This is a genomic window from Salinimicrobium catena, from assembly GCF_900102915.1.
Classification (GTDB): Bacteria; Bacteroidota; Bacteroidia; order Flavobacteriales; family Flavobacteriaceae; genus Salinimicrobium; species Salinimicrobium catena.
In genome coordinates, this window is record NZ_FNGG01000007.1 from 1 (window position 1) to 57,671 (window position 57,671).

Consider the following 57,671-nt stretch of genomic DNA (forward strand, 5'->3'; position numbering starts at 1 on the left):
ACGGTTCAAAAGAAATGGAAAAACTCCATGAACATTATTTAACCACTCCCAGTATGGGTGGAAAAGCCTGGGAAAATGCTCATGCGGAATCGTTGAATGGTATTCTCAAAAACGAATACATAGATTTTAGACATATGGATCTAACATTAACCGAGGCTCAGAGAATGATAAAAAAGGTGGTTTATTTATACAACAATGAGCGGCCACATGGTTCACTAAAGAATAAAAAACCACAAGAATTTGTAAACTTTGTTCAGCACTTAACTACTGAACAAAGACCAATATTAAAGATTAATTATTAACCTGAAAAAAGGCAACCATATTCAGGCAAGCTCAAACATTAAACCTTAATCCTTAAACATTAAACCTTTAAACTATAAACTATGAGTACACAAAACAATTTTTCGACCAATGCCCTTCATGCGGGCCACGACGTGAGTGCTAACGGAGGAACCAGGGCAGTCCCTATTTACCAGTCCTCTTCTTACGTCTTCAAAAATGCCGATCATGCGGCCGATCTGTTTTCCCTGGCCGAACCCGGATTCATCTACACCCGCATCAACAATCCCACAAATGACATCTTGGAACAACGCCTGGCTGCCCTGGAAGGCGGAATCGCGGCGGTGGTAACTGCTTCGGGCACCGCGGCCATCAATACCACCCTGCTAACACTTTTGAAAGCCGGGGATCACATCGTGGCCTCGAGCAGCCTTTACGGAGGAACCTATAACCTGCTGAGCGTGACCCTGCCGCGGCTGGGGATCAAGACCACTTTTGTTGATCCTTCCAATCCCGGGAATTTTTCAGAAGCCGCACAGGAAAACACCCGCGCATTTTTCCTGGAATCCCTTGGAAACCCCAAACTGGATGTACCCGATCTTGAGAAGATCTCACAGCAGGCAAAACAGCATAAAGTGCCGCTTATTGTTGACAATACAGTCGCTTCCCCGGCGCTGCTGAATCCCATTGCACACGGTGCCGATATCGTCATCCACTCCCTTACCAAGTACATCAACGGTAACGGAACAGCGCTTGGAGGTGCCATTATAGATGCCGGAAATTTTGATTGGGCAAACGGTAAATTCCCTGAATTCACAGAACCTTCTCCCGGGTACCACGGACTCATCTATCACGAGGTGCTTCAGGAAGCTGCCTTTATCGCCAAAGTGCGAATTGAAGGTCTGCGCGATCACGGTGCGGCGCTGAGTCCGTTCAATGCCTTCCAGATCTTGCAGGGGCTGGAAACCCTGGAGATCAGGATCAAAAAGCACAGCGAAAATGCCCTGGCCCTGGCTGAATGGTTGCAGCAGCAGGAAGAGGTGACCTGGGTTAATTATCCCGGCTTAAAAGACAGCAAGTATTACGAGCTTGCTCAGAAATACCTTCCAAAAGGTCAGAGCGGAGTGGTAACTTTTGGAGTCAAAGGAGGATATGAGGCCGCGAAGGTGATCGCCGATGAAACTAAGCTGTTCTCCCTGCTGGCCAATATAGGGGATACCAAATCACTGATCATCCACCCGGCCAGTACCACCCACCAGCAATTGAATGAGGGACAGCAGGCATCAACAGGCGTTACAAAAGACCTGGTGCGTTTGTCAGTGGGGCTGGAAGATCTGGAAGACCTGAAGGCGGATCTTAAAAATGCCTTTTTGAAGATCACACAAACAGCAGCTTTAAAAGAGGCTTAGGGGAAATCGATAAGGGATATTCGTGTCGAATAATGATTGTTCGTTTTTTTGCTTGTCCAAAAAAACGAACCAAAAAAAGGATGCTTTTTTGATAGGTGTTTCCAATTTCACTTCCGTAAAATTGGAACCGCGCTCACCCGGCTAAATTTTTTCCAAGGCTTCAAAAATTTTTAACGCCGGGAGAGCACTACACTCACAAAAAAGATCTTTTACAAGAAGGTTTTGTCGACGCCCATATTATCAGGTTCACCAAAATAAAGGTGAAGCACTTTTCAGAAAGTTTCTTTTAAATTTTTAATAATATGCTAAATACAGTTTTATTAACTCATTTCAATAACTCAGCAGGAACAGTTCAGGAGATCCCGGTGTATTTTGAAATTTTTGGTCCTTCTTTGGGAACGGCACCTGTGGTTTTGGTGAACCATTCCCTTACCGGGAACTCTGAGGTTACCGGAAGCCAAGGCTGGTGGAAAGAAATTGTGGGGCCGGGAAAAGGTATAGACACCAGCCTCTTCACAGTGCTTTCTATCAACGTTCCCGGAAATGGGGCGGGAGGAGAAAATGATCTCCTGAAAAATTATTCCGAATTCACTCTGGCGGATATAGCTAAAATATTTCTCGAGGTTCTAAAGGAGCTGAAAATTGAAAGACTTTACGCCATTATTGGCGGATCTATTGGCGGCGCCCTGGCCTGGGAAATGGCAGCTTTAAACCCCGCCCTGGCCCAAAATATAATTCCCATAGCAGCCCACTTAAGAACTTCTGATTGGGTGCGGGCACAGTGCAAGGTGCAGGAGCAAATTCTGAATAATTCGGCAGATCCCGTGCATGATGCCCGGCTTCATGCCATGACCCTGTACAGAACGCCACAGTCGTTTGCGGCAAAATTCCGAAGAAATAAGAATGAGGGAAACGGTCTTTTTGAGGTGGAAAACTGGCTTTTGCACCACGGGAAGAAACTGCGGGAGCGGTTTCATCTTTCTGCCTATAAGCTCATGAACCATCTGCTCACCACCATAGACATCAGCCGGGGGAGCGGGGACCAAATAGCGGCAGCAGCGAAGATCGAGGGAAAGATCCATATCATAGGAATAGATTCAGACCTCTTTTTTACTTCCGAAGAAAATCGGGCAACCTACAGGGAGCTCAAAAAGGTCAAAAAAGAGGTCTTTTATTCAGAGATGGTTTCCCCGCACGGGCACGATGCTTTTCTTATCGAATATGAGCAGCTTGAATGTATGCTCAGCCCAATTTTTAAAACAAATAATTCAGTCAAAAATGAAGAAGATACACATAGTGCTGTTTGGAACAGGTAATGTTGGCAGCAGTTTGATCCAACAGATACTAACAGCCGGGGAACACCTTAAGGAGCAGGAAGGCCTGGAGTTAAAGATTCCCGTGATCGCCAATTCCACGACCGCTTTCTTTCAAAAACATAACCAAAAACCATCCTGGGAAACCGATTTTAAGGTATTCGGTTTTCCTTACCAGTTACAAGATGTGCTGGATTACGTAAGGGAGCAGGAATATGAAAACCTTGTTGCCGTAGATGCCACGGCCAGTGAGGAGTTTGTAGATAATTATCTTACCCTTGTCAAGGAAGGTTTCCATATCGTGGCGGCGAACAAGGTGGCCAACACCAGGTCTTCGGCCTTTTATGAAGAACTGCGGAAAACTCTCAGGAAGAACAACAAATTTTTCCTGTATGAAACGAATGTAGGCGCGGGACTGCCTGTGATCGAGACCCTGCGGAATTTTCACCGTTCCCATGAAGAGGTGACCAGGATTCGGGGAGTATTTTCGGGTTCCCTGAGCTATATCTTTAATACCTTTTGTGAAGAGGAAAGAGCTTTTTCTGAAGTGCTTTCCGAAGCATCTGAAAAAGGCTTTACAGAACCCGATCCGCGGGTGGACCTTTCAGGAAAAGACGTGGGCAGAAAACTGTTGATCCTGGGCCGGGAACTCGGCCTGAAAAAGGAATTGCACGAGGTGGTCATTCAGGACCTGGTCCCAAGACATCTCAACGGGAGTTCCAGCCTTGAAAACTTTCAGAAGAAAAAGAAAGATCTGGACCTGGATTTTCTTCAGCTAAAGAATCAACTGAAGCAGGATGAGGTGATAAGACATGTGGGCGAACTGGATATGAAGACGGGGAAGCTGGAGGTGAAACTGTCACGGGAGAAGAAAACCTCAGCATTGGGCAGCCTTCAGCATGCCGACTCTTCTTTTGAGATCTTTACCAAATCCTACGGAGAGCAGCCGGTGGTGATCAAAGGTGCCGGAGCTGGTGCCGCGGTGACGGCGCGCGGTGTTCTTACAGATTTGATTAAATTAGCCGAAAAATTACCCTCATGAAGATCCAGCTTAAAAGACTGAACGATAATTACCATTTTGAAACCGTGAACGAGCGTGGCAATGTGATCCACCTCGACAACAAGAGCGAACCCAATCCGCAGGGGGCAAGCCCCATGGAGTTACTGCTTATGGGAATTGCCGGATGCAGTGGGATAGACATTGTGATGATCCTGAAAAAACAGCAGCTGGAGATCAAGGATCTTAGAATGGATGTGGAAGGCTTTAGGAAAGATGACGGCACCGTGCCCAACACCTTTACCCGCATTCACGTGAAGGTTTACCTGGAAGGCGATATCCCGGCGAACAAGGCCCAGCGTGCCGCGGCACTTTCTTTTGAAAAGTATTGTTCTGTAGCCATGATGCTTGAAAAAGCGGCTGAGATCACCTATGATGTTACCGTAAACGGAAAACCGGTGGAGTAATTTCCGGCACCACGCCCCATGAAAAAATTACTTGCCTGCCTGCTCTTCATTTCCGGAAACTGGCTCTTTGCCCAGGAAGACCGGCAATATTCCGTAGAGGCTAATTATTTCTACGGAAATATAGTAGAGCACAGTCCGGCGATCTCTCATCTCATAACGCATTACCCGGAAGGGGTGCTGCTTAGCTTCAGCAAAAAGACCTTTGGCGCCGAGGCCTGGGAGAGAAGGTATAACTATCCTGAGCTGGGAGTGACCTTCACTTACCAGGATCTTAAAAATCAATATTTAGGTGAGAATTACGGGCTATACGCTCATATGGGCTTCTATTTTCTGAAAAGGCACCTTTTGCTGAAGGTGGGGCAGGGGCTGGCCTACGCCACCAATCCTTATGATCCTGACACCAATTACCAGAACAACGCCTTTGGCTCGCCGGTACTGAGTACCACCTACCTGAGCGGAAATTTTCTATGGGAAGATATTTTTGAGGGCCTGGGATTTCAGGCCGGGATCTCCCTCATCCATTACTCCAACGCCGATTTCATCTCGCCCAACAGCAGTACCAATACCGCGGCGGTCAATATAGGCATGAACTATTTGCTGGGGCATGAAAAGGAAATAAAATATGTACCAAAAGAGAAGGAGGGAAAATATACAGAACCCGTTCATGTAAACATGGTGCTGCGCAGCGGGGTGAATTCGGCGCGCATCATTGGTACCGGTTCCTTGCCTTTTTTAACTCTTTCAGCCTATGCAGATAAGCGCCTAAGCAGAAAAAGCACACTACAGGCAGGTACTGAAATTTTCTTTTCCCGGGCAATGGAAGAATATATTAACTACCATGCGGCTGCCTTCCCCGAAGGTGGAACTACGGGTGAGGAAGACGCGAAAAGGGTGGGGATCTTTGCCGGGCATCAACTTACTTTCCACAAAACCTCGGTCCTAACACAATTAGGATATTACATCTACTATCCATACGAACGCTTTGTGGACCAGGTTTACAACAGGGTAGGCCTTCAAAGGGAGCTTTATAAAGATCTTTTTGCCTCGGTGACCGTGCGCTCGCACGGGGCTAATGCCGAGGCAGTTGAATTTTCAATCGGGTACAGGTTATGAAAAAGGCAAATTTCTTCAGATTTCTTTTGTTGATGTTGCTGTTTGCGGCCTGTGATTCCCCAGATGCCCCCGAATGTCTCACGGCTCCCGGAAAGATCATCCAAAAAGAGGTGAATGCAGCCCCTTTTTCGCAGGTGGTGGTTTACGGAAAGATCAAGCTGTTCATTGAGCAGGGACCCGGGCAAAAGGTCATTATCGAGGCAGGAGAGAATCTGTTTGAACAGGTGTCTGCGGAAGTAGTGGAAGGAAAACTGGTTTTGGAAGACCTGAGTTCCTGTACCTTTTTTCAAACCACCTATGAGCCGAAGGTGCATGTGACCATCCCTAATTTAACTTTTATAGAAAACGCGGGAAACCGAATGATCGAAGGTGTCGGCACCCTGGAATTTCCTTCGATAAGGTTGCGGTCAAATAATTACGACAAAAACCCGGAAGTCTACACAAACGGCGATTTCAGGTTCGATCTTATCTCCAAGAACATTTACGTGAGCGGCGACGACTTCTCCAATTTCTACCTCACCGGCAGTACCGACTATTTGGTGGCGCAGTTCTGGGCGGGAGACGGCAGGCTGGAAGCGCGCGAGCTGGTAGCCGACAGCATAAGGATCTTTCACCGGGGTACCAATAAGATGATCCTTAATCCGCAGCAGTCATTAAAAGGAGAGATCAGAAGCACGGGAGATGTGATCTCGGTCAACCGACCCCCGGTGGTGGAGGTGGAGTCCTTCTATACCGGGAAATTGATCTTTGAATAGCCTATTCTAAACCTAACAGGTTTTGGAAACCTGTTAGGTTTGGTGGATTCCACCCACGAGATATAACCCTTTCAGGGTTTCAAACCCTGAAAGGGTTGTGATCAAATAAAGTTTTAGTGTCAAACCTATTCTCTCTCCAGCGTCAATTCCGAAAACAAATTCTCTAAATTCTTGTTCTTCCTGTTAAGCTGCAGGGTTTTTAACCCGTGGTCGTGCGCGAAATCGAAAACCGCAGGACGCATGTCTTTTTGAGTTTCAAAAACCAGTTCATAGACGAAGCCGCCGGTGTTCATTATTTCTGTTAAATGAGGCAAACGCTTGAGGGCAACTTCCTCGATCCTGTAGTCAAATTCCACTTCAATGATCTGTACCTGCTCATCGCGAAGGGCGGCCAGCTTTTTATCGGCTACTATTTTTCCTTTGTTGATGATGATCACGCGTTCACACAAAGCTTCCACTTCACGCATGATGTGAGTGGAGAGGAAGATGGTCTTCTCCTTCCCGGTTTCCCTGATAAGGTCCCTGATCTCCACCAGCTGATTGGGATCGAGCCCAGTAGTTGGCTCATCCAGGATAAGCACTTCGGGGTCGTGCAGCAGCGCATTTGCCAGGCCCACTCTTTGGCGGTAACCTTTGGAAAGCTGTTCGATCTTCTTGTTGGCTTCGGGCAAAAGACCTGTCTGTTGGATCACCTCTTCGATACGTGATTTAGGAATCTTATAAATAGAGGCATTAAATTCGAGGTACTCCCGCACGTACATTTCAGGGTATAACGGATTGTGCTCGGGGAGGTAACCAATGCTCTGCTGTGCTTTAAGCAAATCTTTCTCGAGGGAAAATCCATTTACGGCGGCTTCACCTTCCGAAGCATCCAGGTATCCCGTGAGTATCTTCATTAAAGTAGATTTTCCCGCTCCGTTAGGTCCCAAAAATCCGACTATTTCCCCTTTTTCTATGGAAAAGGAAACCTCATCCAGCGCCTTCTGCTCCCCGTAATACTTCGTAATTCCCTTGACTGAAATGGACATGCGATTGCTTTTTTCAAAAGTAGTTTAAGTTTTCTAAAATCAGAAACAGGAATGCTGCAAACGTTATAGTTTAAATTTCAGCTAAAATGGTTTTGTACTTTCAGATTAAATTCTACTTTAGTCGTTCAGAAAAACAACAATGACAAAACGCATCTGGCAAACCTGGTTTTATTTTTATTTCTATTCAGGAGATAGGATCGGGAGTGTCGTATAATGATATCAATTTTTATAACTCAAATCCCGATGTTTTCATCGGGATTTTTTTTTGAAGAATATGAAAGAAAAAGTGGCCATACAGGGGATAGCAGGTTCTTTTCACCACCAGGTGGCGAGGGAATATTTTGGGAATGAAGTGCAGGTAGAGGAGTGCATGACCTTTCAGTCGGTTATCGACAGCTTGAGGTCGGGCACTTCAGAAAAAGCGGTAATGGCCATTGAGAATTCCATCGCAGGCTCTATTTTGCCCAATTACGCGCTCATCGATGACAATGAGATCAGCATCACCGGTGAACATTACATACCCATTCAAATGAACCTGATGGCGGTGCCGGGACAAAGCATTCAGGAAATAAAAAAAGTATATTCCCATCCCATGGCGCTGCTGCAGTGCAAGGAGTTCTTCAGGCATCATCCCCACATCAAGCTCATTGAGGATGCAGATACTGCCTCGGTTGCCAAAAGGATCTCAGAAAATGGCAAAAAAGGAGTCGCCGCTGTGGCAAGTTCGGCAGCTGCGGAACTTTTTAACCTGGAGATCATAGAAAGGAACATTCATACGGTAAAAAGCAATACCACGCGGTTCCTGATCCTTTCAGCAACAGCGAAGGAACAACAGAGCGATAAGGCTTCGATCAAGTTCGTGATGGAAAGCAGGCAGGGCAGCCTGGTAAGCGCTCTAAATATTCTGAGGGATTATGAGCTGGACATGACCAAGATCCAGAGTGTGCCGGTGATAGAAATGCCCTGGAAGTACGCTTTTTTCATAGATGTAATTTTTACAGAGCCTGATAATTTTAAAAAGGCGATGCAGATCCTGGAGCTGATGACAGAACAGCTGAAGGTGCTGGGGGCTTACAAGAATGGAAATGCAGCCGGAAAGAGAGATAGACGATTGGCATTGGTGGAACCTAGAGAATAAAGTGCTGTAAAAGCCGTATTTTTGCAGCCGGTAATGATGGGATAACTGAAGGCTGCTGTTCGTTAAATATTATCCCGCAGAATTAAATTTTTGACAGTAGAATAAAATGGAGAATAAAAAGGAATTAAGAAACTGGCTGGATGCTTTCGGGCTTACTCACCCACTTGTTATCGCCGGCCCATGTAGCGCCGAGACCGAGGAACAGGTGTTGAAGATCGCGCATGAGCTAAAGGATACGGATGCAACTGTATTGAGAGCAGGAATATGGAAACCCAGGACCAGACCGGGGAATTTTGAAGGAGTGGGAGCCCTGGGATTAAAATGGCTTCAGAAGGCCAAAGAAGAGACCGGTATGCTCACCACTACAGAGGTGGCCAATCCCACTCATGTTGATCTGGCGCTCAAACACGATATTGATATCCTATGGATAGGGGCGCGAACCACGGTTTCTCCTTTCATTGTACAGGAGATCGCCGACGCGCTGAAAGGAACAGAAAAGGTAGTGCTGGTGAAAAATCCGGTGAACCCGGACCTTTCTTTGTGGCTTGGAGCGGTGGAAAGATTGTACTCCAGCGACATCAAAAACCTGGGGGTGATCCATCGTGGGTTCTCGACATATGAAAAAACCCGCTACCGGAACAATCCCGAATGGCAAATTCCCATTGACCTGCAGACAAAGTTTCCTGATCTTCCCTTGATCCTGGATCCTTCCCATATTGCGGGGAACCGCACCTCTATTTTTGATCTTTGTCAGACCGCCCTTGACCTGAACTACGACGGACTCATGGTAGAGACCCATTACGATCCCGACAATGCCTGGAGCGACGCGCAGCAGCAGATCACGCCGGCTACATTGGTGCAGTACATGAAAGATCTTAAGATAAGAAAGGAGATCTCTGAAAGTCAGGAATTCCAAACAAAACTTCAAAATCTGAGGGCGATGATCGACATTGCCGATACCCAACTTCTGGATGTTTTGTCACGAAGAATGAAGATAGCTGACGAAATAGGAAAAGCGAAAAAAGATCAAAACGTGGCTATTTTGCAGAATCAGCGCTGGAACGAGATCCTGGGGAAAATGATCCTGGAAGGGGAGCAGAACGGCTTGAGTGAAGAGTTTATTTTGCGCATTTTCAAGGCGATCCATCAGGAATCCATCAACCATCAGAAAAAAGTAATTAGCGAATGACTTCAGGATTTCGCATTTTTGTAACATGACAGGAACAGTTTATAAATCCACCGGAAGCTGGTACCAGGTAAAGTCTGACGAAGGGAAATTCTACCAGTGTCGCATTAAGGGTAAGTTCAGGATAAAGGGCATAAAAAGCACCAATCCTGTTGCCGTAGGGGACCGGGTGGAATTTAAGCTGGAGGATAATCCTTCCGAAGAGGAAGAAACCGGCGTGATCACCGGCATAAAAGACCGGGAGAATTATATCATCCGCAGGTCTGTGAACCTGTCAAAACAGACTCACATCATTGCCTCCAATATTGACCAGGCCTTTTTGCTGGTCACCCTTAACAATCCGCCCACTTTTACCACCTTTATAGATCGGTTCCTGGTGACTGCGGAAGCATACGGCATAAAAGCCATTCTGCTTTTTAACAAGATCGATACTTATAAGGACGAGGAACTTGATGAGGTAAAATATCTCGCCGCCATGTATCGCAGCATTGGGTATGAATGCCTGGGGACATCTGCAAAGACCGGTAAGAACGTTGACAAGGTGAAGGAGATGATGAAAGACAAAACCAGCATGATCTCGGGCCATAGCGGTACGGGTAAATCTACCCTTATCAATACCATTGAGCCGAAGCTGGATCTCAAGACGATGCATATCTCGGAGCAGCATCGGCAGGGGCAACATACCACTACTTTTGCGGAAATGTTCGATCTTGACTTTGGTGCACGCATCATTGATACTCCCGGAATAAAAGGTTTTGGGGTGGTGGATATTGAAAAAGAGGAACTGGGAGATTATTTTCCGGAATTCTTTGAGCGGAAGCAGGATTGCAAATTCAACAACTGTCTGCATTTAGATGAACCGCAATGTGCAGTAAAAGAAGCTTTGGAGGCCGGGGAGATCCCCTGGTCGCGATATAAAAGTTACCTGCAGATCATCAAAGGCGAAGAAGATCAAAGTTACCGAATAGATAATTACGAACAGGAATGAGAGTAGTATTACAGCGGGTTTCAGAAGCATCGGTAACCATAGAAGGAAAAGTAAGATCAGAAATAGAAGAGGGACTTTTGATCCTCCTGGGAATAGAAGAAGAAGATTCGGAAGAAGATATCAAATGGCTCTGCGGAAAGATCGCGAAAATGCGAATTTTCAATGACGTTAATGGTGTAATGAACGATTGCCTGCTGGATGTAGACGGAGATGCCATAGTTGTGAGTCAGTTCACCCTGCATGCCGGTACAAAAAAAGGCAACAGGCCCAGCTATATAAAGGCTGCCAAACCTGAGGTAGCTATACCATTATACGAGAAATTCGTGAAGAGGCTGGAACAGGAATTAGGAAAATCCGTCGGCACAGGAGAATTTGGCGCCGATATGAAGGTGAGGCTGTTGAATGACGGGCCGGTAACCATCTTGGTGGATTCGAAGAACCGGGAATAAATTTGGGAGAAAAATATTTTCCTGATTCTCAGAAAAATATCGTTAAAATTTTCTAAATTTAGATCCTTAATCTTTTCATTTCGAACGATGCGGAAAATTTCCTTCCTCGTTCTCCTCGGGTTTTTTACTTCCCTACTTACCGCCCAGGAGAGATCTTATCCTGTTTCCACCATAGATAATTCTCTATTCGAAAATGCGAATGCAATTATTCGCAATGATGAAATTGAAATTGAGGTTACAGCAATTAATAAAATGTTCATTAGAACCGAACGAACAGTCACTGTTCTTAATGAACTTGGAGAAGAATTGATTTGGGCCGGGGAAGTGTATGATGATGACATCAAAATCAAAAAGCAGGAAGCATTAATTATCGATCAGGACGGAAATGAGATAAAAAAATTTAAAAAAAAGGATTTCCAGGACAGGAGTTTGGTCACAGGGGCAACACTTATCTCTGATGCCCGAATAAGTTACATTGATTACTCACCAAAGGTATATCCTTTTACTGTGCAGTATATAAGTGAAGTACAAGCCGAGAGTACTATCTTCATTAAAGACTGGTTTCCTGTTAACTCATATTCCCTGAGTGTTGAAAAATCTATTTACACACTGAGGAATCCGGCGAAAATTCCAATTCGATTTTTGGAAAAAAATCTTTCATCTCATAAAATTGAAAAATTCACTTCGGAGTTTGAACTTGAATACTTGGTCGAACACTTACCAGCCTATAAATTCGAAAAATTCAGTCCCGGCATAAAAGAATTTGCTCCTTTGGTAAAGGTTGCTTTAAATCAATTCTCCCTTGTTGGAGTTAAGGGACAGGCAGAAAACTGGACACAATTGGGAAAATGGCAGTACGATAATCTGTTAGATAAGAAAATGGAACTTTCTCCTGAGACCGTAAGGAAAGTGAAGGACCTTACTGAAAATGCTACTGATGTTCGTGAAAAAATCAAATTAATCTATAATTATGTGCAGGAAAACACTCGTTACGTAAGTGTGCAGCTTGGAATTGGAGGCTGGGAACCAATGAGTGCTGATGAGGTAGACCATCTTAAATATGGTGATTGTAAAGGACTGACTAATTATACCAAAGCATTACTGGCCAGTCAGAATATTCCTTCTTATTATGCTGTGGTCTATGGTGGAAGAGAACTGAAAGATATTGATGAAGAATTTGCTTCAATGGAAGGTAACCATGTTATTTTAAATGTTCCATATGAGCGTGAAAATATTTGGTTAGAGTGTACCAGTCAGACAAGCCCTTTTAATTATCTGGGAGGATTTACAGATAATAGAAAGGTATTATTAATTAAGTCCGATGGTGGTGAGATCATGGAAACTACAAAGTACACTCCCTCAGACAATCTAACAGAGACCAAAATCTCTGTTACTATTGATGAAACCGGGAACTTTAATGCTCAATTGCATAGGGAAAGTTTTGGGGTTCCGTATGGCCTTATTTATCCCGTTTCCGATCTCGATAGGTCCAGTAAAGAGTTGTACTATAAAAAAGAATTTGGACATCTAAAAAATCTTAAAATAAAAGAGATCAACCATACAAATGACTATTTACACCCTAAGTTTCTGGAAGATCTTAAAGTCTCAGGAAGTAAATATGGTTCTGTTTTGGGTAAACGTCTGTTACTTCCGCTAAACTTCACAAATCTTCCTGCTTTAAATTTGCCACGCTCTTCTAATCGGGAACGGCAGGTAGAAATTAATAGAGGCTTCTCCTATAAAGATCATTTCCAATTTATTCTGCCCGGCTCCTCAATTCTTGAGTTTATCCCCAATAACACTATCATCGAAAATGAATTTGGCTCTTTCAGGATCGAGATAGAATATGCACAAGTTGATGGACAGAACATGCTGATAGTGGAAAGAAGTTATGTTCTGCAGGATGGAAAATGGCCTGCTAAAAAATATGAAGAACTAAGAGACTTCATGCTTAATATAAATTCTTTAAGCAATCAAAAAGCTGTGATTGTATTAACCGATTAATTTGACTCTATGAAAAAAATCTACACATTACTCTTAATGGCTTTCATAACTTCTGGAATATGGGCTCAAGATTTTAAATTCGGTAAAGTTTCAAAAGAAGAACTGGAGGAAAAAAAGCATCCTCAAAACAAGGAAGCCCATGCCGCCGTTCTTTACAGAAGCCAAAAGGTCTATTACGACTTTGATGAAAGAAGCGGATTTACCGTGAATACTGAGGTGCACGAACGGATAAAGATCTATGATAAGGAAGGATTTGACTGGGCCACTAAAGAAATTTCCTACTATCGTAACAATAATGGAGAAGAAAAAATTTCGAATTTAAAAGCTTATACCTATAACTTAGTTGAGGGTGAGGTTATTGATGAAAAACTTCGCAACAATGGAATCTTTCAGGAAGAAGCATCCAATTATAAGCTGAAAACAAAATTTACCATGCCTGCTATTAAGGAGGGGAGTGTAATAGAGTTCAGATACACATTGAGATCTCCATTTATCACTACCATTGATGTAACCCCGCTGCAATACACAATTCCTTTAAATAAAATAGACTTTGAGATTAAAATCCCGGAATTCTTTGGTTTCAGATTCCATTTTAATCCCCGATCTTCTATTTATTTCAAAATAGACACAGCGTCCGAAAATTTCACCTATAAAATAACAAAACAGGTTAGAGAAGGTGGGACTCGTTGGAATCCTGTCAGGCATTCTACTAGAACTGCAAAGGTCGATTATCTACAAAATGTTTATTCTATCCAGGAAGAAAATATACCTGCTCTGAAGAAGGAAAGCTATGTTGATTATTTGGAGAATTATGCAGCATTTATTAAGTGGGAACTTCAATTTACCAAGTTTCCCAATTCTCCCCTTGAAAATTATGCGCAAACCTGGGAAGGAGTTACCAAAAGTATATATAATGATGCTGGACTCAATAAAGAACTACAGAAAACAGGATTTTTTGAAGATGATCTAGATGCTTTATTAGTAGGACTTGTTGATGAACCTTCAAAAGCCAGGGCAATTTTTGAGTATGTGAGAAAAAAAGTCAAGTGGAATGATTATTTGGGTTTTATAGCAGAAAACGGTGTGAAAAAGGCTTATAAAGAAGGACAGGGAAATGTGGGGGATATAAATCTTTTATTAGTGTCAATGCTCAGTTATGCAGGTATACAGGCAGATCCTGTACTAGTAAGTACCCGAAATAATGGTATCCCGCTTTTTCCTACTCGTACTGGTTACAACTACGTTATAGCAGGTATAAGTAGTGTAGAAGGTACCGTTCTTCTTGATGCTTCAGATCCTACAGTAGGATATGGAGAATTACCAGATAGAGCAAGAAATTGGCAGGGAAGGATCATTAGAAAAGATGGTAGTTCTGATTGGGTTAATCTAAGTCCAACCTACATCTCTGAAAATTCCCGAACTGTAAATGTCAAACTTTTAGAGGATTTAAATGTGGTAGGGAAATGTATTAAAAAGATGAGTGGATTAGAAGCAAAATCATACCGGGATAGTTTTGCTCCACTTGCCACGGATGAATATATAAAAATTCTTGAAAAGGATAGAGGTGATTTTATAGTTACTGAAGTCAGCAATGAAAACAAGGGTTCTGAACTAATAGAGAATTACTCATTTGAACTGAAAGATGCAGTAGAGAATATAAGTGATCAGATATATCTGAAGCCTTTGTTGTTTACTTCTTTGAGTGAAAATCCGTTTAAGGCAGAAGAAAGAATCTATCCCATATTTTTTAATTATCCAAAAGTGGAAAGTAACACAATAAACATGATGATTCCGGATGGGTATGAGGTAGAACATTTGCCAGAAAGCGGAATATTGAACTTTAAAGATGGGGCTATTACCTATAAATTTCTTGTGACCCAGAATGGTAAGTACCTGAGGATTGAATCTATACTGGATATTAACGAAATTGTTTTTAATCCAATTGATTACAAAAACTTAAAGGATTTCTATTCATTGATGGTAGAAAAACAGACAGAAGCTATAGTTTTGAAGAAAATTTAGAAATGAACATACAAGACGCGCAAAAAGCGGTAGACGACTGGATCAAAGAACACGGGGTGCGCTACTTTAACGAGTTGACCAATATGGCCCAGCTTACCGAAGAAGTTGGAGAGGTGGCCCGTATCATTGCCCGCCGCTATGGGGAGCAAAGCGAAAAGGAAAGCGATAAGGCCAAGGACCTGGGTGAGGAGCTGGCAGACGTGGTCTTCGTAGTGCTTTGCCTGGCAAACCAAACCGGCATCGACCTGCAGGAGGCTTTTGATAAGAAGCTTGACCTTAAGACCAAAAGAGATAAAGACAGGCACCATAACAATGAAAAACTTCAATAATGGGAATTTTCGACAATTTTAAAAACCCTGATTTTTGGAAGAAGACGCTTCAGCTGGCGCTGGTTTTCTTTCTTCTATTTGTAGGGATCTCCTTGATCATTTCCCATTTCAGGCAGATCGTGTCCGGAAATTTTGCGGCTATTTATGAAGAAGAATGGGCGAACGGGCAGTGGGTGAACTATTTTCTGATCAAAGCTGTTATTTCTCTGGTGTATGCCATTTACATGACCAGCCGCAGAAAGAACTTTAAAACCGAATAATAGCTATGGATGTGCAGCTTTCTTTTTCTTCTGAAAACCTTCTTGGAGACGTGCAGATCACCGGTTCCAAAAGTGAGTCAAACCGGCTGCTTATCCTGCAGGCACTTTTTCCGCAGATAAGCATCAGCAATTTGTCCAACAGCGATGACACCCGGGTGCTTGAAAAGGCGCTGAGGTCGCGAGAAGGAGAGATCGACGTACATCACGCGGGGACTGCAATGCGTTTTCTTACCGCATATTTTGCTTCAAAAGAAGGAAGAGAGGTGGTGCTCACCGGTAGCGACCGCATGCAGGAACGCCCAATTAAGGTGTTGGTGCATGCCCTTCGGCAATTAGGCGCAGATATCACCTATCTTAAAAAAGAAGGTTTTCCTCCCCTGAAAGTAGTCGGAAAAAAGCTTAGCCTCAATGAGGTGACAGTAGAGGCGAACATCAGCAGCCAGTATATATCGGCGTTGATGTTGATCGCGCCTTCGCTGCCAGGCGGACTAGTGATCAACCTGGACGGAAAGGTAACTTCTGAACCCTATATACAGATGAGCCTGAAATTGCTGGAAATCTGTGGCATTAAAGGAAAATACGAAGAAAACCAGATCACTATAGAAGCGGCAAATGATCTTCCTCCGGTAGAGGTTAATGTGGAATCGGACTGGAGTTCAGCTTCCTATTTTTACAGCATGGCAGCTTTGAGCAGGGAGGCCAAAATAAGCCTGTCCAGTTTCAGGGAGTTCAGTTACCAGGGAGACCGGGCGGTAGCCGGCATTTATCGACAGCTGGGAGTGGAAACCGAGTTTGAAGAGGGACGTATCATCCTTAGAAAAGTACCTTTTAAAAAGCCGCGTTCTTTTGAGCTTGACCTTGCTGACAGTCCTGATCTTGCCCAGACCATTGCCGTCACCTGTTTCGGGCTTGGATTGAGGTGTGACCTGACAGGCCTTCACACGCTACGCATCAAAGAAACAGACCGCTTACAGGCCTTAAAGAACGAGCTTACAAAACTGGGAGGTAAAGTGGAGATCACTGCAGATTCTTTTCATCTTCAGGCTTCGGAAGGAATAAAATCTGGTACAAAAATTGAAACATATAATGACCACCGCATGGCTCTCGCCTTTGCAGCACTCAGCGTAAAAACGCCAATGGAGATCGCAGATGCAGAAGTGGTATCAAAATCCTTTCCCGGCTTTTGGGAGGATCTGGAAAAGCTTGGTTTTTCTGTAAAGAATAGATGCTAATACTGAAATTCTTCAATTATTTTCCGCTGAGAGCACGCGTGGATTAACAGTTTTATTAAATAACTCTGCATTTACTTGACAACCCCTATCTGTGGGTCGTATATTTGCAGCTTTAAAAATCTATCTTACATATGGGAATGAAATTATCACACTTCAATTTTGATCTTCCGCCCGAACTGTTGGCAGAATATCCATCAGAACACCGCGACGAAGCTCGTTTAATGGTGTTGAACAGGAAAGATCAAACAATTGAGCACAGGCAGTTCAAAGATCTTATCGACTATTTTGAACCGCATGATGTGATGGTATTGAACAATACCAAGGTTTTTCCGGCGCGTCTCTTCGGAAACAAGGAAAAAACCGGCGCTCGTATTGAAGTGTTCTTGTTGAGGGAATTGAATGCCGAAACCCGTTTATGGGATGTGCTGGTTGATCCTGCCAGGAAGATCAGGATAGGGAACAAGTTGTATTTTGGAGAAGACGAATCTTTGGTAGCTGAAGTGATCGACAATACCACTTCACGAGGAAGAACCCTTAGATTCCTTTACGACGGTTCTTACGAAGAATTCAGAAACAAACTTACCGAGCTTGGGGAAACCCCACTTCCGAAATATATCAAAAGGGAAGTGCAGCCAGAAGACCAGGAAAGATATCAAACCATCTATGCCAAGCAGGAAGGTGCCGTAGCGGCTCCAACTGCCGGACTTCACTTCTCAAAGCACCTTTTGAAAAGGCTTGAGATCAAAGGAATTGATTTTGCCGAAGTTACTCTTCACGTTGGCTTGGGAACCTTTAGCCCGGTTGAAGTGGAGGATCTTTCCAAACACAAAATGGACAGCGAGGAGGCCTTTATTGAGAAGCCTGCTGTTGAGACCATCAACAAGGCGATCAACGAAAAACGCAAGGTTTGTGCAGTAGGTACAACCGTGATGAGATCGCTTGAAAGTTCGGTTTCTTCTAACAAGACGCTAAACGAATTCAGCGGATGGACGAACAAATTCATCTTTCCTCCGTACGACTTCAGCATCGCGAACTGTATGATCACCAACTTCCATACGCCAAAGTCAACTTTGTTGATGATGGTTTCCGCTTTTGCCGGTCATGATTTCATGAAAAAGGCTTATGAAGAAGCGGTTAAGGAAAAATACAAGTTCTATACTTACGGGGACGCCATGTTGATCCTTTAGAAACAGTGGCCAGTGCTCAGAGGGCAGTGGACAGTGAATAATTTTAAACCTGCAAGGTCTGTTTTGACCTTGTAGGTTTTTGCTTTTTTGAAAAGGAGGATATTTTCGTCTGGTCCAAATATAGAATCTTGAACTTTAAATCTTAAATCCTAAAAGCGGCTAACTTATTGATACTCAAAAATGACATTTTTGGAGATCATTAAAATCTAATTTAGTTTACTACTTTTGCAGCGTGAAAAACGGAAAGAAAGACATACGGGCATTGACCAAGGAACAATTGCAGCAATTCTTTGTTTCGCAGGGCGATAAGTCCTTCCGCGGAACCCAGGTATACGAATGGCTGTGGGGCAAAGGCGCCCATTCCTTCGACGATATGACCAATATCTCTAAAGAGACCCGTCAAATGCTGGATGATAACTTTGTGATTAATCACATTAGGGTTGACCAGATGCAGCGCAGCAGTGACGGTACCATCAAGAATGCGGTGAAATTACATGATGATCTTACCGTTGAATCTGTGCTCATTCCCACCCCCAGCAGGACGACTGCCTGTGTTTCCTCGCAGGTGGGCTGCAGTCTGGACTGTAAATTCTGCGCTACCGCCAAACTGAAGCGAATGCGTAACCTGAATCCGGACGAGATCTACGATCAGGTGGTGGCCATTGACAACGAGAGCAGACTGTATTTTGATAAACCGCTTTCAAATATCGTGTTCATGGGGATGGGAGAACCGCTCATGAACTACAACAATGTACTCAAAGCAATTGAAAAGATCACTTCACCTGAAGGCTTGGGTATGTCTCCAAAACGAATTACCGTTTCTACTTCGGGGGTGCCAAAAATGATCAAAAAAATGGCCGATGAGGAGGTGAAGTTTAAGCTTGCCGTTTCCCTGCATTCAGCAATAGACGAAGTGAGAACCTCAATAATGCCCTTCAATGCCACTTTTCCGCTGAATGATCTGCGTGAGGCCCTGGAATACTGGTATGCGAAGACCAAAAGCCGCATCACCTACGAATATGTAGTTTGGAAAGGCATCAATGATCGCCGTAAAGATGTAGAGGCACTGGTGAAATTCGCCAAATATGTTCCCTGTAAGGTTAATCTTATTGAATACAATCCTATAGGAGACGATCATTTTAAGCAGGCTCCTGATGAAACCACCGATATGTATGTACGCGAACTGGAAAGGAACGGGATCACCGTTACCGTAAGACGTTCGCGTGGAAAGGATATCGACGCGGCCTGCGGACAGTTGGCCAATAAATCCTGATACTTCTATTTCGGAAAAGGCGAAGTGTTAAATCCCACAGGATTTAATTATCTTAGCTGCCCGAATGAAGATAATTTCCAAAATAAAGCTTCCGGTTGAGCAAGAGATGGAACTTTTTGAAAAGAAGTTCACTCAATCCATGTCTTCACAGGTAGCCCTTCTTAACCGCATTACCCATTTCATTGTAAACCGCAAGGGGAAGCAAATGCGTCCCATGTTCGTTTTTCTGGTCGCCAAAATGGTTTCTGAAGGAAAGGTGAACGAACGTACCTATAGGGGAGCGTCGGTAATTGAGCTTATTCACACCGCCACGTTGGTTCATGATGATGTGGTGGACGATTCCAACCGCCGCCGCGGGTTTTTCTCCATAAACGCGCTCTGGAAGAACAAGATCGCCGTGTTGGTCGGAGATTACCTGCTTTCCAAAGGACTCCTGCTTTCCATTGATAACAATGACTTTGACCTGCTGAAGATCATTTCGGTCGCGGTACGGGAAATGAGCGAAGGCGAATTGCTGCAGATAGAAAAGGCCCGTCGCCTGGATATTACGGAAGAGGTTTACTACGAGATCATTCGGCAGAAAACCGCTACTTTGATCGCTGCCTGTTGCAGCTTGGGCGCAGCTTCGGTAAAACCCGATTCCGAAGAAGTGGAAAAAATGCGTCATTTTGGGGAGCTCATAGGAATGGCTTTCCAGATCAAGGATGATCTTTTCGACTACGGAAGTGAACGTATAGGGAAACCCACCGGGATCGATATCAAGGAGCAGAAAATGACTCTTCCCCTGATCTATACCCTCAACAACGTGACCGATAAAGAAAAAGCCTGGCTTATCAATTCGGTAAAAAATCATAATAAGGACAAGAAAAGGGTGAATGAGGTTATCGCTTTCGTAAAAGACAACGGCGGACTTGAATATGCGGTTGCAAAAATGAAGGAATTCCAGGAGCAGGCCCTTTCCATTCTAAATGATTATCCGGATTCTCCCTACAAAGAATCCCTGGAGCTTATGGTCAACTACGTAATCGAGAGGAAGAAGTAGGTCTATATTTCAAATTCTAAGCACCAAGCACCAAGCATTTACCCGCCGGAGCTTTAGCGTAGGAGGGCCAAATTCCAAATTTTGCGAGACTGATTTTCATGAGTTAATTGAAATTCCTGTATTCTAGGCTTATTTTTTATAAGAGACTTCGACCTTTCCTCCTTTCAGTCGGGCTCAGTCTGACATTCCGTTTCAAAAACATATTCGAAAAAAAATATTCCCCTCAGGCAACCTTTTGTAAATTAATTGCGTCTATGTTAATAGAAGGCCTTTTTAAAACTGACAGGTGAAAGTAATTCAACTTTTTAAGAACGAAGCTCAACTTATAAAGCGTGCTGCCAAAAATAACCGGGAAGCGCAGCAGAAGCTTTATGAACGGCATTCTCCTAAGATGCTGAGCGTTTGCCGGCAATACGTAAAGGACCTGCATGATGCTGAAGAAGTGATGCTGAATGGGTTTCTGAAAGGTTTTAATCATTTGTCAGATTTCAGGAATGACGGCAGTTTTGAAGGCTGGATGCGCAGGATCATGGTAAGGGAGGCGATCAGCTTTCTTCGGAAGCAGAAGAAGATAGAGTTTGCAACCGACTTTTCAGAAGAAGTTGCAGCCTTTTCAGATCCGATTACTTCAGGGTTCAATGCGGCTCACATTCAGGAGTTGATCGATAGTCTGCCGGAAGGCTACAGGATGGTCTTCGTAATGTACACTGTTGACGGGTATAAGCATTCAGAAATAGCAAAAATGCTGAAGATCTCTGAAGGTACTTCGAAATCGCAACTTTTTAAGGCCAGGAAGGTCCTGCAGGAGAAATTGGAACAGGAAAACAAGACAGGTTATGGAACCGAAAAGATTTGAAGAACAAATAAAGGAGCAGCTGCAAAAGCGTGAGATAAAACCTTCTGCTCGAAGCTGGGAAAAGCTTGAAGCCGGCCTGGAGCAGGAAAAGAAACCTTCCGGAGTTCGTTTTTGGTGGACAGGGGCAGCGGCGGCCATCGCCGGGGTGTTCTTCTTTTTAGGCACCTTGGTCAACGATCCCGGTACTCCGGCAGTAGTTGAAGAATCCCCGAAGGATGTGAGGCCGAAGGAAATGTTCGAAAAGCCTGAAGAAGGAATTATGGTCGCTTCGGAAGAACCGGAAAAAGAAGAGGTTTTGAAGACTGAGGTTCTTCCGCAGAAAAAACCGGCACAAAAGATTGATAGAATCGCAGAGGTGACCCAACCTGTGAAGCCGGCTGAAGTGGAGCCGATTTTGATTTCCGAAGTCCGGGCAGAAAAACTCATTGCTGAAGCGGTACCAAAACCTGCGCCGGTGAGCGATGCCGAGGTCGAGGCGCTTCTAAACACGGCCATGGCCGAACTGGAGCAGCAAGAGGCTGCTTATGCTGTACAGCCTGTCGATGCCCAGGAACTGCTGCAGGAAGTGGAGCGGGAACTCGACCGCAACTTCAGGCAAAAGGTGTTCGAAGTTTTAAAAGAAGGATTTTCCAAGGCCAGGACTGCCATGGCAAACAGAAATTATTAATAAACATCAATCATCAAAAATGCCTTTTTTGCCTCTCATTTTTGGAGAGGCAAAACAAAGGCCTAAACCATTCACATTATGAAAAGAATTACTTTTTACGCGCTAGTGTTCCTGATCAGCTTTTCCGTAAACCCGGTAGAGGCTCAGGAAAAGAATACCTCAGAAAAAATAGAGATCCTGGAAAAGAAACGGGAAGCGATCATTTCCGAAGAAAAGAAAGCTCTTAAAAAAGATGTGGAATTGATCAACCTTCGGTATGAAAAGAAGGAAATAGATTGGGAAGAAGCGGAGAAATTAAAGAGCGAGGCGGCTAAAAAGCACGCCAAAAATATTAAGGACAGGACAGCTGCACTTGACAGGCAACTGGCTGAACTAAAACAGGAAGATAGCGGCGGAACAAATTGGGAAGATGAACACGAAGATGAAGATGACGACTGGTACCATAAAAGCCGTTACAGTCGCACTACCACCCATCTCGTACTGGCGGCAGGTTTCAATAATGCGCTTCTGGACGGGCAGTCATTAAACGATTCAGACTTTAAAGCAGGTGGCAGCCGTTTCTTTGAAATTGGCCTGGCCTGGAGAACCCGAGTCTTTGAAAGATCGAACTGGTTGCGCTTTCGATATGGATTTTCATTTCAGTTCAATGGCCTGAAGCCAACCGACAACAGGTATTTTGTACAGACTGGAGAATTGGTTCAACTACAGGAATACCCGCTCGACCTGGAAAAGTCAAAATTCAGAATGGATAACCTGGTATTCCCGGTACACTTCGAATTTGGTCCTTCAGAAAAGATCGAATCAGAGAGGAGCGTGTGGTTCTCTACCCGCAACAAGATCAAAGTAGGGCTGGGCGGTTATGCCGGATTCAATCTGGGAGAGCGCCAAAAACTGAGGTTTGAAGAGGAAGGGGAGAATGTCAAGAAAAAACTGAAAGGAGATCACAACACCAATGACTTTATCTACGGACTTAGCGGTTACCTGGGCTGGGGTGCGGCCGCTTTGTATGTAAAATACGACTTGAATCCGATTTTTGACGATCCTAATCCTGAATTGAATAACGTATCTATTGGGTTGAGGTTTGACGTGAATTAGAGCTGAATTTGAATTAGTTAGGTAAGGGTTGTCACAAGTGTTGGCAACCTTTTTCTTTTATGCGTACATTTGACAAAATTCTAGCCCAAATTTTTTGATCTCAAAGAATACCATAGACCGCGTTTTTGAAGCTGCCCGAGTAGAAGAAGTGCTCGGCGATTTTGTGAACCTGAAGAAGTCGGGGAGCAATTTCAAAGGCCTTAGTCCCTTCAGCGATGAACGCACACCGAGTTTCATGGTGTCGCCGGTGAAGCAGATCTGGAAGGATTTTTCCAGCGGAAAAGGCGGAAATGTCGTCGCCTTTTTGATGGAGCATGAGCATTTCACCTACCCCGAAGCCATTAAATACCTGGCGAAGAAATACAATATTGAGGTCGAGGAAACCGAGCAGAGTCAGGAGCAGAAGGAGCAGGCCGATGAGCGGGAGAGCATGTACCTGGTTTCGGAATTTGCTGCTAAATATTTCCGGGATACGCTTCTAAGAACTGAACTGGGAAAAGCCATTGGACTTAGTTATTTCAAAGAGCGCGGCTTCACAGATGAAACCATTGAAAAATTTGGCTTGGGATATTGCCTTGACGAATGGGATGCCTTTACTTCAGAAGCCATTCGAAAAGGTTACAAACTTGAGTTTTTGGAAAAAACCGGGCTCAGCATTGTAAAAGGGGAGAAGCAGTTCGACCGATTTAAGGGGCGGGTAATGTTCCCTATTCAGTCTATGTCGGGACGGGTGCTCGGTTTTGGCGGGCGAATTCTTACCAGCGACAAGAAAGCTGCCAAATATCTCAATAGCCCGGAAAGTTCGATCTACCATAAGAGCAAGGTGCTTTACGGGATCTATCATGCCAAGCAGGCGATCGCGAAAGAAGATAACTGCTTTTTGGTAGAAGGGTATACAGATGTGATCCAGTTCAACCAGGCGGGGATCGAGAATGTGGTATCTTCTTCGGGTACGGCGCTCACCCCGGAACAGATAAGGCTGATCAACAGGCTTACGAAGAATATCACTGTTCTTTTCGACAGTGACGCTGCAGGACAGCGGGCTTCCCTTCGGGGAATTGATCTTATCCTGGAGCAGGGCATGAACGTGAAGGTATGTGCTTTTCCCGACGGGGAAGATCCCGATAGTTTCGCGAAAAAGCATTCAGAGGAAGACATCAGGCTGTACCTGAAAAACAATTCCAAAGATTTTATCGAGTACAAGGCTTCCCTTTTGATGGAGGAGGCGCAGAACGATCCCGTGAAGAAAGCTTCGTTGATTCGCGATATGGTGGGGAGTATCTCCAAGATCCCAGATCATATTCAGCAAGAAATATATGTGCAGGAGACTTCCCGTATCATGGACATTTCTGAAGAAGTGATCTTCAGCACCCTGGCCCAAATGGCCGGTGGTGCAGCTAAGAAGTCTGCGCCAAAGAAGACGAAGAGTTTTGAAGTGGTGCGGGAAGATGGTGCACCCAGGACAAAAGTTGATGAACTTTATGTGCTGGAAAGAAAGATCATAAGCTTGTTATTGCTGTACGGACCTATGGAGGATGAGTTCGAAGATATGGTTCTCAAGATCAATGATAAGGGAGAAATGGAGCTGGAGCCGGAGATCCAGAAGGCAAGGGTATTCGAAAAAGTATTTTTGGACCTGCAGGAAGATGAGGTGGCTTTCGCTAATGAGAATTTCAGAAAGATCTATCAGCAGGTGATCTCAAAATTCCAGGAAGAGGAGCAATTTTCCCTGGAGACCTTCATCAATGAAATGCCTGCGGAAAATTCTTCCGAAGTCACGAACATCCTCATGGAGGAAGAGCAATATGTGCTTCATGACTGGGAACGCATGGAGATCTTTGTAAAAGATAAAAAAGCCGGAATCGGCCGGTTGGTGAACGAAACCATCTTGTCCCTTCGCCGTTACCTGGTGAATCAGAAGATCAATGAGCTTAACCAGGAGGTGAAACAGGCCCCTGCCGAAAGAGCACAGGAGATCCTTCAGGATATCATGGATTATTTATCCCTCAAAAGAGTACTTTCCAATAAGCTGAACCGCGTTATGTAGTTCGCAGCTGCAACAACCTGCTTTGATTGATAAGATCGGCCAGGTTGTCAACCCGTAGTTTTTTGAGCAACCGCGTTTTGTAGGTGCTCACCGTCTTTTCATTGATGTCAAGAGCTTCGGCGATGTCTTTGTTCCTTTTTCCGGTAGAAAGCAGGTTGAGAACCTCGATCTCCCTTGTGGAGAGTTTCTTGTAGCGTGATACCAGGTTGTTGGATCTGGTGGTTCCCGAATTGATCTTGTCGCTGATCTCCTTGTTGAGGTAAATACCACCCCTTGCTACCTGGTAAACAGCTTCCTGAAGAGTTTCGGTAGAAGCGGTCTTGGAAAGATAAGCGGCAGCACCGGCCTTGATGGCGTTAAGCGCGTACATTTCTTCCGGGTGACAGCTAAGTATAAGGATCTTTGTTCCGGGATGTTCAGATTTTATGGTACGCAGGGCAGTGATTCCATTAATTTCGGGCAGATCGATTTCCATGATAAGCACATCCGGATTCTTGCTCCGCAGCGCCTTAAAAAGGTCTTTTCCATTCGTCACTTTCCCTACCACTTCATAAACCCCTTCTCTTTCTAAAAGAGAGGAAATTCCCATTCTTGTAATGGGATGATGGTCTGCTATTAATATTTTTGTCATTGTTTGAATTTTAGCACAAAGAATTTCATTGCGGGGGTACTGTAAAATTCTGATTTATAGTTTTAAATAAGCTAACAGGAGGATTATGAAAGTTAAAACCTTATTTTTTGATGAACCAATTTATTCGATAAAGGGCAATTATTTTAGATGAACAGGGATCTCGCAAACCGGGATCGGTACCATCTTATGCTTGTTGGCCCTGTTCCTCATCTTGTAGATCCTGAAGGCTTCCTGTTCTCTTCCTGTAAAATCCTCTTCTGTCTTTCCTTTTTCTTCCATTTCCATGGCCCATTCCAATTCGGCATAGGTCGCACCGATCTGTTCTTCATCGGTACGGCTGTCGCCAAACAGCCCGTCGGTAGGTTGGGCGTTCACGATCTCGTCAATAATGCCCATTTTTCCGGCCATTTCATAGACCTCACTTTTCATAAGATCGGCCAGCGGACTTAGGTCCACTCCGCCATCACCATATTTGGTAAAGAATCCAACGCCAAAATCTTCCACTTTATTGCCGGTGCCGGCCACCAAATAATTATGCAGTCCTGCATAATAGTAAAGCGTGGTCATCCTTAACCTGGCCCGGGTATTGGCAAGGGCAAGTTCCTGTTTGGGACTGGCTTCAATAGAAGGGACTGCTCTTTTAAAATCCTCAAAAACACTGGTGAGATTGGTTCTTACATCGCTCACATTGGCGAAATTTTTCTTCAGGTTCTCAATATGCAGTTTTCCTCTGGAGACTTGTTCAGGTGCCTGGTGTATAGGGAGTTCCACACATAGGGTGCGGAGTCCGGTACGGGCACACAGGGAAGAAACAACGGCAGAATCTATTCCGCCGCTGATGCCTACCACGAACCCGTTCATTTTGGCCGAGGTGGCGTATTCTTTTAACCAGTTCACTACATATTCTATAACTTTTTCGGTTTGCATTCGTTGGGCGATTTAAGCTGGAAATAATATCTTTGTTAACAAAAATAAACTTTAAGCTTAATTATTTAAAGCTTCCCCCGTTAAACCCTTCTTAATTCTGATTAATGCTGAAAAAACTCATTTTTTGCTCTGTTTTTTTAATCTTGATAAGTTGTGTCGAAGAGGATCAAACTGAGAAGGAAATAGCTCAAATTCCGGTCGAGCTTGAAGTGACGAGATTTGATGAACGGTTTGCTATGGCTACGGAAGACAGCCTGGAAAACCTGAAAAAAGAGTTTCCGTATCTTTTTCCTAAGCGATTCCCAGATTCTGTTTGGGTGGAGAAAATGACCGACACCATTCAGCTGGAACTGAATGAGGCAGTTGCTTCTGAATTTCCTGACCTGAAGGATACCCGGGAGGAACTGGAGAGGCTTTTTCAGCATATCAAATATTATTTTCCTGCAAGTGAGCTGCCCGAAGTAGTTACGCTGACCTCTGATGTGGATTACCGCAACCAGGTGATCTGGACCAATGAAGTGCTGCTTATCGCACTGGACACCTATCTGGGGGAAGATCATGAGCTGTACGTGGGAATAGAGCAGTACATCAGCAAAAACCTTAATAAAGGACAGATCGTGGTGGATGTGGCAGGCGCTTTTGCCGAAACGGAGCTCAAGAGACCTTCGTCCCGTTCTTTTTTGGCAAGCATGATCTACTATGGTAAGATCCTGTACCTCAAAGATAAATTAGTGCCGTTCAAGACAAAGGCCGAAAGGATGGGATACAGCGAGAAGGAACTGGAGTGGGCCCAGGCCAATGAAGACCAGATATGGCGCTATTTTGTGGAGAAAGAACTGCTGTATTCGTCAGATCAGCAGCTGGGACCGAGATTTCTTTTTCCGGCGCCATTTTCGAAGTTCTACCTGGAGCTGGATAATGAAGCACCGGCCAGACTGGGACAGTACATTGGCTGGCAGATCGTGAGACAATATATGAGCAAAAACGAGGTTTCTTTAAAAGAAATGCTGCATGCAGATGAAGAGACCATTTTTAAACAATCAAATTATAAACCGAGTAAGTGATGGCTAAATTCAAGGAATCAAATATCAATATCAAAGTGGCGCTGGATGAGAACCGGGTGCCCGAAGAACTACAGTGGAGCGCCGAAGACGGCGGAGTGGAAAACCAGGAGGCTAAGGCTATGTTACTCTCCATGTGGGACGCTAAACAAAAGGAAACGCTGAAGATCGACCTGTGGACCAAAGATATGCCGCTTGACGATATGAAGATGTTCTTTCACCAAACCCTGGTGACCATGAGCGATACTTTTTACCGCGCCACGCAAGATGAAAAGATGCGAGACACCATGAAAGATTTCTGCGACTTCTTCGCAGATAAGATGGACCTAAAGAAAAAGTAAAAGAGAGGCGGGAAGAAATTTCCGCCTTTTTTATTGTGCGAATTGAGAATTGATCCTGTCTATATAGTCCAGGACTTCATCTCTTCCCATTCCGCTGGAAGAAGAGGTAATAAAATACTGTGGCATCTCTGTCCAGGTCTGCAGCATTTCTGCCTGGTAATCATTGATGTTCCTCTCAAGCGCCTTCGGCTTTAATTTATCGGCCTTGGTATAGATGATGCAAAAGGGAACCTGATGTTCCCCCAGCCATTCCATGAATTCAAGGTCAATAGGCTGAGGTTTATGCCTGCTGTCAATAAGAACAAAGGCGCAGATCATTTGCTCCCGCTTCTCAAAATATGCGGTGATGAACTTCTGAAATGTCTTTTTAGCTGATTTTGATACCTGTGCGTAGCCATATCCCGGAAGATCCACAAGATGCCAGCTTTTGTTGATCAAAAAATGGTTGATGAGCTGAGTTTTCCCGGGGCGGCCCGAAGTCTTTGCCAGGTTCTTTCTTTCGGTTAGCATGTTGATGAGGGAGGATTTTCCCACATTACTTCTGCCAATAAAAGCGTACTCCGGCAGCCTGCTGTCGGGGCATTTAGCAACTTCAGAATTGCTGATAACGAACTCTGCAGATGTGATCTTCATAACCTTAGTAGTTACGGTCGCTCAACCACTTGTAGAGGATCTCGTTGAAAGCAGAAGGATGCTCCATCATGGCAGCGTGTCCGCATTTCTCGATCCAGAACAGGTCGGCATCAGGTAATAACCTGTAAAAATCTTCGGCAACTTCAGGCGGCGTTACGTTGTCATTTCGACCCCAGATGATACAGGTAGGTGTGGTCATTTTTGGGAGGTCCTTTGACATGTTGTGCCTAATTGCCGATTTTGCGATGGCCAGGGTCTTGATAAGCTTGTTGCGGTCATTCACCGTTTCAAAAACATCGTCAACGATCTCCTTGGTAGCCACTTTAGGGTCGTAAAATACGTTCTCGGCCTTTTTTCTGATGTATTCGTAATCTCCGCGTTTGGGGTAGCTTTCTCCCATTGCGCTTTCGTAAAGACCGGAACTTCCGGTAATGACAAGAGCCTTTACATATTCCGGGTACATTTTGGTGCCTAAAAGGGCAATGTGCCCCCCAAGGGAATTTCCGAGTAAAATGACCTCTTTAAAAGCTTTATGGTCAATGAATTCCTTTAAATATTTGGCAAAATTAGCAACGCTGGTTTTCAACAGCGACAGTTCGTAAAGCGGAAGTTTAAGGATGATGACCTTATATCCTTTCTTAGGGAAAAAATCCAGAACACCTTCAAAATTGCTCAGACCTCCCATTAACCCATGCAGGATAATTATCGGTGTGCCTTCTCCCTCCTCTACATAGCTGAATTTTCCTTCTTCCCTTAAATTATTTTTCATTGGTTGCCTTTGCTGTTAGCTTCGCAAATATAGCGAATTCGATACAAGTATAAAGATTTTAGCTTAGTCTCGTAATTTTTGAGAAACGATTTTGAAATTTTTATAAACACCGAAAATCTTCTGCTTTATAATTTTTTTAACAAAAAATCGCCACAACTGAAACGTCTTCAAGCAGTTGGTTTCTCTGAGACTTTCGCTTGCGGAATGGGAAAATTTATTAACAATGTGGTAAAAAGTGGTAAAAAGTGGTTTAAATTTCAATATATTTGACTCGTAAACTGATCTTGTGGTAAATCTCATCGGCACATACGAATGCAAGGTAGACGCGAAAGGGCGGCTCATGGTCCCTGCGGCTATGAAGAAGCAGCTCCTGCCGGTACTGCAGGATGGGTTTGTGCTCAAAAGATCGGTTTTTGAACCGTGTTTAGAGCTGTATCCCATGGAGCAGTGGAACAACGTGATGAAGCGGGTGGGAAAACTTAACCCGTTTAAAAGACAGAACAATAATTTCATTAGAAAGTTTACAGCCGGCGTGAAGGTCGTGGAGGTGGATTCTAATGGGAGGTTACTTATTCCTAAAGACCTTATCGGGTTCGCTGGAATTGAAAAAGAGATCGTTTTCTCTGCCTCGGTGAACAACATCATCGAGATCTGGGACAAACAAAAATATGAAAGTGCCATAGACGGGGGTGAGGATTTCGCTGAACTTACAGAGACCGTAATGGGAAATTTTGGTGAAGATGAACTATCATAATCCGGTATTGCTGAAGGAGACCGTAGACGGTCTCAACATACAGCCTAATGGGGTGTATGTTGATGTGACCTTTGGCGGCGGCGGTCATTCGCGCGAGATCCTGAAAAGGTTAGGGCCTGAAGGGAAACTGTACGCCTTTGACCAGGATAAGGATGCGCTTGAAAATGCCATTGATGATGACCGGTTCACGCTGATCAATGAAAACTTCAGGTTCATAAAAAGATTTTTGAGGTTTCACGGGGTGCGGAAGGTGGATGGGATCCTTGGGGACTTCGGGGTTTCCAGTCATCAATTCGATGTGGCCGAAAGAGGATTTTCCACTCGCTTCGAATCCAGGCTGGATATGCGAATGAACCAGCAGAGCAACCTGAGCGCGTTTGAAGTGGTGAATCAGTATGAGGAAAAGCAGCTGCGTGATGTGCTTTATAATTATGGAGAGCTTCGGAATGCTCCCAAGATCGCGAGGACTATTGTCTCTGCAAGAAAAGAAGGAGAGATCGCTACCAGTGAGCGGCTTAAAGAGGTGTTGCAGCCTTTTTTGCCTGCCGGCAGAGAGCACAAGGTCCTGGCGCAGGTGTATCAGGCAATTCGAATTGAGGTGAACCAGGAGATAGAGGTGTTGAAGGAATTCCTTTTGCAGACCGAAGATCTATTGAAACCAGGAGGCAGGCTGAGCCTGATCTCCTACCATTCGCTGGAAGATCGGTTGGTGAAAAGATATATTAGGAGCGGCATGTTTGAGGGGGAGCCTGAAAAGGATTTCTACGGAAATATTTCGGTGCCGTTCAAGAAAGTGGGGAAATTGATCGTACCTACTTCCGAAGAAATAAAACAGAACAACAGGGCGAGGAGTGCCAAACTCCGTGTCGCCGAAAGAATATAGCGGTAGCGGGAAAAATGAAGCAAGGGATCTACGATATATTAAAAGGTAAATTTTTAGTCAGTAACGACGCGTTCAATAACTGGCGTTTTATATTGTTCTGTACTGTGCTTGCCATTATCATGATAGGGAGTTCGCACAGTGCCGAAAGAAAAGTGCACGAGATAGCTCGGCTAAATGATGAAGTGAGGGAGCTGAGAAGTGAGTTCGTGGATATGCGGTCGAACCTGATGCGGCTTAAGATGGAATCTACCATCAGCCGAAGAATGGCAGGCAGAGGGATCAAACCTTCTGAAGTGCCGCCAACGAAAATTGTGATCAAAGAAAAAGAATAACCGCTGAATGGCTACCACTGAAAAGAACATATTGTACCGCATCTATTTCGTTGCAGCATGTATGCTCCTGCTGGCCATTGGCGTGGGGGTAAAACTGCTGGACATTCAGTTCCTGGAAGGGGATAAGTATGAGCAGATCGCCCAGCAGCGCACCTACAAGAATTTTGTCATTCCTGCCAACCGCGGGAACCTGTATGATGCCGGCGGAAACCTGCTGGCCACTTCTGTGCCTAAATATGACATCAGGTTTGACGCGGTTACAGTATCAGATAAAAATTTTGAGGAAAACCTTCTTCCTCTTTCCGAAGAATTGTCAAAGATGTTCGGAAAATCAAGCGCGCATTATGCGAAGACCTTGCGCACGGCCCGGGCCAACAAGCACCGTTATTTCCTAATCGCCCGCAACCTTGGATATTCAGAATACATCAGGATCAAGAATTTTCCAATGTTCAGATTGGGTTCTAACCGCGGAGGGATAATCGTGGAGCAGCGTACAGTGAGGGAGCATCCGTTAGGAAAAATGGGTGAGCGCACCGTAGGTTATGAGCGCCAGGATGACAGCGGATACTACACCCGGGTGGGACTGGAAGGCGCTTTTGGTCCTTACCTTAGAGGGAAGGAAGGCCGACGCCTTAAGCAAAAGATCGCCAAAGGCCAGTGGAAGCCTATTAGTGATAACAATGAGGTAGAGCCGAAAGATGGCTACGACCTTATTTCGACCATTGATGTTAAGATACAGGACATCGCTCATCACGCGTTGCTGCGGCAGCTTGAAAAATATGAGGCCGATCACGGATCTGTAGTGGTGATGGAAACCGAAACGGGCGAGATCAAGGCGATCTCTAACCTGGGGCGCACTTCTGAAGGCACTTATTTTGAAAAACTGAATTACGCCGTGGGTGAATCTCACGAGCCGGGATCTACCTTTAAACTTATGGCCATGATCGTGGCGCTTGAAGATAAAGTGATCGACACCAGCACCGTGGTAGATACAGATAACGGGATCATGACCATCTACGGCCGAAAGGTGCGGGATTCCCACCGGGGCGGCTACGGAAAGATCTCCGCAGCCAAGGCTTTCGAAGTTTCCTCTAACGTGGGGCTGGTAAAATTGATCTACGATAATTATAAGGACAAGCCGCAGCAGTTCGTTGACGGTTTAAAAGATATGCATTTGCATGAAGAACTGGGATTAGCCATCAAAGGAGAAGGGGAGCCCTATATTCCTGCTCCCGGAGATAAGACCTGGAGCGGTCTTTCATTGCCCTGGATGGCATACGGGTACGGAAGTATCCAGCTTACTCCCTTGCAGACCCTTACCTTCTACAACGCCATTGCCAATGGCGGGGAAATGGTAAAACCACGTTTCATAAAAGAAGTGAAGGAGTGGGATCGCACGGTGGAGAAATTCGAAAAGAAAGTGATCGATCCGGCTATTTGCAGCCCGGAGACCGTGGAGAAGGTAAAAGAAATGATGAAGAACGTGGTAGAGCGTGGTACAGGAAAAAGTCTCTACGAACCTCATTTTTCAATGGCGGGAAAAACGGGAACCGCGCAGACCGAATATTGGATGAAGGACTGGCCTAAAAATCCACGATACATTTCCTCTTTTGTAGGATTCTTTCCGGTAGAAAAGCCGAAATATTCCTGCATTGTGGTGATCCATAAACCCGATTATCGCACAGGCTATTACGGCGCCGATGTGAGCGGACCAGTTTTTAAAAGGATAGCCCAGAAGATCTTTACCGACACTCCCGTGCTGGATGAATTCAGCAAACTGGATACGGTGGTACCGGTGATCGAAAAAGATTATAATAAATATTTCTCTGTAGCTAGAAAATACAAGGAAATAATGCCGAACTTAAAGGGGATGCCGGCTATGGATGCCATTTCTGTTCTTGAGAACCTGGGACTGCGAGTGCAGTTTTCGGGAAGTGGGGAAGTAAAGCGGCAATCCATAAGCCCGGGAAGCAAAATTTCTAAGGACCAAATAGTAAAATTGATTTTAGGTTGAAGTTATTAAAAGACATATTATATAGAGTTTCCCTTGAAGCAGTGGTGGGCAATACGGCTGTGACCGTGAATGAGATCCATTTTGATTCCAGAAAGGTCTCTTTTAATGATGTTTTTGTTGCCATTAAAGGAACCCTTTCAGACGGGCACCGCTTTATAGAAAAGGCGATAGAACAGGGGGCTTTGGCTGTAATTTGTGAGGAGATGCCTAAAAATACCGTGAACGGGATCACTTATGTGCAGGTGAAAGATTCACAACAGGCCCTGGCTTATATGGCCGCCAATTTTTATGATGACCCCTCAAAAAACCTGAAACTGGTTGGGGTTACCGGTACCAATGGAAAGACCACTGTGGCTTCCCTTTTATACCAGTTATTTACAAAAGCCGGGTTCAAGGTGGGGCTGCTTTCTACTGTACAGATACGTGTGGGGGAGGAGACCTTCAAAGCCACTCACACTACCCCAGATTCAGTAACCATCAACAGTTATCTGAAAAAGATGAACGAAGCCGGGGTAGAATATTGTTTCATGGAAGTGAGCAGCCACGGGATCGCGCAGCATAGAACTACCGGACTTCATTTTGCCGGAGGGATCTTCACCAATCTTACGCACGAACATCTGGATTACCACAATACTTTTGCCGAATACAGGGATGTGAAAAAAGCCTTTTTTGACCAACTCCCTGCTTCGGCCTTTGCACTTACCAATGCAGATGACAAGAATGGGAAGGTGATGCTTCAAAATACAAAGGCTAAAAAATACACTTACGCCCTTAAGTCGGTTGCCGACTACAAGGCGCAGATCCTGGAAAATGATTTTGGCGGTTTGCTGCTGAAGGTGAACGATCACGAGGTGTGGACCAAGCTGATAGGAAACTTCAATGCCTATAACGTGCTGGCTATTTTCGCCGCTTCGGAATTACTCGGATTGCAAACCGTGGAAAGCCTGAGGCATATCAGTGAACTGGAAGCGGTAAGCGGAAGGTTTCAGTATTACATTTCCGAAGGAAAGATCACGGCCATCGTTGATTATGCCCACACGCCAGATGCCTTACAGAACGTACTGGAGACCATCAACAGCATACGGACGAAAAATGAGGAATTGATCACGGTGGTAGGATGCGGCGGAGATCGCGACCGCACCAAAAGGCCAAAAATGGGACATATCGCTTCGGCTCTGAGCACCAAAGTTATCTTTACCAGCGATAATCCCAGGACAGAAGATCCAGATAAGATCATTGAAGAGATCGAAGAAGGAGTGGAGCCGCAAAATTTCAAAAAGATCATGTCGGTCACCAATCGCAGACAGGCGATAAAGGCTGCATGCCAAATGGCAGAGAAAAAAGATATCATCCTCATCGCCGGAAAAGGGCATGAGACGTATCAGGAAATAAACGGGGAAAGAAAGGATTTTGACGACCTCAAGATCGTGACCGAATTTTTAAAAGAATTAAATAAATAGTTCTCTTCAGCGCGAGAGAAGAAGTATAAGAATATGTTGTACCACTTATTTGAATATCTGGAAAAAAACTACACCTTCCCCGGGGAGCTGCTCTACCAGTACATCTCCTTCAGGTCTGCGATGGCCATTATTTTTTCGCTAGGTATTTCTACCATCTATGGAAAAAGGATCATAAATTACCTTTCCAGGCAGCAAATAGGCGAGAGCGTTCGGGACCTTGGCCTGGAAGGGCAGACCGAAAAAGCGGGTACTCCGACTATGGGAGGTATTATTATTATCATCGCTACTTTGATCCCGGTGTTGCTGTTCGCTAAGCTCAACAATATTTATGTCATCCTGCTTATTGTTACCACTCTCTGGATGGGGGCTATCGGATTTCTGGATGACTATATCAAGACCTTTCGGAAGGATAAAGAAGGCCTGAAAGGTATATTTAAAGTATTTGGCCAGGTAGGTCTTGGAGTGATCGTGGGAGCTACGCTCTTCTTTCACCCGGACATTACCATAAAGGAGAATCCGCAGGTGCCGCTTTCGGCTACTGCGGTGGAGCTGATCTCTTCCGCAGAAAGTGAAAAAATCGAGGTCACGCCCGAAGAAAAATCAACCAAGACCACCATCCCGTTCGTGAAGAATAACGAGTTCGACTATGCGAGTCTCATCACCTGGATCAACCCGGAATGGTCAAAGTACGCGTGGCTGATCTTTATACCTATTGTGATCTTTATCGTGACCGCCGTGTCTAACGGGGCCAATCTTACCGATGGGATCGACGGACTCGCGGCAGGGACCTCGGCCATAATTGTGCTCACGCTTGGGCTTTTCGCCTGGGTTTCAGGTAACATCATTTTTTCAGATTACCTCAACGTGATGTACATCCCCAGAACGGGGGAAATGACCATATACATTTCGGCCTTTGCGGGGGCTTTGGTCGGATTCCTTTGGTACAACACCTTTCCTGCCCAGGTGTTTATGGGCGATACGGGAAGTCTTACCATTGGCGGGATCATCGCCGTGCTGGCGCTGGCCACCAGAAAAGAATTACTGATCCCCATTTTATGCGGAGTGTTCTTAATAGAGAATTTATCTGTGGTAATGCAGGTGGGCTGGTTCAAGTATACCCGAAAGAAGTATGGAGAAGGAAGACGGGTCTTTCTAATGTCGCCTTTGCACCATCATTTTCAGAAAGCAGGCTTTCATGAAAGCAAGATCGTGGTGAGGTTCTGGATCATTGGGATCTTCCTGGCCATTGTGACCATAGTAACGCTGAAGATAAGATAACATGAATAACGAACAAGGACATAACCGGCATCAGTTCCTCGCCATCCTTGGCGGAGGAGAAAGCGGTGTGGGTACGGCCATCCTCGGAAAGAAGGAAGGTTATACCGTCTTTGTTTCAGATAAAGGAAAGATCGCCGAGAATTACAGGCAGCTGCTGGACGAGCATGAGATAGAGTGGGAAGAGGAAAACCATTCCGAAGAGAGGATCCTAACAGCCGACCTGGTTATGAAAAGTCCGGGAATTCCCGAAGATGCACCACTGGTGAACCTGATAAGAGGAAAGGGAATCCCAGTTATTTCTGAAATCGAATTCGCTTCGAGATTCACCAATGCCAATATCATTGGGATCACCGGCAGCAACGGGAAGACCACCACCACCAAGTTCACCCATTTCATTTTGAAGAACGGGGGATTAAAAGTGGGCATGGCCGGTAATGTGGGGCAGAGTTTTGCACGACAAGTTGCCGAGACCGATGTGGATCATTACGTGCTGGAGCTAAGCAGTTTTCAGCTGGACGGTATAGAAGAGTTTTGTCCGCATATCGCGGTGCTCACCAACATCACGCCCGATCACCTGGACAGGTATCGGCACAACTTTGACAATTATATCGCTTCCAAGTTCAGGATCACCATGAACCAAACAGAAGAAGATTACTTTATATATGACGCCGATGATGAAATAATTACCAAATGGCTTCGGGAAAACCCGATAAGGTCTCAAAAACTGCCTTTTTCGCTTCAGAAGGAAGTGATTCCGGGCGCTTACATCAAAGATGAACAAATCATAATCAGCCTTGAAAATACCCAAATAACAATGCCAACATCAGATCTAACCCTTGAGGGAAAACACAATGCCAAGAACGCCATGGCAGCAGCTACCGTTGCACAATTACTGCGCATAAGGAAAGAGACAATTAGAGAAAGCCTTTCCAATTTCCAGGGCGTGGAGCACCGGCTTGAAAAAGTGCTTAAAATAAACAACGTTCAGTACATCAATGATTCCAAGGCTACGAACGTCAATGCCACCTACTATGCTCTTGAGAGTATGGACGCAGAAACCATCTGGATAGTAGGAGGTGTGGATAAAGGGAATAACTACGCGGAGCTTTTGCCGCTGGTAAATGAGAAAGTGAAAGCCATAGTATGTCTCGGGGTGAATAACGAGCCGATCCTTAGCGCCTTTGGCAACTGTGTGGATGTCATAGTAGAGACGCGCAGCATGGAAGACGCGGTGAAAGAAGCGTACAAGCTTGCCGAAAAAGGTGACAGCGTACTGCTTTCCCCTGCATGTGCCAGTTTCGACCTGTTCAAAAATTATGAAGACAGGGGCAGACAGTTCAAAGAGGCTGTACGTAATCTATAAGAAGTAAAAGTTTTAAAGAAGAACATTAATGAGCAACGTTTTTTCCAGGATAAAAGGTGACAAAGCTATTTGGGCGTCTGCCGGCCTGTTGGCAATATTTTCGTTTTTGCCGGTCTACAGCGCGAGTAGCAACCTTGCCTATTTATATGGAGACGGAAGCACTTTTCAATACCTGGTAAACCACTTCATCTATTTGTTCCTGGGCTTTGTGATCATGTTCTTTGTGCATAAAGTACCCTACCGATATTTCATCGGGATCTCGATCCTTATGTTACCTGTGCTGGTCCTGCTGCTGGTCTATACCGTTTCCCAGGGAATGGTGATAGACGGGGCTAATGCCAGTAGGTGGATCTCCATTCCCTTCATTAACAAGACCTTCCAGACCTCCACGCTGGCTTCGGTAGTATTATTGACCTACGTGGCGAGGTATATGGCGAAGATGAAAGATAAAACCTTTAGTTTCCAGGAGTCGATCCTGCCGTTATGGGTGCCTGTGGCGCTTGTGCTCGGCCTTATTCTTCCGGCTAACTTTTCTACCACCGCCATTCTCTTCTTTATGGTGCTGGTCTTGGTATTCATAGGAGGATATCCTTTGAAATATATTGGAATCGTGGTAGGAACTGGAGTGGTGGCGCTGGCTATGTTCATGTTGACCGCCAAAGCTTTTCCCGGACTTTTCCCTAACCGGGTGGATACCTGGATAAGCAGGGTAGAGAATTTTGCCAATGATGAAGATACCGAAGCCGATTATCAGATAGAAAAAGCGAAAATAGCCATCGCCAGTGGCGGGGTTGCAGGTGTGGGAATCGGGAAGAGCGTGCAGCGGAACTTCCTTCCGCAGTCCTCTTCAGATTTCATTTACGCGATCATAGTCGAAGAAATGGGCTTGATTGGCGCCTTCGGAGTGATGCTGGCCTACCTCATGTTGTTCTTCAGGATAATAATTGTGGCCACCAAGGCCGACACCATCTTCGGTAAGTTACTGGTGATAGGAGTAGGATTGCCTATTATTTTCCAGGCGCTGGTAAATATGGCGGTAGCTGTGGAACTTTTCCCGGTCACGGGACAGACATTGCCCTTAATCAGCAGCGGGGGATCCTCTATCTGGATGACTTGCCTGGCTTTAGGAATGGTGTTGAGCGTTAGTGCGAAACGTCAGGAAGAAATTCAGAAACAGGAAGAGGAATTGGAAGTGGATGACGAAAATCCGCTGGAAATTTTAAGCGAAGCAATATGAAAAAAGAGATTCGAGTCATCATATCGGGAGGAGGAACGGGAGGTCACATTTTTCCGGCCATTTCTATTGCTAACGAAATAAAGTTGCGGTATCCCGATGCGGATATCCTTTTTGTGGGAGCGCAAGACAGGATGGAAATGCAAAAAGTTCCCGAAGCCGGTTATCCTATAGAAGGATTATGGATAAGTGGGTTGCAGAGAAGATTAACCGTTAAAAACCTGCTTTTCCCGGTCAAGCTGGTGAAGAGCCTGTGGAAAGCAAGGGATATCATCAGGAAATTCAAGCCAGATGTGGTCATAGGTACCGGCGGTTTTGCCAGCGGACCGTTGCTGCAAATGGCCAACCGCGACAAGATCCCAACCCTCATTCAGGAGCAGAATTCCTATCCGGGAATTACCAATAAATTGCTGGCCAAAGATGCCAACGTGATCTGCACGGCGTATCCCGATATGCACCGGTTCTTTCCAATAGACAAGATCGTGCTGACAGGAAATCCGGTTAGGCAGGATCTTCTCGATGTTCAGAAAAAGAGGGAAGAGGCGGTAGCATTCTTCGGAATAGATCCCGCCAAAAAGACCGTGCTCGTTCTGGGAGGAAGCTTGGGCGCGAGAAGGATAAATGAATTGATAGACGATAACCTGAAGGAATTCAGAAAGAACGACCTGCAGGTGCTTTGGCAAACCGGCAGTCTTTATTTTGAGGAATACAAGCATCACGGGGAACTGGATTTTGTGCAGACATTTGATTTTCTGAAGAGAATAGACCTGGCCTACGCGGCTGCGGATATTATTATTTCCAGAGCCGGGGCGGGTACTGTTTCTGAACTATGCATTGTTGGAAAACCGGTGGTGTTCATTCCGTCACCGAATGTGGCAGAAGATCATCAGACAAAGAACGCCATGTCGGTCGCTGAAAAGGACGCGGCGGTGGTGCTTTCAGAAAGTCATTTGGAGCAGGGCTTCAGGTCCATATTTTTCCCTCTGGTGCAATCAGACGAGAAACTGGAAAGTCTCGGCAGGAACATAAAGAAACTTGAAAAACCTTTTGCCACGGCCAACATCGTGGATGAGATAGAAAAACTAGTCACCTGAAAAACATAAATGGGGCATTACGATAACATACGGAACATTTATTTTATAGGCATCGGCGGGATAGGAATGAGCGCCCTTGCCCGTTATTTCCATGCCCTGGATTATAATGTTTCGGGATATGACCGTTCCAGTTCAGACCTGGTCAACCAATTAAGGGCTGAAGGTATTGAGGTGATCAATTCCTCAAAAGTAGAAGACCTGCCCGAAGCCATTTTGGAAGACAAAGAATCCCTTATCGTTTACACTCCGGCCATTCCCAAAGAACATCCTCAATACCTGCATTTTGTAGCTGATAGTTACCAGATGGAGAAGAGGGCAGAGGTGCTGGGAAAACTCACCAAAGGACATTTTACTCTTGCGGTGGCCGGTACCCACGGAAAAACCACTACCAGTACCATGCTGGCGCACCTGCTGAAGGCGACCGGCGCAGAAGTGACAGCCTTCCTGGGAGGGATAAGCGAAAATTATGACTCCAATCTCATTATGTCGGGAGACAAGGTGATGGTAGTAGAGGCCGATGAATTCGACAGGTCCTTTTTACAGCTGGCGCCAAACATCGCTGCGATCACTTCTATGGATGCAGATCACCTTGACATCTACGGAGAAGACTCCCAAATAAAAGATTCTTTCAGGGCTTTTGCTGCTTTGGTTCCCGAAGACGGGAAGCTCTTTTTTGCAAACGGCCTTCCGCTTAAAGGTACTTCTGTGGGAGTAGAGGATGATTCAGATGTTATTGCTCAAAACGTACAGATTAAGAACGGCAGTTACCTTTTTGATCTAAAGACAAAAGAAAGAACATATCCCGGTTTCAGTTTGCAGCTGCCGGGAAGACATAATTTACAAAATGCGGTCACAGCCCTGGCAATGGCACTTGAATTCGGTGCCCCCCCCGAGTTACTCGCCGGGGCCCTGGCCTCATTTAAAGGAGTTCAAAGAAGGTTCTCGTACAGGATAAGAACCGAGGAACTGGCGCTGATCGATGATTATGCCCATCACCCGGCAGAGATCACTGCCGTGCACCAGGCCATTAAAGAAATGCATCCGGGGAAAAAGGTGCTGGCGGTGTTTCAGCCGCATCTTTTCAGCCGTACCCGCGACTTTGCCGAGGAGTTCGGCAGGAGCCTCAGCCTCTTTGACGAGGTGTTGTTGCTGGATATTTACCCGGCGAGAGAAGAGCCCATTGAAGGGGTGACTTCAGAATGGCTGCTTGAAAAAATCGAAAATAATAAGAAGCAACTGGTTCAAAAAGAGGAGCTTCCGCAGGCGATAAAAAACAGCGACGCCAGAGTGGTGGTCATTCTGGGAGCCGGCGATATTGGTGAAGAAGTGGAAAGAATAAAGAAAAAAATGGCAGGTGAAAATTAACTGGAATTACATAAAAACATTCTTGCTCATTGGCGTAGTGTTCTTTTTATTTGCATTCGCTGAAAAGCGCAATCACGGACGAGTACTTTCCGAAGTAAATCTGCATTTTACCAATAGCGAGAACCTTTACCTCACCGAGGAAGCGGTTAATAAGTTGTTGATACAAAATAAGGTGAAGGTCAGGAGCATAGAGAAAGAAACTTTAGATTTGAATAGGGTGGAGACTCTCCTGGAGGCTCATGACATGATAGAGAATGCAGAGGTTTTCATGACTGTGGATGGAAAATTAGGGGCTAAGATCACACAGAGGAAACCCATTGCCAGGGTAATGGCAGGGCTGCCGTATTATATGGACAGACAGGGCTTAAAAATGCCGCTATCTGAACATTATTCGGCACGAGTGCCGCTGGTAACGGGAGTTTCAGAAGATCAATTGCAGGAAATACATCCGCTGGTCACTTACATCAGGAATGATGAATTTTTGACCAAACATGTAACCGAGCTGAACCGCCTCAAGAACGGAAAATACAGACTTCGCCTAAGACAGCTCGATTTTGAGGTGCTCCTGGGAACCGTGGAAGATATAGATACGAAATTTCGAAATTTTAAGGCTTTTTATCTCAAAGCAATGAAAGATGAAAAGCTGAATGCCTATAAAAAAGTGGACCTACAATTTGGGGATCAGGTTGTATGCACTAAAAAGTAAATTATGGAACAGAACGACATCGCAGTAGGATTAGATATCGGGACTACCAAGATCGTTGCCATGATCGGCCGTAAGAATGAATACGGCAAAATGGAGATCATAGGGATCGGGAAAGCAAAAAGCCTGGGGGTACACAGGGGAGTGGTGAATAATATCACGCAAACCATTCAGTCTATCCAGCAGGCCATACAGGAAGCCGAAGCAGATTCGGGCCTCAAGATCAAAGATGTGGTAGTGGGTATCGCCGGGCAGCACATTCGCAGTCTGCAGCACAGCGACTACATCACCCGCCCGAATCCGGATGAGGTGATAGACGCTTCAGACATTGAGCAGTTGTGCAACCAGGTCCATAAGCTGGTGATGCTTCCTGGGGAAGAGATCATTCATGTGCTTCCGCAGGAATTCAAAGTAGACGGGCAGGCCGAGATCAAGGAGCCTATTGGGATGTACGGTGGCCGTTTAGAGGCTAATTTCCACGTGGTGGTAGGCCAGGTTTCTTCCATCAGGAACATTGGGCGCTGCGTGAAAAGTGCCGGACTGGAACTTTCAGCCGTTACTTTAGAGCCGCTGGCCTCTGCTAACGCGGTGCTGAGCCAGGAAGAAAAAGAAGCCGGGGTAGCCCTGGTAGATATTGGAGGAGGTACTACAGACCTTGCCATTTTTAAGGATGGAATCATTCGGCACACTGCCGTGATCCCATTCGGAGGAGGGGTGATCACCGAAGATATCAAGGAAGGCTGTTCCATTATTGAAAAACAGGCCGAGCTGCTGAAGGTGAAATTCGGATCTGCATGGCCGGGAGAGAACAAGGATAACGAGATAGTTTCCATTCCCGGATTGAGAGGAAGGGAGCCAAAAGAGATCACTTTGAAGAACCTTTCAAAGATCATTCATGCGAGAGTGGTGGAGATCATTGAGCAGGTTTTCCTGGAAATAAAGAATTACGGACACGAAGAGCAAAAGAAAAAATTAATCGCAGGGATCGTCTTGACAGGTGGTGGAGCGCAGCTGAAGCATATCAAGCAGCTGGTAGAATACATCACCGGAATGGATACCAGAATTGGATATCCTAACGAACATTTGGCAGGAGACAGTGATGTGGAAACGACCAGTCCTGTTTATGCCACGGCAGTAGGACTTGTGCTGAACAGCCTTGAGATCGTTAAGAAACAGCCGCAGGAAGAATTAATGGAAGAGGCAGCCGAAGAGGAGGCCAGGAGCGAAATGCACGACTATGAGGAGGAAGAAGAAAAGGATCCGCAGGAACACCAGACAATAAGCCAGCCGCGCAGAACAATATTTGAAAAATGGTTTGAAAAATTCAAGGATTTTTTAGACAACGCCGAATAAGCGGCAAATAAAATACTATGAAGAAAAGAAAAAGAAGTAAAGAACCAGTAAAACAGAATTTATGAGCAGCACAGAATTCGGAAACATTTCATTCGATCTCCCAAAGAATCAATCGAACGTAATCAAAGTTATTGGTGTTGGCGGAGGAGGTAGCAACGCGATCAATCACATGTTCCAACAGGGAATCAAAGGAGTTGATTTCGTGATCTGCAACACAGACGCCCAGGCCCTTGAGAACAGCCCGGTTCCCAACAAGATTCAGCTTGGTGTAAGTACCACCGAAGGTCTTGGCGCGGGAGCCGATCCGCAGGTAGGGGAAAAAGCTGCCGTGGAAAGCTTTGACGACATCAAGGGAATGCTGAATTCCAATACCAAAATGGTATTTGTGACTGCCGGAATGGGAGGTGGTACCGGTACCGGTGCGGCGCCTATCATCGCGAAGCAGGCCAAGGATATGGGAATCCTTACGGTAGGTATTGTGACCATTCCTTTCCAGTTCGAGGGAAGAACCCGAAACGAACAGGCACAGGTGGGAGTTGAAAACCTGAGAAACCATTGTGATTCACTTATCGTGATCAACAATAACAAGCTGCGCGAAGTTTATGGTAACCTTGGTTTCAAAGCGGGATTCTCAAAAGCCGATGAGGTGCTTGCTACTGCTTCTCGCGGAATTGCAGAAGTAATTACTCATCACTATACACAAAACATTGACTTGCGTGATGCCAAGACCGTATTGAGCAATAGCGGAACGGCCATTATGGGGTCTGCACAGGCTTCGGGAGCTAACCGTGCCACCGATGCCATCAGCAAAGCGCTGGATTCACCACTTCTTAATGACAACAAGATCACCGGAGCTAAAAATGTATTGCTGCTTATCATTTCTGGTTCCGAAGAGATCACCATTGATGAGATAGGAGAAATAAGTGATCACATTCAGGCAGAGGCCGGTCACAGTGCCAACATTATCATGGGGGTTGGAGAAGATGAGAGTCTTGATGAATCTATTTCGGTTACCATCATCGCCACGGGTTTTGATGTGGAGCAACAAAATGAGATCGTAAATACCGAAGCAAAGAAGATCATCCACACGCTGGAGGATGAGCAAAGGGCCGAACACGAGCTTTCTCCAAAAAAGACATCTTCAACTTACCAGCCTGCCCCTAAAAAGGAGGAGGAAAAGAAGATCGTTCACACGCTTTCTTTAGAGGAGGAAGAGGAAGATAAGGAGCCGGAGAGTAACCATACTTCGGAAGAAGTGCGAAATATGGCCGTAGATTACGAAGAAGTAGAACCTTCAGAAGACGAGTTCATTATCACCGATGCGGTGAATGACATTGAGGTGACCGATCCTGAAATGGTAGAGCCAGATAACCAGGAGCAGTTCATGTTCACCTTTGATTTTCCAAAGAACCAGGAAGAGCAACAGGAGCCTGAAGAAGAGCCACGCATGGAGACTCCTAAACAGCAGGAGCCAAAGAAAGTGGTGCACAGGCTTTTTGACGAGGAGTCAGACAGCAGAGAGCAAAATAAGCCGAAGGAACGTGCTGCACAGAGAGATCAGAACGGGGTGACCAGGTATTCTCTTAGCGACTATATGGAAGTAGAGGAGATGCTGAATTCCACTCCTAAGAACACTGCTCCTAAAAAAGAAGAGAAGCAACCGGAGCCCGAAATGAGCAAGCCTGCATACCAGGAACCTCAACCGGCAAAACCGGCACCTAAGCCCGAAAAGAAAGAGAATCAGGAGGAGGACGATGATCCTTTCAACAATCCTATCAACGAAACTTTGGTAAAAAGGGCCGCGGAAAGAAGGGCGAAAATGAAGGAGTTTAATTACAAGTTCAGGAACAACATTTCAAAGATCGATGAGATCGAAAAACAACCTGCTTATAAGCGTCAGGGAATCAATCTTGACAATTCCCGACCAGGGGAGGAAAAGATCTCCAGAACCAGCCTAAATACTGGTGATGATGACGAGATCAGGTTCAGGACCAACAATTCCTTTTTACACGATAATGTAGACTAATCTAACCAATATTAGTCCCCCCTTAAACCCGAATCCATCCCCAGGGATTCGGGTTTTATTTTTATCTTCGCACTAAATAAATCCAAGCTTAAAATGAGTTTACAGGAAAAAGTAATGACCGAGATGAAGGCTGCTATGCGGGCCAAAGACAGCAATAAACTGGAGGCTCTTAGAGCCGTGAAAAGTGCGATCCTGCTGGCGCAGACCAATGCCGCGGGTAAGGACGGCCTTAATGAGGACGAAGAGCTTAAGCTGTTACAGAAGCTGGTAAAACAGCGTAAGGAAAGCGCGGCCATTTACAAGGAGCAGGGGAGAGAAGACCTGGCCCAGCCCGAGCTTGACCAGGCAGCGGTGATAGAAAGCTTTCTTCCGGAGCAAATGAGCGAAGAAGAGATCGAAAAAGAGGTGGAGGCAATAATAGCCAAGACCGGCGCCACCGGCATGCAGGGCATGGGGAAAGTGATGGGAATCGCTTCCAAGGAGCTTGCTGGAAAAGCTGACGGCAAGACCATTTCTATGATCGTAAAGAAGAAGCTTGCTTAAATAAGAAAAAGAATAGATCGTAAAGAAACCCCTGCTTAGCAGGGTTTTTTTTTGCCTGAAGGTTTCCTACCAATTGGCGATAAACAGTTTGATACAATTCCAGGCCAGTATTATGTTTTTCGTGTTGATATTTTACTGTTTGTCAGCTTGTTAAGGTTTTTACCGGTATTGTTTAACAGAATTTTTCAATAATTCTGAGGTCCCTTTAGTAGCTTAGAAAGGCTTACAGGATCCCAATATTATGAACTTTTCTACCTATACCCCGGCGTTATGCCTGCTCTTGTTCTTCTTTGGGGTTACCTATTCCCAGAAGAAGAACCCTTCTGTCTATCCTGAAAACAAGGAGAGGCTTCAAAGATTTTATTTAATAGGAGATACCGGACATAATTCATCCAAAGATGGGTTACCGGCATTAAACGCCCTTGACACTTTTCTTCAAACCGAAGAAAATACAGGGAGTGAATATGTTCTCTTCCTGGGAGACAATTTTCCCGGTATCAAAGAACTTCCCTGGTCTACCTCCATGCCGGGGCTTGAAAAATTTAAGGACCGGCACCTCTACATACCCGGAGAACAGGAATGGCAAAGAAAGGGTATTGAGGGGCTGAAGGAGACCCAATCCTTTTTAGAGGAAAAATACCAGAGAGAGGATGTTTTTGTGCCAAAACCGGGATGCGCTTTTTCTTTCATTGATATTTCAGACGAGGTTCATTTGATAGTTTTGAATACCCAATGGTTTTTGGCCGACTGGAATGAACACCCTTTAATTAATGATGATTGCCCAGAGATAAAAACCAGGGAAGCCATGTTCCTTGAGATCGAAACAGAGCTAAAAAAGAACCAGAATAAGACTACCATTTTTGCGCTTCATCACCCATTAAGGTCCAACGGAGTTCATGGAGGTAAATTTAGCTGGTCTTCCAATATCTTAAAAGAGGAAGGTTCCCTTCCGATACCTGTGGTAGGCCAGCTAGTGAATTTCTTGAGAACTAGCGGGGGTATTTCCCGCCAGGATATGGGGAATCCTCAGTATCGCAGTTTGGTCAACCGGCTGCAAACCCTCGCCGGACTCTGGGGAAAGGTGGTATTTGTCTCAGGTCATGATCATTCTTTACAATACCTGGAAGACGAAAATATTAAGCAGGTCGTGGCGGGATCGGGATCTTCAAAAGCATATGTGCGCCAAGATGCAAATACTCTTTTTGCCTCAGAAAAAGAAGGTTTTGCGGTACTTGATGTTTTTAAGGACGGTTCCTCCCAAATCAGGTTTTTTCGCAGTGACAATGGAAATCCAAATTTGCTGTACCAGCATCAGGTGTTCGAAAAAGAAGCAAGTTTTGACGTGCAGGAGCTTTCGGAGAGTTTTCCTGCAACTGTGAAGGCTTCTATTTATTCCGAAGAAGAAACTGATAAATCAGATTTTTACAGGAAATTGTGGGGAGACAGGTACAGGAAACTTTATGAACAACCTGTAAACGTACCGGTAGCCATACTGGACACGTTGTATGGAGGGTTGAAGCCTATGAGGTCTGGAGGGGGGCATCAAACCACCTCTCTAAGGGTTCGGGACACCACAGGAAGAGAATATAACTTCAGAATGTTGCGGAAGGACCCTACACAGTTCCTGCAGGCTACCGCCTTTAAGAACAAACCAATTGAAGAAATGTTTGAGGAAACCTTCGCAGCTAAGATGATTCGCGACTTTTTCACTGCCTCCCATCCCTATGCTTTTCTGGCTGTGCCCGTTCTTGCTGATGCGGCCGGAGTCTACCATACCAATCCTGAGATCTACTACTTGCCCAGGCAAAAGAGCCTGCAAGACTATAATACCATTCATGGAGATGCCCTTTATATGATCGAGGAGCGGCCCGAGGAAAATTGGCTGGGATATGAAAGTTTTGGAGAACCCAACCACGATATCCAAAGCACAGATGGTATGTTTGATAGGTTGCGGCGCGATGAAAAATACAGCCTTGACGAGGCTGCTTATATAAGAGCCCGCATGTTTGACATGCTTATTGGAGATTGGGACCGGCACAATGACCAATGGCGATGGGCAGAAATAGAGCAGGAGAATGGAAACCGAATTTTTAAACCTATTCCCAGGGACAGGGACCAGGTCTTCTCAAATTTTGACGGGCTGGTGTTTGATAAATTAAGAAAGTTGATCGGCTTTATAAATCAGTTTGGTAAGTATGATACAGAGATAACCGATCTTGACTGGTTTAACCGCTCTGCTGCCAATTTGGATCGAGTTTTGGTGCAAAGCTGTGGAAGACAGGAGTGGATCAAGCAAGCCGAATTCCTGCAAAAAGCAATTACAGATGAGATCATTAAGGATGCTTTTTCTCGACTTCCCGAGGAGGCACAGGGAACTACCACTAATGAAATAATTGAGAACCTGAAGGGGAGAAAAGACAATCTGGTAAAAATCGCCACAGAGTATTATGATCTAATTAGCGAAATAGGAATCATGACCGGAACAGATAAGGATGATTTCATTGATGTGGAACGACTGGAAAATGGCGACACTCACGTGCGTATTTCCCGCAATAAGGACGGTAAGAGAGAAGAGATAGTGAGTGAGCGAACCTTCAGGAAAATGGAAACTGATGAAATCTGGGTCTACGGGCTGGACGATGAAGATCAGTTTTACGTAAAAGGAGAAAAGAAACCCGGCATCAAAGTGAGGCTTATTGGCGGACAAAATAACGATGTGTATACTCTATTTCAGGGTGCGGGAATCAGAGTTTATGATTACAAAACGAAAAAAAACAGGATAGAAGAGAACAGGGGCGGAAAGATCTTTCGCACAGATAATTATCAAATTAATGTTTTTGATAAGAATCATAAGATCGTTCACAAGAAAAACCTGCTCCCGTATGTGGGCTATAACCCTGATAACGGAGTCATTCTTGGCGTTCAAACGTCATTCACCAAAAACAGCCTGGTACGTAAGCCTTTTACTGCCAAATACAGGATTAGCGCCGGATACTTTTTTGCTACAGGGGGATTTGAAGCAGCTTATTCGGGAGAATTTGCCTATCCTGAATTTAAATATAATTTTCTGGCTGGCGCAGATTATTCAAGTGCGAAAAATACCATCAACTTCTTTGGTTTTGGAAACGAAACCCAAAATTTGGACAATGTGTATTCCAGAGATTATAACCGAATAAGGGTAGAATCCTTCGGTGCTGAGGCAGGTTTGGTTCGTCGTAATCTCTACGGAAGCACCTTCACCTATAAAGCCCTCTTTGAAGGGGTAGAAGTCGAGGCCACCCCGGATAGGTTCATTTCGGAAGCCTTTCCAGAAAATGAAAAGTTCTTTGACCAGATGTTTTATGCCGGACTGGAGGGAGCCTACAGCTATGAAAGTGTGAACAGCAGGATAAATCCTTCCCGCGGACTTATTTTTCACTTAACGGCCGGGGGTAAACTAAACCTTAAAGAGACGGGGCGACATTTTTATTATGTCAATCCTTTCCTGGAAGTATACACCCCTTTGACAGCAAACGAACGTTTGGTGCTCAACCCAAGATTGCAGTCACAACTAAATTTTAGAGAAGATTTTGAATTTTATCATGCCGCAACTTTAGGAGGCAAAACCGGCTTAAGGAGTTTTCGCCATGAGCGGTTTACCGGCACCCGTGCCTTTGCAGCCGGTACAGACCTTCGGTATAACTTTGAGACCATTAAAAATAATTTTTTACCGGTACAGGTTGGGGTGCTTGCCGGTTATGATCTTGGAAGGGTGTGGATGAATGAAAAAACCAGTGAAAAGTGGCATCATAGCTACGGGGGCGGATTTTGGTTAGCAATAGCTGAAGCTGCAGGAGAAGTGAATCTATTTCATGGAAAAGAAGGATTCCGTTTTTCATTTGGTTTTCAAATGGGCTTGTAAATCCAAAAAGGGCACTATTGCAGATGCCAGGGGGCATTATAAAAAGACGTTCTAATTTGTAGAATTTTCGGTTTTTAACTCCTGGTCCTTTCATAGGCCCCCGACAAATTAACACAGCAGCAGTTTTGGATATGTTTTCATTGGTTTTGCAAGAACTTTTTGTGTAAATTGCGCCACTTTTAAGGCAGTCTTGTCTGTCGCCAGGCAGGGTTCACAACCGAAAGTCTTTGAAAAATTTATTGGCCGCGTAGTTCAACTGGATAGAATATCAGATTTCGGCTCTGAGGGTTGGGGGTTCGAATCCTCCCGCGGTCACTTTTTTTTAACATTTTTCCTGCAAAACCCTTGATTTTCAAGGGTTTTCATTTTTAATGATATTATAATGTATTGTTAAAAATGGAAATAAAAGTTCACAATTCGGTCAACACTTTTTTGTATATTGTTGTTGCGATTTAGTTATGGATCTTTTTGAGTAGTTGATTTGACTTTCGTCTTATAAAGATGTTTCATTTTAAAAGACGACAACTATGAAAACCTCAAGTACCTTCTCCATCCTCTTCTGGATCAATTCCTCACGTCTTAGAAATAATCATGCTGGCCTATACGTCCGCATAACGTGCAATAGTAAACGGGTAAACATAAGTTTAAAAACTAAAGTCAAGAAAAATATTTGGGAAAGCAAAAAATCAAGAGCAAAAGGAAACTCTAAAGAAGCCAAACAAATAAATCAATTGCTCCAGATCACCCGCTCACAGCTTTATCAGTGTTACGTTGATCTAAAACAGGAAGGGAAAACTATTTCAGCTGAATCTATCAAAAAGCGCTTTTTGGGTGAAGACCAGAAAAATTACACGTTAAGAGACCTCATTAACTATCATAACGAAAAAAACCAGAAGGTATTGAATAAATTCACCCTTCGGCATTATGAGACCACTCAAAGGTACCTGATGGAGTATATTCGAAAAGAATACAAAACGAAAGATATAGCTCTAAAAGAAATGAACTACAGTTTTGTAGTGGGGCTGGAAAGTTTTCTAAGAAATTATACTCCCAGGCATTATCAAAAATGTATTGGCCATAACGCCATTATGAAGCACATCCAGAGGTTGCGTAAAATGATTACCCTTGCCTACCATATCGAATGGATAGAAAGAGATCCATTCGTCAAATTCAAACCCCGCATTTTGAAAAAGGAACGCGGCTTTTTAACTGAAAAGGAAATAACTGCAATCGAGCGACTCCGGTTTCCCACAGAAAGGCTAGAGGTAGTAAGAGATCTGTTTATTTTTAGTTGTTATACCGGAATTTCGTTTGGGGATATAATGCTTCTTTCTGCTGAAAATCTGATGAGCGGTGAAGATGGCAATGATTGGATTATCACCAAAAGAAAAAAAACATTAAATCCGGTTAAGATTCCCTTACTTTCTAAGGCCCAAAGGATAATTTTGAAATACAGAGATTCTCCCAGGACTGTGGTTTATGACAGTCTGCTTCCAAGAATTTCCAACCAAAAGGCAAATGCGTACCTCAAGGAAATCCAGGCCCAGGCAAAAATAAATAAGAAGCTTACCTTTCATTTAGCCCGTCATACGTTTGCAACTACTATTACTCTCTCCAATGGTGTTCCTCTTGAGACTATCTCAAAGTTACTCGGCCATTCGGAGCTGAGAACCACCCAGATTTATGCTAAGGTGGTTGAAAAAAAAGTTAGTGAAGATATGATGAAGCTGCGGCAGAAAATTGACAGGGAACCTGAGCCGGAAATAGAGGAAGAATTCAATAGCAATGGAGTGGATTTTTGTTATCACTACAGGGAAAAATAAATCAAATAACTCATGGAACTTACACTCTTGATGCATTAAATTACCCAAAAGAACCTTTGTTTCAGAGGGTTCGGAAAGGATATTACTAATATTCTTTTAAATATCTTATTCAATTACAGGCTAATCACCTGGCACACAGATGAATGGGCAATGCAACCGTGCGGAGCAGGTTGCCCTCTTGCTTTTCCTTATTCCTTCATCCAAGCATAAAAATTTTTAAAAGTAGACAAACCTGACCAGGAGATCAGGTAATCTGTTTAGAAACTTTTCTGACTTAGATTCGTTACTAAAAATACCTATTCTAATGATCTTCCTACCCTCGCCATAAGCTTCCCAGCCTTTATCGAAAAGGAGGTGTAAGGGAAAAAAAGAAAACGCTGCTTCCGACCATTTCTCCTTCACTAGCTTACTCTGTATCGCCATCCATTTTTTTACTGTTTATTAGAAGGATTTGAACTCAAAAATGATCTCAGCGACGGGGAAGAGGACAGACTATTATGAAAAATAGCGAAGGAGGTGATACAAAATTTAGTTCAGGAAATTTTTTCTTCGTATTAGGTCAGAATTTTATTGCACTCTCCTATACCTCTTATTTGACATGAATTCCTCTTAATAAAATGGTATATCCAAATTAGGGAGGGGAGATATTTCGAACTAGGTATTAAGAGAGAATAGTCAAAGATGGTATTACGGTAGAAGAATCAGGAGAAGGAGGAGCATTTCAGGATCAATTGTCCCTGTGGCTTTCTAGAACTTCAAGCCCTTCACGGGTAAGAGTAATTTCTTCTGCATTAATCTCTATCATTTTCAACTCCACCAAATCATTTAAGTGAAGATTTAAATCCTGTTCTTCCAAGATCTCCTCAACTTGACCCTTGTTCAGAAGTTCTAAAAGCTTTATAAGATGGGGGGACATAAAAATATACTATTTGTGTAAATTAAAGGTCGACGGACCATGTGATAATTCCGGAAGTGGAGCAGTTCAACTCACCAGCCGGTGAAAAACAGTTGGAGCATAGATCCAGGTATAGTCATACATAGCAGTAGATTCAACCATATTGTATACAAATTATAATTCAAATCTTATTAGAAAATTACTTTTTCTCAATTTTAGAGATCAAAGAAAGTAGTCCAAGGTATAGAGGATAAGAAAATTTACGCGAAAATCCTTTGTTGTTGTTTTAGCATAAGGGGATAAAAAATAAATAAAAACTGAAGTCAAAGACCAAATCGAATTTACGGGGCTGTGTCGTCTTCTAATTTTTCGAAAACCAGAGTTTCTAAGTCCCCTGCTAGTTCACTTTCTATTTCAAGTTCTAAATTATCAACTTCAATTTCAGTGACTTCCCATTTTTGGTTTAAAGCTTCAAAAGGGGCAGAAGTAGCAAAGTCTAGCACTAAAAACAGTTTATTTGTATCTCTACTTTCAATATTCCATTTTCCAGAGACGGTTGTTTCATCGTTACTGGCCTTGACATCCATATTGCTATTAAAGGAAAAAGTATAGCCGTTATACTCTTCTGTAAATTCACCATTCTCCGTGGTGTATTCTTCGATGGTCCAATTTCCCTGGGTTAGAAAATCAAGTAAGACATCTTCATCATCATCATCGTAATCAAAATCATCATCTTCATCACAAGTGTCAACATTGTTTTCTATAGCAGATTCTAAAGACTCCAGGCTGCTTATCATAAGTTCGTAACCATCAGAGAGAATTAGAACAATAGGAAGGTTGAGATGAACTGCAATATAATCTTCAAGATTATCAAGGAGAGCAAAAAATTCAGCATCATTGGATACTATTATGGTAGTTGGAATAGATGCATTAGACGCAAGAACTTCGAAGGTTAAAGGATATTTAAAGTTTATACATTCAATATCTTCATCCAACTCATCTTCATCAGAACTTTCAGAAATATACGTATTTAGTTCGGACTGGTTAAAAACAGTAACTTGTGTATAATCAGAAAAAATAATATCTATTGGAAATTTGATTTGGATTTCATCGTCATCATCCGAATAAGCTTCAATAGCATTCTCTATTAACTGATAATCACTTTCTGTTCTGACTTCAATTGTAATTCCATTCACAATCACAGTAACAGGCAACACTATAGTTATATTATTTGCTCCATCTAGGATGTTGTCTTTTGACCCATCTTTAAGAGTAGTACGACTTACTAATTCAAACAATCGGGTGTCCGACTGGATTTGAGACACTTCATATTCCTCAAAGGTTTCAGGTATGCTTTCCTGGCAAGATAGAATTAAAGCTAAAAAAGATATGGTAAACCAAGGGCAGAAGCATTTTTTCAAAACCCGCATAATAAATCGTTTATTATATAACATCTAATACTTATATATTTACCCTTGAAAACATAAACTTTTTTATTTTGCAAAAAAGCTAATTATCATTGGAAAAGAAATTGAACGACGATATCTGTGACGAAAATTTATTTTCAAGTATCTATAACAAATATATACAAGATTTAAATGATTTTTTATATTACAAATATGGTTCACTTTTAGGGCCAGAAGACAAAGCACAAGAAGCTTATATTCAGCTCTGGACCAATTGCGCAAAAGTATCTTCAGACAAAGCAAAAAGTTTTTTGTTTACCGTAGCAAATAATCTGATGCTAAACGAAGTGAAACATCAGAAAGTAGTTTTAAAATATCAAGAGATCAGGAATGGTGATTCTGATAATGAGAGTCCAGAATTCTTGCTTGAGCACGAACAATATCTTCAAAAATACAAAAAAGCTCTAGAGAATCTTTCAGAAGTTCAGCGTGTTGCTTTTTTGTTGAATCGTGTTGAGGGTAAAAAACATAGTGAAATTGCTGAAATGCTTGGTATAACATTAAGGGCAGCAAGAAAAAGGATCTACAGCGCAGTCGAAAATTTGAGAAAAGAAATAGATGGAATCTAAAACGGGTAAATTTTTAATGGACAGTTGTTATATATATAAATAGTGTGAAAGTGGATAAGGAATCTTTATTAATAAAATGGTTGGACGGTGAGTTGAGCGATAGTGAATTGGCACTATTTAAGCAACTTCCTGAATATCAATCGTACAAGAAATTAAATGAGAATGCAGCTTATTTCAAGTCTCCAATTATTAATAAAGAAAAGCAATATGCCATTCTCAAATCCCGATTGGAAAAAGAAAAGAGACTAGCTTCTAATGAAAATGCCTCTTTCAAAATACTTATGCGTATTGCAGCTATTTTTGTAGTTGGTTTGGGTTTATACGTCGCAACAATAAAAGAAGATTTGGTAAAGGTCAATACGTCGATTGCAGAACAAACCAACTTTAGCTTACCTGATAATTCTGAAATTATTCTTAATGCGGACTCAAAAATAAAATATAACGAAAAAGATTGGGAGAAAAAGAGAGAAGTAATTCTTAAGGGGGAAGCTTTTTTTAAAGTAGCTAAAGGGGAAAAATTCGAGGTAGAAACAGATCTCGGCACTGTTACCGTGTTGGGTACAAAATTTAATGTAAAGCAACGGGGAAAACTTTTAGAAGTCCATTGTTATGAAGGATTAGTAAAAGTCGAGGTAGGTGAATATAATTTCAAATTACCAGAAGGAACTTCTTTACGCTTGTTTGAAAACAAGTTAAAAAAAGGAAAAACAAACTTTACAAATCCATCTTGGATTTCAGGGAAAACTACTTTTGAGAGTGTGCCATATTACGTGGTCGTGGAAGAGTTTGAAAGACAGTATGGTGTCACTGTTGTGTTAAATAACTTTGATAGGCAAAAAATCTTTACAGGAAGCTTTATTCATGATAACATGGATTTAGCTTTAAAATCTATTACCCAGCCTTTTAAGCTAAGCTATAAGATTAATAAGGACCATATAAGAATATTCAAGAATGACTAAAAAAGGACTACTTATTTTTTGTACTTCCTTTTTTCTATGGTTCAATTTTCTTTCCTCTCAAACAATTCAGGAGAAACAATTACTAACAGAAGTTCTAAAAGAATTAGAGGCTAATTACATTGCAAGTTTTTCTTATTCTAATGAGGACATTCAAGGTATTAAAATCTTACCACCTTCAAAAGATTTTTCCTTTAATGAAGCTATTAATTATTTGAGGAATAAAACAGAACTTAATTTCAACGTTCTAGAAAATCGGATGGTGACTATTGTAGCACCTGAAGGTACCTTATTTGAAATATGCGGTATTTTATTGGATCAGGAAACCAAATATCCCATTGAAGGTGCTAAAATCAAAACAGGATTGAAATCTGCCATTAGTAAAGAAAATGGTTCATTTGAAATTCAAGCTATAAAAATAGGTGACACTTTAGAAATTAGACATGGTAGTTACGAAAATTTTTTCATAACAATCACAGATGTGCCATTTGATTGCTGGACTATAATCTTAAGACAAAAAGTTTATGAATTAAACGAAGTTATAGTATCTAATTTTATGACAAAAGGAATTAGAAAAACTTCAGATGGGGCTACCAAGATAAACTACAACCAGTTCGGAATATTGCCTGGTCTCATTGATACTGATGCACTTCAAACGGTTCAATCCTTACCAGGAGTAAATAGTATAGATGAAACAGTAACCAATATTAATATTAGAGGTGGATCCCACGATCAGAATCAGATAACATGGAATAATATCAAAATGTATCAGACAGGGCATTTTTTTAGCCTTATATCCGCATTTAATCCAAATATGACCAACAAGGTTACATTGTATAAAAATGGAACGCCTTCAGAATTTTCCGAAGGCGTCTCTGGAACAATTAGCATAGAAAGCACAGATAAAATAGCAGAAAATTTTAAGACTACATTAAGCGGTAATTTGATTGAAGTGAATGGAATGTTTGATATTCCCATAGGTAAAAAAGCATCTATACAAATCTCTGGAAGACGTTCCTATAGTGATTTCATTAATACCTATACATCGAAAAATTATTTTGAAAAGGCATTCCAAAATACCGAAGTAATCCAAAATGAAAGCAATGTCATTTCAGAAGACGATAGGTTTAAGTTTTTTGATATTGAAGCAGTTTTGAACTATAAAATGACGGAAAAGGATAAGCTTAAGGTTAGTTTCATTACTATGAAGAATCACTTGTCGTTTTTTGAAAGTGCCCTTATTCTGGAAGTAGAAGAGAAAAGGAAAAGTACATCTGAACAACAAAACATGGCTTTGGGAATTTCCTATGACCATATTTGGGACGATAGATTCAGAACGACCTTACAGATTTATGGACTTCAATATGATTTGAAAGCCAAGAATGTTGATATTCTGAATGAAAAACAATTGGTTCAAGAAAATAGTATTGGTGAGACAGAATTCAAAATCGCATCAAATTTTCGCCTCAATAATAATATAACACTCAGCGGGGGGTATAGTTTTCATGAAACGGGTATTTACAATCTAAACGAATCCAATAACCCACTGTTTAGGACCTATTCAAAGGACGTATTGAGAAAGCATGCCCTTTTTACAGGTGGACAGCTTGGGACCATTGATCAAAAAACAATTTTTAGAACCGGATTTCGAATCAATTATATTGGTTCTTTTAACCAGTTTATTTTAGAACCAAGACTTAGTTTTAACCAGAAGATTTCAGAGGCTCTAACCTGGAATATTCTTGGTGAATATAAACATCAAACTACTACACAGTCTGTGGATTTTCAAAACGATTTTCTCGGAGTAGAGAACCGGAGATGGATAGCATCGAACAACGAAGATATTCCTATTATCAAGAGTAGGCAGTTGTCTACAGGCTTAACGTATAAAGAAAATCATTGGTTGATAAATTTTGAGCTGTTTTACAAAGAAGTTGAAGGGATAGTTGCCCAAAGTCAGGGATTTCAAAATCAGTATGAATATAAAACAGATCGAGGAAGTTACTCCGGACAAGGCATTGATGCTTTTATTAGTAAAAAATTAGGCCTTTTAAGCTTTTGGGCAAGTTACTCGATTCAGGATTTGAAGTATGAATTTAAAACTTTGCAAGTATCAGAATTCCCCAACAATTTTAATGTAGATCATTCTGTGAAGTTAGGC

At 43.6% G+C, this 57,671-nt stretch carries 51 protein-coding genes, 1 tRNA gene and 1 pseudogene (1 of these 53 running past the window's edge); 46 read left to right on the forward strand and 7 right to left on the reverse strand.

The features are described 5' to 3' along the window. From BLS64_RS12060 to BLS64_RS12090, 7 genes are all read left to right on the forward strand, one after another. On the forward strand, nucleotides 1-302 hold a 302-nt coding region (locus BLS64_RS12060; protein WP_143019316.1), incomplete at its 5' end, for an integrase core domain-containing protein. Between the two features lie 81 nt (nucleotides 303-383). Further along, complete coding sequence (locus BLS64_RS12065) at nucleotides 384-1,688, forward strand: O-acetylhomoserine aminocarboxypropyltransferase/cysteine synthase family protein (RefSeq protein WP_093113896.1); 1,305 nt, start codon at nucleotides 384-386, stop codon at nucleotides 1,686-1,688. Between the two features lie 302 nt (nucleotides 1,689-1,990). Next, nucleotides 1,991-3,004 (forward strand): alpha/beta fold hydrolase, encoded by a 1,014-nt coding sequence (locus BLS64_RS15335; protein ID WP_093113894.1) that lies wholly within the window; start codon nucleotides 1,991-1,993, stop codon nucleotides 3,002-3,004. Beyond that, complete coding sequence (locus tag BLS64_RS15340) at nucleotides 2,967-4,043, forward strand: homoserine dehydrogenase family protein (RefSeq protein ID WP_093113893.1); 1,077 nt, start codon at nucleotides 2,967-2,969, stop codon at nucleotides 4,041-4,043. The genes BLS64_RS15335 and BLS64_RS15340 overlap by 38 nt, the downstream gene beginning before the upstream one ends. Beyond that, nucleotides 4,040-4,465: an OsmC family protein gene (locus BLS64_RS12080; protein WP_093113892.1), complete on the forward strand. Its 426-nt coding sequence runs from the start codon at nucleotides 4,040-4,042 to the stop codon at nucleotides 4,463-4,465. Before BLS64_RS15340 ends, BLS64_RS12080 begins: the two co-directional genes overlap by 4 nt. An 18-nt stretch (nucleotides 4,466-4,483) precedes the next feature. Beyond that, the gene (locus BLS64_RS12085; RefSeq protein ID WP_093113890.1) at nucleotides 4,484-5,578 is read left to right on the forward strand and encodes an acyloxyacyl hydrolase; all 1,095 of its coding nucleotides are present in this window, start codon (nucleotides 4,484-4,486) and stop codon (nucleotides 5,576-5,578) included. Continuing rightward, nucleotides 5,575-6,333, forward strand: a complete 759-nt coding sequence (locus tag BLS64_RS12090) for a head GIN domain-containing protein (RefSeq protein WP_093113889.1) — start codon at nucleotides 5,575-5,577, stop codon at nucleotides 6,331-6,333. The genes BLS64_RS12085 and BLS64_RS12090 overlap by 4 nt, the downstream gene beginning before the upstream one ends. Nucleotides 6,334-6,458: 125 nt before the next feature. On the opposite strand, the gene gldA is transcribed toward BLS64_RS12090, so the two are convergent. Next, nucleotides 6,459-7,361, reverse strand: a complete 903-nt coding sequence (gene gldA, locus BLS64_RS12095; RefSeq protein WP_093113887.1) for a gliding motility-associated ABC transporter ATP-binding subunit GldA — start codon at nucleotides 7,359-7,361, stop codon at nucleotides 6,459-6,461. Nucleotides 7,362-7,635: 274 nt separating this feature from the next. Between gldA and BLS64_RS12100 the strand changes: the two genes are divergently transcribed. From BLS64_RS12100 to dnaG, 16 genes are all read left to right on the forward strand, one after another. Further along, complete coding sequence (locus tag BLS64_RS12100) at nucleotides 7,636-8,499, forward strand: prephenate dehydratase (RefSeq protein WP_093113886.1); 864 nt, start codon at nucleotides 7,636-7,638, stop codon at nucleotides 8,497-8,499. A gap of 106 nt (nucleotides 8,500-8,605) precedes the next feature. Further along, nucleotides 8,606-9,688 (forward strand): bifunctional 3-deoxy-7-phosphoheptulonate synthase/chorismate mutase type II, encoded by a 1,083-nt coding sequence (locus tag BLS64_RS12105; protein WP_093113884.1) that lies wholly within the window; start codon nucleotides 8,606-8,608, stop codon nucleotides 9,686-9,688. Nucleotides 9,689-9,713: 25 nt separating this feature from the next. Next, on the forward strand, nucleotides 9,714-10,673 hold the full coding sequence (rsgA, locus tag BLS64_RS12110; RefSeq protein ID WP_093113883.1) for a ribosome small subunit-dependent GTPase A: 960 nt from the start codon (nucleotides 9,714-9,716) through the stop codon (nucleotides 10,671-10,673). After that, a complete protein-coding gene (gene dtd / locus BLS64_RS12115; protein ID WP_093113881.1) occupies nucleotides 10,670-11,122 on the forward strand; it encodes a D-aminoacyl-tRNA deacylase in 453 nt (150 codons plus the stop codon). Before rsgA ends, dtd begins: the two co-directional genes overlap by 4 nt. Nucleotides 11,123-11,209: 87 nt before the next feature. Next, a complete protein-coding gene (locus BLS64_RS12120) occupies nucleotides 11,210-13,126 on the forward strand; it encodes a transglutaminase-like domain-containing protein (protein WP_093113880.1) in 1,917 nt (638 codons plus the stop codon). Between the two features lie 9 nt (nucleotides 13,127-13,135). Further along, nucleotides 13,136-15,148: a DUF3857 domain-containing protein gene (locus tag BLS64_RS12125; protein ID WP_093113878.1), complete on the forward strand. Its 2,013-nt coding sequence runs from the start codon at nucleotides 13,136-13,138 to the stop codon at nucleotides 15,146-15,148. A 2-nt stretch (nucleotides 15,149-15,150) separates the two neighbouring features. Continuing rightward, nucleotides 15,151-15,477, forward strand: coding sequence for a nucleotide pyrophosphohydrolase (locus BLS64_RS12130; protein WP_093113877.1), 327 nt, complete (start codon nucleotides 15,151-15,153; stop codon nucleotides 15,475-15,477). After that, nucleotides 15,477-15,737 carry a hypothetical protein gene (locus tag BLS64_RS12135; RefSeq protein WP_093113875.1) on the forward strand — a complete coding sequence of 87 codons (261 nt, stop codon included), beginning with the start codon at nucleotides 15,477-15,479 and terminating at the stop codon, nucleotides 15,735-15,737. Before BLS64_RS12130 ends, BLS64_RS12135 begins: the two co-directional genes overlap by 1 nt. 5 nt (nucleotides 15,738-15,742) lie before the next feature. Then, nucleotides 15,743-16,969, forward strand: a complete 1,227-nt coding sequence (locus BLS64_RS12140; RefSeq protein WP_093113873.1) for a 3-phosphoshikimate 1-carboxyvinyltransferase — start codon at nucleotides 15,743-15,745, stop codon at nucleotides 16,967-16,969. Between the two features lie 131 nt (nucleotides 16,970-17,100). Beyond that, entirely contained in the window at nucleotides 17,101-18,156 is a 1,056-nt protein-coding gene (gene queA, locus BLS64_RS12145) for a tRNA preQ1(34) S-adenosylmethionine ribosyltransferase-isomerase QueA (RefSeq protein ID WP_176763477.1), read from the forward strand. 232 nt (nucleotides 18,157-18,388) lie between these two features. After that, nucleotides 18,389-19,429: a 23S rRNA (adenine(2503)-C(2))-methyltransferase RlmN gene (gene rlmN, locus BLS64_RS12150; RefSeq protein ID WP_093113872.1), complete on the forward strand. Its 1,041-nt coding sequence runs from the start codon at nucleotides 18,389-18,391 to the stop codon at nucleotides 19,427-19,429. Between the two features lie 64 nt (nucleotides 19,430-19,493). Then, nucleotides 19,494-20,471, forward strand: coding sequence for a polyprenyl synthetase family protein (locus BLS64_RS12155; protein WP_093113870.1), 978 nt, complete (start codon nucleotides 19,494-19,496; stop codon nucleotides 20,469-20,471). 286 nt (nucleotides 20,472-20,757) lie between these two features. After that, nucleotides 20,758-21,327, forward strand: a complete 570-nt coding sequence (locus BLS64_RS12160; protein WP_093113869.1) for an RNA polymerase sigma factor — start codon at nucleotides 20,758-20,760, stop codon at nucleotides 21,325-21,327. After that, nucleotides 21,308-21,994, forward strand: coding sequence for a hypothetical protein (locus BLS64_RS12165; protein ID WP_093113867.1), 687 nt, complete (start codon nucleotides 21,308-21,310; stop codon nucleotides 21,992-21,994). The genes BLS64_RS12160 and BLS64_RS12165 overlap by 20 nt, the downstream gene beginning before the upstream one ends. A gap of 78 nt (nucleotides 21,995-22,072) precedes the next feature. Then, nucleotides 22,073-23,089: a porin family protein gene (locus BLS64_RS12170; protein WP_093113865.1), complete on the forward strand. Its 1,017-nt coding sequence runs from the start codon at nucleotides 22,073-22,075 to the stop codon at nucleotides 23,087-23,089. A gap of 94 nt (nucleotides 23,090-23,183) precedes the next feature. Next, the gene (gene dnaG, locus BLS64_RS12175) at nucleotides 23,184-25,136 is read left to right on the forward strand and encodes a DNA primase (protein WP_093113864.1); all 1,953 of its coding nucleotides are present in this window, start codon (nucleotides 23,184-23,186) and stop codon (nucleotides 25,134-25,136) included. On the opposite strand, the gene BLS64_RS12180 is transcribed toward dnaG, so the two are convergent. Both BLS64_RS12180 and nadE read right to left on the reverse strand, forming a co-directional pair. Then, complete coding sequence (locus BLS64_RS12180) at nucleotides 25,129-25,767, reverse strand: response regulator transcription factor (protein ID WP_093113862.1); 639 nt, start codon at nucleotides 25,765-25,767, stop codon at nucleotides 25,129-25,131. The genes dnaG and BLS64_RS12180 overlap by 8 nt on opposite strands. Before the next feature lie 138 nt (nucleotides 25,768-25,905). Beyond that, a complete protein-coding gene (gene nadE / locus BLS64_RS12185; protein ID WP_093113861.1) occupies nucleotides 25,906-26,694 on the reverse strand; it encodes an NAD(+) synthase in 789 nt (262 codons plus the stop codon). A gap of 104 nt (nucleotides 26,695-26,798) precedes the next feature. Here nadE and gldB point away from each other — a divergent pair, with 104 nt between their 5' ends. Both gldB and gldC read left to right on the forward strand, forming a co-directional pair. Then, the gene (gene gldB, locus BLS64_RS12190) at nucleotides 26,799-27,758 is read left to right on the forward strand and encodes a gliding motility lipoprotein GldB (RefSeq protein ID WP_093113859.1); all 960 of its coding nucleotides are present in this window, start codon (nucleotides 26,799-26,801) and stop codon (nucleotides 27,756-27,758) included. Then, the gene (gene gldC, locus BLS64_RS12195; protein ID WP_093113858.1) at nucleotides 27,758-28,096 is read left to right on the forward strand and encodes a gliding motility protein GldC; all 339 of its coding nucleotides are present in this window, start codon (nucleotides 27,758-27,760) and stop codon (nucleotides 28,094-28,096) included. The genes gldB and gldC overlap by 1 nt, the downstream gene beginning before the upstream one ends. 30 nt (nucleotides 28,097-28,126) lie before the next feature. Here gldC and yihA read toward each other — a convergent pair whose 3' ends face one another. Beyond that, complete coding sequence (yihA, locus tag BLS64_RS12200) at nucleotides 28,127-28,729, reverse strand: ribosome biogenesis GTP-binding protein YihA/YsxC (protein WP_093113856.1); 603 nt, start codon at nucleotides 28,727-28,729, stop codon at nucleotides 28,127-28,129. Nucleotides 28,730-28,733: 4 nt separating this feature from the next. Continuing rightward, nucleotides 28,734-29,498: an alpha/beta fold hydrolase gene (locus BLS64_RS12205; RefSeq protein WP_093113855.1), complete on the reverse strand. Its 765-nt coding sequence runs from the start codon at nucleotides 29,496-29,498 to the stop codon at nucleotides 28,734-28,736. Between the two features lie 286 nt (nucleotides 29,499-29,784). On the opposite strand from BLS64_RS12205, the gene BLS64_RS12215 reads away from it, so the two are divergent. The 18 genes and pseudogenes from BLS64_RS12215 (at nucleotide 29,785) to BLS64_RS15350 (ending at nucleotide 51,624) form a co-directional block, all read left to right on the forward strand. After that, the gene (locus tag BLS64_RS12215) at nucleotides 29,785-30,252 is read left to right on the forward strand and encodes a division/cell wall cluster transcriptional repressor MraZ (RefSeq protein WP_093113852.1); all 468 of its coding nucleotides are present in this window, start codon (nucleotides 29,785-29,787) and stop codon (nucleotides 30,250-30,252) included. Continuing rightward, a complete protein-coding gene (gene rsmH / locus BLS64_RS12220; RefSeq protein WP_093113850.1) occupies nucleotides 30,239-31,135 on the forward strand; it encodes a 16S rRNA (cytosine(1402)-N(4))-methyltransferase RsmH in 897 nt (298 codons plus the stop codon). Before BLS64_RS12215 ends, rsmH begins: the two co-directional genes overlap by 14 nt. 14 nt (nucleotides 31,136-31,149) lie before the next feature. Next, nucleotides 31,150-31,467: an FtsL-like putative cell division protein gene (locus tag BLS64_RS12225; RefSeq protein ID WP_093113849.1), complete on the forward strand. Its 318-nt coding sequence runs from the start codon at nucleotides 31,150-31,152 to the stop codon at nucleotides 31,465-31,467. A gap of 7 nt (nucleotides 31,468-31,474) precedes the next feature. Then, nucleotides 31,475-33,481, forward strand: a complete 2,007-nt coding sequence (locus tag BLS64_RS12230; protein ID WP_093113847.1) for a penicillin-binding protein — start codon at nucleotides 31,475-31,477, stop codon at nucleotides 33,479-33,481. Beyond that, nucleotides 33,478-34,941 (forward strand): UDP-N-acetylmuramoyl-L-alanyl-D-glutamate--2,6-diaminopimelate ligase, encoded by a 1,464-nt coding sequence (locus BLS64_RS12235; RefSeq protein ID WP_093113845.1) that lies wholly within the window; start codon nucleotides 33,478-33,480, stop codon nucleotides 34,939-34,941. Before BLS64_RS12230 ends, BLS64_RS12235 begins: the two co-directional genes overlap by 4 nt. Nucleotides 34,942-34,974: 33 nt before the next feature. Then, nucleotides 34,975-36,219, forward strand: a complete 1,245-nt coding sequence (mraY, locus tag BLS64_RS12240) for a phospho-N-acetylmuramoyl-pentapeptide-transferase (RefSeq protein WP_093113844.1) — start codon at nucleotides 34,975-34,977, stop codon at nucleotides 36,217-36,219. A gap of 1 nt (nucleotide 36,220) precedes the next feature. Further along, the gene (gene murD, locus BLS64_RS12245) at nucleotides 36,221-37,582 is read left to right on the forward strand and encodes a UDP-N-acetylmuramoyl-L-alanine--D-glutamate ligase (RefSeq protein ID WP_093113842.1); all 1,362 of its coding nucleotides are present in this window, start codon (nucleotides 36,221-36,223) and stop codon (nucleotides 37,580-37,582) included. Nucleotides 37,583-37,610: 28 nt separating this feature from the next. Continuing rightward, nucleotides 37,611-38,819, forward strand: coding sequence for an FtsW/RodA/SpoVE family cell cycle protein (locus tag BLS64_RS12250; protein WP_093113841.1), 1,209 nt, complete (start codon nucleotides 37,611-37,613; stop codon nucleotides 38,817-38,819). Further along, complete coding sequence (gene murG / locus BLS64_RS12255) at nucleotides 38,816-39,910, forward strand: undecaprenyldiphospho-muramoylpentapeptide beta-N-acetylglucosaminyltransferase (RefSeq protein WP_093113840.1); 1,095 nt, start codon at nucleotides 38,816-38,818, stop codon at nucleotides 39,908-39,910. The genes BLS64_RS12250 and murG overlap by 4 nt, the downstream gene beginning before the upstream one ends. 9 nt (nucleotides 39,911-39,919) lie before the next feature. Continuing rightward, nucleotides 39,920-41,275: a UDP-N-acetylmuramate--L-alanine ligase gene (murC, locus tag BLS64_RS12260; protein ID WP_093113838.1), complete on the forward strand. Its 1,356-nt coding sequence runs from the start codon at nucleotides 39,920-39,922 to the stop codon at nucleotides 41,273-41,275. After that, nucleotides 41,265-41,981, forward strand: a complete 717-nt coding sequence (locus BLS64_RS12265; protein ID WP_093113837.1) for a cell division protein FtsQ/DivIB — start codon at nucleotides 41,265-41,267, stop codon at nucleotides 41,979-41,981. The genes murC and BLS64_RS12265 overlap by 11 nt, the downstream gene beginning before the upstream one ends. Nucleotides 41,982-41,984: 3 nt before the next feature. Next, entirely contained in the window at nucleotides 41,985-43,331 is a 1,347-nt protein-coding gene (ftsA, locus tag BLS64_RS12270) for a cell division protein FtsA (protein ID WP_093113835.1), read from the forward strand. A gap of 61 nt (nucleotides 43,332-43,392) precedes the next feature. Then, on the forward strand, nucleotides 43,393-45,357 hold the full coding sequence (gene ftsZ / locus BLS64_RS12275) for a cell division protein FtsZ (RefSeq protein WP_093113834.1): 1,965 nt from the start codon (nucleotides 43,393-43,395) through the stop codon (nucleotides 45,355-45,357). Between the two features lie 93 nt (nucleotides 45,358-45,450). After that, the gene (locus BLS64_RS12280; protein ID WP_093113833.1) at nucleotides 45,451-45,900 is read left to right on the forward strand and encodes a GatB/YqeY domain-containing protein; all 450 of its coding nucleotides are present in this window, start codon (nucleotides 45,451-45,453) and stop codon (nucleotides 45,898-45,900) included. A 241-nt stretch (nucleotides 45,901-46,141) separates the two neighbouring features. Then, nucleotides 46,142-49,801, forward strand: a complete 3,660-nt coding sequence (locus tag BLS64_RS12285) for a metallophosphoesterase family protein (protein WP_093228670.1) — start codon at nucleotides 46,142-46,144, stop codon at nucleotides 49,799-49,801. Nucleotides 49,802-50,042: 241 nt separating this feature from the next. After that, a tRNA-Arg gene (locus BLS64_RS12290) sits at nucleotides 50,043-50,116 on the forward strand. Between the two features lie 212 nt (nucleotides 50,117-50,328). Further along, nucleotides 50,329-50,961 (forward strand): annotated as a pseudogene (locus tag BLS64_RS15345) (phage integrase SAM-like domain and Arm DNA-binding domain-containing protein); the annotation flags it as partial. Nucleotides 50,962-50,985: 24 nt separating this feature from the next. Next, on the forward strand, nucleotides 50,986-51,624 hold the full coding sequence (locus tag BLS64_RS15350; RefSeq protein ID WP_245693458.1) for a site-specific integrase: 639 nt from the start codon (nucleotides 50,986-50,988) through the stop codon (nucleotides 51,622-51,624). 727 nt (nucleotides 51,625-52,351) lie between these two features. Here BLS64_RS15350 and BLS64_RS12305 read toward each other — a convergent pair. After that, nucleotides 52,352-52,540 (reverse strand): hypothetical protein, encoded by a 189-nt coding sequence (locus tag BLS64_RS12305; RefSeq protein WP_093113829.1) that lies wholly within the window; start codon nucleotides 52,538-52,540, stop codon nucleotides 52,352-52,354. Nucleotides 52,541-52,860: 320 nt separating this feature from the next. After that, a complete protein-coding gene (locus tag BLS64_RS12310; RefSeq protein ID WP_143019317.1) occupies nucleotides 52,861-53,973 on the reverse strand; it encodes a hypothetical protein in 1,113 nt (370 codons plus the stop codon). A 65-nt stretch (nucleotides 53,974-54,038) separates the two neighbouring features. Here BLS64_RS12310 and BLS64_RS12315 point away from each other — a divergent pair, with 65 nt between their 5' ends. The 3 genes in view from BLS64_RS12315 to BLS64_RS12325 are tightly spaced (at most 50 nt apart) and all read left to right on the forward strand, a layout consistent with a single transcriptional unit that may run on beyond the window. Then, nucleotides 54,039-54,554, forward strand: coding sequence for an RNA polymerase sigma factor (locus tag BLS64_RS12315; RefSeq protein ID WP_093113827.1), 516 nt, complete (start codon nucleotides 54,039-54,041; stop codon nucleotides 54,552-54,554). A 50-nt stretch (nucleotides 54,555-54,604) separates the two neighbouring features. Beyond that, nucleotides 54,605-55,513, forward strand: a complete 909-nt coding sequence (locus tag BLS64_RS12320; protein ID WP_143029425.1) for a FecR family protein — start codon at nucleotides 54,605-54,607, stop codon at nucleotides 55,511-55,513. Further along, nucleotides 55,506-57,671, forward strand: partial view of a TonB-dependent receptor gene (locus BLS64_RS12325; protein WP_093113825.1) — the 5' portion only. Its footprint extends 351 nt past the window's final position; 2,166 of the gene's 2,517 nt are visible here — the first part of the coding sequence; it begins with the start codon at nucleotides 55,506-55,508; its stop codon lies beyond the right edge, outside the window. The genes BLS64_RS12320 and BLS64_RS12325 overlap by 8 nt, the downstream gene beginning before the upstream one ends.

What these genes read in the sequence shown, in the direction of transcription:
- mraY (WP_093113844.1), top strand. Translation starts at nt 34,975, where the DNA reads ATGTTGTACCACTTATTTGAATATCTGGAAAAAAACTACACCTTCCCC.
- ftsA (WP_093113835.1), top strand. Translation starts at nt 41,985, where the DNA reads ATGGAACAGAACGACATCGCAGTAGGATTAGATATCGGGACTACCAAG.
- BLS64_RS12120 (WP_093113880.1), top strand. Translation starts at nt 11,210, where the DNA reads ATGCGGAAAATTTCCTTCCTCGTTCTCCTCGGGTTTTTTACTTCCCTA.
- rsgA (WP_093113883.1), top strand. Translation starts at nt 9,714, where the DNA reads ATGACAGGAACAGTTTATAAATCCACCGGAAGCTGGTACCAGGTAAAG.
- BLS64_RS12280 (WP_093113833.1), top strand. Translation starts at nt 45,451, where the DNA reads ATGAGTTTACAGGAAAAAGTAATGACCGAGATGAAGGCTGCTATGCGG.
- BLS64_RS12140 (WP_093113873.1), top strand. Translation starts at nt 15,743, where the DNA reads ATGGATGTGCAGCTTTCTTTTTCTTCTGAAAACCTTCTTGGAGACGTG.
- BLS64_RS12205 (WP_093113855.1), bottom strand. Translation starts at nt 29,498, where the DNA reads ATGAAAAATAATTTAAGGGAAGAAGGAAAATTCAGCTATGTAGAGGAG.
- BLS64_RS12080 (WP_093113892.1), top strand. Translation starts at nt 4,040, where the DNA reads ATGAAGATCCAGCTTAAAAGACTGAACGATAATTACCATTTTGAAACC.
- BLS64_RS12180 (WP_093113862.1), bottom strand. Translation starts at nt 25,767, where the DNA reads ATGACAAAAATATTAATAGCAGACCATCATCCCATTACAAGAATGGGA.
- BLS64_RS12125 (WP_093113878.1), top strand. Translation starts at nt 13,136, where the DNA reads ATGAAAAAAATCTACACATTACTCTTAATGGCTTTCATAACTTCTGGA.
- murC (WP_093113838.1), top strand. Translation starts at nt 39,920, where the DNA reads ATGGGGCATTACGATAACATACGGAACATTTATTTTATAGGCATCGGC.
- BLS64_RS12090 (WP_093113889.1), top strand. Translation starts at nt 5,575, where the DNA reads ATGAAAAAGGCAAATTTCTTCAGATTTCTTTTGTTGATGTTGCTGTTT.
- gldC (WP_093113858.1), top strand. Translation starts at nt 27,758, where the DNA reads ATGGCTAAATTCAAGGAATCAAATATCAATATCAAAGTGGCGCTGGAT.
- BLS64_RS12310 (WP_143019317.1), bottom strand. Translation starts at nt 53,973, where the DNA reads ATGTTATATAATAAACGATTTATTATGCGGGTTTTGAAAAAATGCTTC.
- BLS64_RS12135 (WP_093113875.1), top strand. Translation starts at nt 15,477, where the DNA reads ATGGGAATTTTCGACAATTTTAAAAACCCTGATTTTTGGAAGAAGACG.
- BLS64_RS12085 (WP_093113890.1), top strand. Translation starts at nt 4,484, where the DNA reads ATGAAAAAATTACTTGCCTGCCTGCTCTTCATTTCCGGAAACTGGCTC.
- queA (WP_176763477.1), top strand. Translation starts at nt 17,101, where the DNA reads ATGGGAATGAAATTATCACACTTCAATTTTGATCTTCCGCCCGAACTG.
- BLS64_RS12130 (WP_093113877.1), top strand. Translation starts at nt 15,151, where the DNA reads ATGAACATACAAGACGCGCAAAAAGCGGTAGACGACTGGATCAAAGAA.
- BLS64_RS12155 (WP_093113870.1), top strand. Translation starts at nt 19,494, where the DNA reads ATGAAGATAATTTCCAAAATAAAGCTTCCGGTTGAGCAAGAGATGGAA.
- BLS64_RS12230 (WP_093113847.1), top strand. Translation starts at nt 31,475, where the DNA reads ATGGCTACCACTGAAAAGAACATATTGTACCGCATCTATTTCGTTGCA.
- ftsZ (WP_093113834.1), top strand. Translation starts at nt 43,393, where the DNA reads ATGAGCAGCACAGAATTCGGAAACATTTCATTCGATCTCCCAAAGAAT.
- BLS64_RS15335 (WP_093113894.1), top strand. Translation starts at nt 1,991, where the DNA reads ATGCTAAATACAGTTTTATTAACTCATTTCAATAACTCAGCAGGAACA.
- BLS64_RS12250 (WP_093113841.1), top strand. Translation starts at nt 37,611, where the DNA reads ATGAGCAACGTTTTTTCCAGGATAAAAGGTGACAAAGCTATTTGGGCG.
- BLS64_RS15340 (WP_093113893.1), top strand. Translation starts at nt 2,967, where the DNA reads ATGAAGAAGATACACATAGTGCTGTTTGGAACAGGTAATGTTGGCAGC.
- BLS64_RS12285 (WP_093228670.1), top strand. Translation starts at nt 46,142, where the DNA reads ATGAACTTTTCTACCTATACCCCGGCGTTATGCCTGCTCTTGTTCTTC.
- yihA (WP_093113856.1), bottom strand. Translation starts at nt 28,729, where the DNA reads ATGAAGATCACATCTGCAGAGTTCGTTATCAGCAATTCTGAAGTTGCT.
- gldB (WP_093113859.1), top strand. Translation starts at nt 26,799, where the DNA reads ATGCTGAAAAAACTCATTTTTTGCTCTGTTTTTTTAATCTTGATAAGT.
- rsmH (WP_093113850.1), top strand. Translation starts at nt 30,239, where the DNA reads ATGAACTATCATAATCCGGTATTGCTGAAGGAGACCGTAGACGGTCTC.
- BLS64_RS12225 (WP_093113849.1), top strand. Translation starts at nt 31,150, where the DNA reads ATGAAGCAAGGGATCTACGATATATTAAAAGGTAAATTTTTAGTCAGT.
- BLS64_RS12165 (WP_093113867.1), top strand. Translation starts at nt 21,308, where the DNA reads ATGGAACCGAAAAGATTTGAAGAACAAATAAAGGAGCAGCTGCAAAAG.
- gldA (WP_093113887.1), bottom strand. Translation starts at nt 7,361, where the DNA reads ATGTCCATTTCAGTCAAGGGAATTACGAAGTATTACGGGGAGCAGAAG.
- murG (WP_093113840.1), top strand. Translation starts at nt 38,816, where the DNA reads ATGAAAAAAGAGATTCGAGTCATCATATCGGGAGGAGGAACGGGAGGT.
- BLS64_RS12100 (WP_093113886.1), top strand. Translation starts at nt 7,636, where the DNA reads ATGAAAGAAAAAGTGGCCATACAGGGGATAGCAGGTTCTTTTCACCAC.
- dtd (WP_093113881.1), top strand. Translation starts at nt 10,670, where the DNA reads ATGAGAGTAGTATTACAGCGGGTTTCAGAAGCATCGGTAACCATAGAA.
- murD (WP_093113842.1), top strand. Translation starts at nt 36,221, where the DNA reads ATGAATAACGAACAAGGACATAACCGGCATCAGTTCCTCGCCATCCTT.
- BLS64_RS12065 (WP_093113896.1), top strand. Translation starts at nt 384, where the DNA reads ATGAGTACACAAAACAATTTTTCGACCAATGCCCTTCATGCGGGCCAC.
- nadE (WP_093113861.1), bottom strand. Translation starts at nt 26,694, where the DNA reads ATGCAAACCGAAAAAGTTATAGAATATGTAGTGAACTGGTTAAAAGAA.
- BLS64_RS12170 (WP_093113865.1), top strand. Translation starts at nt 22,073, where the DNA reads ATGAAAAGAATTACTTTTTACGCGCTAGTGTTCCTGATCAGCTTTTCC.
- BLS64_RS12305 (WP_093113829.1), bottom strand. Translation starts at nt 52,540, where the DNA reads ATGTCCCCCCATCTTATAAAGCTTTTAGAACTTCTGAACAAGGGTCAA.
- BLS64_RS12105 (WP_093113884.1), top strand. Translation starts at nt 8,606, where the DNA reads ATGGAGAATAAAAAGGAATTAAGAAACTGGCTGGATGCTTTCGGGCTT.